Raw genomic sequence first — 57,671 nt, 5'->3', positions numbered from 1 at the left:
CCGCCGCAAGATGGGCTTCCTGCTGCCGCTGCGCACCTGGTTCCGGGGCGGCCCGCTGCGCGACGCCTTCGAGGCCCTGGTGGATCGCCAGACCCGCTTCGACCCGCAGCCCATCCACGCGGCCCTGCGGGACCACGCCAGCGGGGCCAGGGACGAGTCGGTGCTGCTGTGGGCCGTCTACGTCTATCTGCGCTGGCGCGAGACGCCGGCGACCGGGGGGGCCGGCCGGTGAGGGGCGCGATCCGCAGATTGCCCTGGTGGACCAAGCTGGGGGCCAAGCTGATGCTGTCGCGGCTGCCGTTGGCCTACGCCGTGTGGTCCCGGCTGCGGCTGTTCCGGCACGGCGACATGGACGACCCCGAGAAGGCGCTGGAGACCTATCGTCGGCACCACGCGCGCGTCTCCGCGCGCGGGCGGCTCTCCGACGGCTATACGGTCATCGAGCTGGGCCCCGGCGATTCTGTTCTGTCGGCGGCGGCGGCGGCGGCCTCCGGGGCGGGCGCCAGCATCCTGATCGACGCCGGCGATTTCGCGACCCGCGATCCCGCGCTGTTCCATCGTTTCGATGACCGTCTGGCCGCCCGGGGCGAGCCGCGCCTGGGGCTGGCGGGACTGGGGGACTTCGCGGCCATCCTGGAGCGGCTGAACGCCCGCTACCTGACGCAGGGACTGGCCTCGCTGCAAAGCCTGCCGGACGCCTCGGTGGACCTGATCTGGAGTTCGGTGGTGCTGGAACACGTGCCCCGCGCCGAGTTCGACGCCATGGCGCGGGAGATGCGCCGGGTCCTGAAACCGACCGGCATGATGTCCCACGCCATCGACCTGCGCGACCACCTGGGCGGCGGCCTGAACAACCTTCGGTTCAGCCATGCCCGGTGGGAAAGCCCTGCCTGGCGGTCGGCGGGCTTCTACACCAACCGCCTGAGCCAGGCGGAGATCCTGGCGGCGTTCACGGCCGCCGGGTTCGACCACGAGATCCTCGGCGAGACCCGCTGGCCCGCGCCGCCGATCCCACGGCGCAAGCTGGCCAAGGACTTCCGGGACCGCGGCGACGACGCCCTGACCCTGGCCGAGTTCGACGTCCTCGCCTGGCCGACCTCGGAGTTCGGGAATGCCTGATCCGCTTCGCCTTCTTCTGTGGCATTGGGGCCGTCGCGGCGGCGGCCCGCGTTACACGCATGAACTGGCCCGTGTCCTGGCGGCGCGGGACGATGTCGAGGTCCACCTTTCGCTGTCGCGTCAGTCCGAGTACTTCGACGTCACGGACTCGCTGGGGCTGCCGGCGCACCACATCGACACCTATGCAAACCTTCCCCAGTTCGCCCTGCGGTCGATGAGCCTGCCGCTGATCCGCCGGGAACTGGGCCGCTATATCGCGCGGCACCGAATCGAGGTCGTGTTCTGCACCATGGATCACTTGTGGGACGCCTTCGTGGCCCCCGAAATCGGCCGACGCGGCGCGCTTTACCTTCTGGCGGTCCATGATGCCAATCGCCACCCGGGCGAGGATCAGGGGTTCCGTCAGTGGCTGCTGCGCCGCGACGTGGCCTGCGCGGACGGCGCGGTGACCCTCACCCGATCCGTCGGCGAAGGGTTGGTGACAAGCCATGCCTTTCCGCCGGACCGCGTCTGGAAATCGACGCTGGGCAGCTTCGCGTACACCGGCCGCACCACGCCGCGCACGCTGCCCAAGGATCGCCCGCCCCGCCTGCTGTTCTTCGGACGGATCCTGCCGTACAAGGGACTCGACCTGATGCTGGAGGCGCTGCCAGCCCTTCAGAAACGGTTTCCGGGTCTGACCCTGGAGGTCTGGGGGTCCGGCGATCTGGCCCCCCACCGCCGACGGCTGGACGGCCTGTCCGGGGTGCGCCTGGAGAACCGCTGGATCGGCGAGGACGAAATCCCGCACATCTTCGCCGACACCGACCTCGCGGTGCTGCCCTATCGGGAGGCCAGCCAGTCGGCGGTTGTCGCGACGGCCTTCTCGGACGCCATGCCCTGCGTGGCGACACCGTTGCCGGGCTTGCGTGAACAGGTGACGGACGGGCGGGATGGGATCGTCGCGTCGGCGGCTGGCGCCGAAGCCTTCGCCGCCGCCGTCACGCGGGCCCTGGAAGACGACACCCGCTATGCCGCGCTGTCCGCCGGGGCGCTGGAAACAGCCGCAACTCAGCTCGACTGGCGGCCGATCGGCGATACCATCGCCGATGCCGCGTTCGCCCTGCGGCGGATCGGCCCCCGGCGGAAAGGTGTAGACCATTGAAGAAGGCTCTGATTTTCGGCATCTCCGGGCAGGATGGCGCCTACCTGGCGAAGAATCTGATCGACCACGGCTACGAGGTCGCCGGGACCTCGCGGGACGCCGAGATGTCGCCGTTCGCCAACCTGGACGCTCTCGGCATCCGAGACAGCGTCACGCTGCACTCGGCGAATCCCGCCGATTTCCGCAGCGTGATGCAGGTGATGATCTCGACCGAACCCCGCTGCGTCTTCAACCTGAGCGGTCAGAGTTCGGTCGGCCTGTCCTTCAACCAACCGATCGAGACGATGGAGAGCGTGATGACGGCGACGCTCAACATCCTGGAAGCCATTCGGTTTCTCGACAGTTCCATCCGGTTCTACAACGCGGGCTCCAGCGAAGCCTTCGGCAATACGCTGAGCCACGCCGCCACCGAAAAAACCGCGTTCCGCCCCCGCAGCCCCTATGCGACGGCGAAGGCCGCGGCCGTCTGGGCGGTGGCCAATTACCGCGAAGCCTATGGCCTGTTCGCCACCTCCGGCATTCTCTTCAATCACGAGTCGCCGCTGCGGCCGCCACGTTTTGTGACCCGCAAGATCGTCAAGGCCGCCGCCGCCATGGCCCGGGGAGAAGGCCCCCGGACGTTGGTTCTCGGCAACCTGAACATCCAACGCGATTGGGGCTGGGCGCCCGAATATGTTGAGGTGATCCGGCGCATGGTCGAAACCGATACCCCCGACGACTACGTGATCGCGACCGGACACACCCACTCGCTGGAAGATTTCGTCCGGTTGGCTTTTGCCGCGTTCGGTCTTGACTGGCGTGAGCACGTCCGGATCGACGAAAACCTTTACCGCCCTGCCGACATCGCCTATTCCGCAGGCGATCCTGCCCGTGCGGAAACCGACCTGGGGTGGCGCGCGCGGATCCTCATGCCGGAGGTCGTCCAATTGATGGCGGACGCAGAGCGGTCCGGTGGGCAGATGCGACCGCAGGCAACAGGCAGGGGACACACCTGATGTGCGGCATTGCCGGTTTCTTCGACACGCGCCGTGCTCGGCCGCCGGACGAGGCAGAGCGCGTCGTTGCGGCCATGACCGACAGCCTGGCCCACCGGGGCCCGGACGGACACGGGCTCTGGTGCGATGCCGCCGCCGGCGTCGGGCTCGGGCATCGCCGGCTGGCGATCATCGATCTCAGCGAACTCGGCCATCAGCCGATGGTGTCGGCCGACGGCCGCTACGTCATGACCTACAACGGCGAGGTCTACAACTTCCAGGACCTGCGGGCCGAGCTGGCGGACAAGGGCCACAGCTTTCGCGGCGGCTCCGACACCGAGGTGATCCTGGCGGCGGTCCTGGAATGGGGCGTGGCCGAGGCGCTGCCCCGCCTGTGGGGCATGTTCGCCCTGGCGATCTGGGACCGGCAGGAGCGCCGGTTGATCCTCGCCCGCGACCGGATCGGCGTGAAACCGCTGTACTGGCGCCTGGCCGACGGCCTGCTGACCTTCGGCTCGGAACTGCGGGCGCTGGAGGCTCATCCGGCCTTTTCCGCCGCCATCGACCGCGAGGCCGCCGCCGCCCTGGTCCGCTACAGCTACATCCCGGCGCCGGCGTCGATCTATGAGGGCGTGGAGAAACTGCCCGCCGGCAGCCTGCTGGTCCTGTCCCAGGACGGGCCACCCCGGGTCGAGCGCTGGTGGCGCCTGAAGGACCGGCTTCAGACCCCGGCCGACCGGGACACCCGCACCCTCGGCGACGCCGAGGCCACCGACCGCCTGGAGGCCCTGATCTCCGACGCCGTGGGGCGGCGCATGATCTCGGACGTGCCGCTGGGCGCCTTCCTGTCGGGCGGCATCGACAGTTCGACCGTCGTGGCCCTGATGCAGGCCCAGAGGACCCAGAAGGTCCGCACCTTCTCGATCGGGTTCCACGAGGAGGGCTACGACGAAGCGGTCCACGCCAAGGCCGTCGCCCGCCACCTGGGGACCGATCACACCGAACTGTATGTGGACGCGCAGACCGCGCTGGACGTGGTGCCGCGCCTGCCCGACCTGTTCGACGAGCCGTTTGCCGACAGCTCCCAGATTCCGACCTATCTGGTGTCCGCCATGACGCGCGACCACGTCACCGTCGCGCTGTCGGGCGATGGCGGCGACGAGCTGTTCGCCGGCTATCCGCGCTACATCGTGGCCGATCAGGTGTGGCGCCGCATGTCCGGCATGCCGGCCCCGGTCCGGCGCGCCGCCGGGCACATTCTTGAGGCGACGCCCGCCGGCCTGATCGACGGCATCGGGCGCCTGATCCCGGCCAAGCGGCGCCCGCCCCGCCTGGGCCGCCGGGCGCGGCGGCTGGGGGGCCTGCTCGCACTGCCCGGCGACGACAGCCTGCACGATGAGCTGAGCGCCGCCTGGCGGGACCGGGAAAAGCTCGTGCCGGACGCCGAAGGGCGCCTGCGGCTGACGCCCGATCCAGAGTTGCGGCGCGTGCTGCCGGATCTGATCGCGCGGATGCAGTACTACGACACCGAACGCTACCTGCCGGACGACATCATGGCCAAGGTGGACCGCGCCTCCATGGCGGTCTCGCTGGAGGCCCGCGAACCGCTGCTGGACCACCGCCTGATCGAATTCGTCTGGTCCCTGCCCCAACACATGAAGCTGCGTGGTGGCCAGGGGAAGTGGCTGCTGCGAGAGGTCTTGGCGCGCCACGTGCCCCGGGCGATGTTCGAACGGCCCAAGATGGGCTTCTCGATCCCGCTGGACGACTGGCTGCGCGGCCCGCTGTGCGACTGGGCGACCGCCATGCTGACCGATCCGTCGATGGTCACGGACGGGATCTTCGACGCGCCGGCCGTCGCGCGCCTGTGGGAGGACCACCGCACCCGTCAGGCCGACCATGCGACGGTTCTGTGGAGCATCCTGATGCTTCAGGCCTGGACCGCGCGCCGCCGCTCCCTTCCGGCGTCCCCCGCTCAGGGGCAGGCGCCCGCAGCCCGGCGGGCCGGATGATGGGGCGCGTCCATTCGGCTCGACACCGACCCCGCCCCAGGCCCGCTCCTCCGATGCACTTGCCGACCCAGTGGATGAGAACGCCGTGACCCCGATCCCCAGACTGCCGTCGGACGCGGCCAACGCGTGGTCCGTCCCCCTCTTCCTCGCGACCCTGTGTGTGTCGGTCCTGATCCGACTGGTCCCGGACCTCTGGACGGAGACCCTGACGAGTTACCTGCTCCTGGTCCTTGTGCTCGGACTGGCCGCCGTCGCGGCGGTGCGCCCCAGGCCGGCGGTGCTGGTCGCCATCGCCTGCATCCCGATCTCGCTCAATCTGGGCATCCCGCACAGCATCACGTCGGCGCCGTCGGATTATCTGATGGTCGGGGCCATGCTGGGCGCGCTGCCCCTCCTGCTCCGGCGGCTGCGGGACAGCGGGTTCATGCGTCTGGTCGTGGTGGTGTGTCTGGCCCCGGCGGTCGCGGCGCTGGCCTCGACGTTCAGCGCCCTCGGCCAGTTCGGGTTCGGGTCCCTCAAGCTGAGCATCGCGGAAACGCTGGGTCTCGGCGTGGGCGGCGCCTATGCGATCCTGATCGTGCTGCTGTTCCGCACGGCGCAGGACCTGCGCGCCGTGGCGGGGGCGGCGTGCATCGGACTGGCCGTGGCAATGCTCAGCGCGGCGTTTTCCGGCTACAACACGGTGTTCTGCCCGATCCCCGAGGGGATCTTCGCCGGATTCCACACCCATTACCGGATCTACGGCCTGTCCGGCGATCCGAATATTTTCTCGATCCAGTTGGCCGTTCTCGCCCTTTTGAGCAGTGCGCTGCTGCTCGGGTTCGGGGCCGGCCGTGGGTTTCAGAGCGGTCTGGTCGCGCTGCTGGCGCTGGTGCCGCTGGCGGTCCTGCTCACGGGCTCGCGCACCGGGCTGGTCCTGCTGCTGCCCGTGGCGGTGGCCTGGATGCTCACCGGCTGGGGCCGCTGGGCGGTGCTGGCGCTCGGGGTCATCACGGCCACCGGCTTCGCCGCCAACCACCTCGTCTGGTCGGAACTGCCCTGCCCGGGCCAGGGGCGGGGATCGGAAGTGGTTTCCTTTTCCGAGCGGAACGATCCTCTGAGCTACTTCGGGCGCTACATGACCGCGGACGAGGCCGCGGCGAAGGCCCAGGAAACGGTCCAGCAACAAAGGGAGATGCAGGAAGAAACCCTGAGACGGTTCCGCGCCATGACCGTGGACGACGACATCATCGCCGCGGTTTCGAATGTCGCGGACGCCGACATCGCCGGCCTGCCGCTGGACAGCCTGGGAATGCCAGGCATGGTCGCCCATCAGTTCATCCTGCTCACCAACGATCTGCCGCTGGATCAGGCGCGCGTCCGGCTGTGGCAGGCGGCCTCGCTGCTCTGGGCCATCAAGCCGGTGATGGGCAACGGCCCCGGCCGCATGACCGCATTCACGGCAGACGCGAACCGCAGCCACAACTGGTACCTGACCACGGCGGCGGAAACGGGCCTGGTCGGGCTGGTCGCGTTCCTGCTGCCGATCTCGGCGGCGCTGGGCGCCGGAGTCTACGCCTTCGTCATCGGAACTGTGGACCGGCGGATCGTACTGGTGGTCGTGACCGCCGCCGTTGTCGCCGCCGCCGCCCCGATGGCCCAGGATGTGGGACGCCAGGGCGTTCTCTGGGCCGCATGGGGGCTGGCGCTTGCGCTCGTGCCCGTGGCGCGGACCGCGCGCGCGCCGGACCCGGCGGCCGCCGCCACCCCAACCGCCTGAGCCGTCCTCCATGCCCGCGCCCTCCAAGGACCCGATCCCGTCCCGCCCCCGGCGGCCGAAGCTGCTCTTTCTCGTGACCGAGGACTGGTACTTCTGGTCCCATCGCCTGCCGATGGCCCGCGCCGCCCGGGACGCGGGGTTCGACGTGGCGGTGGCCGCCCGCATGACCGATCATCGCGCCGCCATCGAGGCGGAAGGCTTCCGCGTGCATCCGCTGTCATGGCGCCGCCGCAGCCGCGCCCCGGCTGAGTTGAAGGCGATCGCCGAAATCGCGGCTCTGTACCGGCGGGAACGCCCGGACATCGTCCATCACGTCGCCCTGAAGCCGGTGGTGTTCGGTTCTCTGGCCGCCCGCTTCGCCGGCCGGCCCGCCATGGTCAACGCGCTGACGGGCCTGGGGTATGTCTTCACAGCGACCTCGCTCCGGGCGCGCGTGATCCGCGCCATCCTGAGCGCGGTCCTGCGGGTGCTGGTGGATCGCCCCAACGGTCGGGTGGTGCTGCAGAACCCGGACGACCTGTCGCTTCTGGTGGGGCGTGGCATTTCCCGCGCGCGGGCGCGGCTGGTGCCGGGCTCGGGCGTGGACATCAGGCGCTTCGCCCCACTGCCCCCGCCCGAGACCGACGCCGAGGCCGGGGCGGTCACCTGCGCGGTGGTCAGCCGGATGCTCACCATCAAGGGCGTGCCCGTTGCCGTGGCGGCGGTGCGCGAGGCCCGGCGGCAAGGGGCCCCGCTGCACCTGCTGCTGGCCGGCGTTCCCGACCCGGAAAGCCATGCCGCGATCAGTCGGGCGGACCTGGAGTCCTGGGACAAGGACCCGGGCATCACCTGGCTCGGCCACGTCGCGGATGTGCGCGAGGTCTGGGCCCGGGCCCATCTCGCCGTGCAACCCTCGCTGGGCGGCGAGGGCATCCCCAAGAGCCTGCTGGAGGCCGCCGCCTGTGGGCGGCCAATCGTGGCCACCGATGTGCCGGGGTGCCGCGAGATCGTGCGGCCCGGCGAAAACGGCGATCTGGTGCCGCCCGGCGATCCCGCCGCCCTGGCGGCGGCGCTGGCGGCCCTGGCCGGCGATGCCGAGCGGCGCCGGCGGTACGGCGCCGAGAGCCGCCGGCGGGTGGAAACCGACCTGTCCGCCGAGGCCGTGGGCCACCGGATCGTAGCGATCTATCGCGAGCTGCTGGGAGCCGCCCCGCGTCGTTGAATCGCGCCCGACGCCAAGGGGTATTTTTCGGGGCCATCACTGAAAACCGGGGTCGGGTCGTTTCCGGACCGCAGCGGCCACCCGAGACAACCCCTCCCCAGCCTCCCCATTCCATGGGGAGGCTGGGCGGGGGCAAAGGCGGCACCCGACCCCGGTGACGTCAGAAGGCACGGCTGATCCTAAAGAGGCCGCTGAAGCTATCCTCGGCGCCCCGGTCCTCGACCAGCAGGCTGTCCGTCATAGTGGCCCCGCGTGCGGGTCCGGTGATATTGCCCCGATGGCGCGTCTTCCGCCCGGGGCGACGTCACGGCATGCAGCATTTCTTGTATTTCTTGCCGGACCCACAGGGACAGGGGGCGTTCCGTCCCACCTTCGGTCCGGTGCGGGCAGGCGCCGCTGACCCACGCGAGAGGTCCCAAAGCGTCCGGGCGATGGGGAGCAACTGATCGGGCAGCGACGCCCGCGCCTCGGCGAGCTGCTTCGCGGAGAGTCCCGGCGGCTGGTCGAAATCCGGTCCCTCAACGCCAAGCATGATGGAGGCTGTCACCTCGGGGGCGCTCGCGATGATGGGGCCCCACTCCTGCTCGAAGAGCGTCATGCCCTCCAGGAACCCCCTGCACCAGTCCGAAACCAGCCGTTTTCCGTCCGTGTCGCTCCACACGATCACGCCAAGTGCCGGGTCCTTCGATTCCAGGCCGGTCCGGATCTGGCTGAAACGACGCAGGATCGTGCTCAGAGCATCGGCGGTTTCCATCGGATTGTCGTCGGAAAGCTGGTCCCCATCCCAGATGACAGGCAGCCATGCTTGCATCGGAGGCGGCGGTTCCGGAATGACAACCGAGAACAGATACCCGTCGAGTTCCGACAGGCTCATGATGCTGTCCGGAGAGTTCGGGCCATCCAGGAAGTCTTGCAGGCGGTCAATGGCAGCCAGGTCGGGCGGGGCCAGTGCACCGCTCCCCAGGATGTCCATCAGGTCCGCCAGGGTCGACTCGCGGGGGCGATCCGGTTCCGGGGCGTCCAGGTCCGCCCCCTCGAAGCCGATTCCATCCAGGTGCAGGTCATCCGGGTCCGGACCATCCAGGCCCAGACCTTCACCCAATCCATCGGCCTCATGGAAATCCAGCGTGGCATCGACGATGGACTCCATGATGGGAATTTTGGTCAGGGGACGCCCATCCATCAGGGCCAGGCCGACGGCAGTAAAGGATTGCGCCAATCGGGGTTGGTTGTCGGCGGCCAGGATCATGGCCCCCTTGAAGCTCTGAATGGCCCAGAACGCGCGCCGCCTCTCAACGCAGGACAGCACGGCCCTCCGGGCCTCCGTCTCCGTGCGCGACTCGTCGATCCGGCTTCGCATGTCGGCATCGGTCTCGAACCAGCCGGCGGCCAATGGCTGCGTCACCCGCCAGTCTTCGCTTTCGTTGACCAGCCGACCGCGCTTTTGCGCACTGGCCTTGGCCACCACGCCATCGGGATCGGCCCTGGCGGCCCAGTCTTCCGGCGCGGCCGACAGCGGATCAATGGGGTCGAGCGCAAGAAGATCCAGGACGTCCAGCAGACCGGGGGCGGGGGGATGGCCCAGGGCCTGACCCTCGCCCAGCGCGGCCCCGATCATCACGGTCAGGGTGGCGAGATCAACCGACGCATTGGCCTCGGCCCGCAGCGCATCGAACATCGCGCGGGTTTCCTCGGGGTCGCCTTCGATCACGAAGGCATCCTTGACCCCGAACCCCGCCTTGGTCAGCACCATGGCCAGGGCGAGGCCTTGCCCACGGCGCACCAGAATCCCGAACTGCTGCGCGCCCGCTCCGTCCGGAATCGAGGTCGCGAGTTCCTCGATGACCGGGGCGCCCTCCGACACGGACCGGGGCCTCATGTCGGCATCCACCGCGACAAGCCCGCCCCGACCGGCCGAAATGGTCTGATCGACCGCATCGCGCGCCGCGTCGGCCGGCATCCAGCGGCGCGCGGCGATCAGAAGGCCCATCATGGATCGGTCCAACGGCGTCCGGGCCATGCGGTCACGTAACGCGACGGCCGCCGCAAGCCGGACATCCGCCAACGGATCAAGCAGCCAGTACAGGCACAGTTTGGGGATGCTGTCCTCGGACCGTCCCGCGATCATGGCGGCCAGTTCGCCCCTGGCCTCGTCGGGAAAGCCGGCCAGCAGCTCCCGAAAGACGTCGCGGAGGGCCTCCGGGCTTTCAACCTCCGCCAGCACGTTTCCGACCGCCTCTTGCATGGCCTGTTCCATCGCCACCCGATCATCCGGGTCAACGTCGTCCGCTTCCGAGACGGCCAGGGCGCTCAGCCCATCGGGCGGGGACAGGTCGGCCTGCACATAGGCGCGGACCAGACCGAGAACGCCGGAGATCGACAGGCCGTCCTCGACCTTCACCACCGCCCCGATCGCGGCCTCGATCCGGTCGAGACAGGGCCGGCCATGTCTCCCGTTGCCCTCCATGTCCAGGCGGGCCTCGTACAGCACCATTTCAATAAGGCGCAACACGGCCGGGTCCGGGTCACCTGAGGTCAGGAGTCGGCGGACGAGGCCACCGGCGGCCGAGGGATGCGCCATCAGAGCCCGGATCGCCTGCTGTTGAGCCACGCCGCCGGCTGCCCCGTCGCGCAAGGATGCCAGCGCGGCCGCGATGAAGCCGTCGCCGTCGTCCGCATCGGCGGTCATGTTGGGTCTCTCCGTCATGGCGCCGGACTCGGGCGTCTTCGTCGCCCGGCCGCTGGCGTCCTTGCGGACGCCCGCCCGGAGCGGTTCCAGCCGCAGATCGGTCGCGGCCAGATCAAAGGCCTGGGCGTCAAAATCGGCGTCGTAGCCAAACCATTCCACCATCTCGTCATGCTGGGGGTGTGCGGGGTCGGCCACGATGGTCCGAAACATGTCGTATCCGGGGGCGCCGCCGATGTCTTCCGGCGGGCAGGCGCCCTTCCCTTTCACGACCCTGGGATACTCCACGCCGGGTTCGGCATCGAGCCGCTTTTCAATATCGATCTTGTGACGCCAGTCATCACCAAAATCATAGGTGTAGGAGACCGACTTGCATCCCTTTTTCATGATTTTCTTGAGGGTGCAGCGGGCCCCATCCTGCACGCGGCCGTCCCAAGTCCCTTCTTCCCGAAGAACGGGATCATCGGTGTACCGCTGATCGCCGACCTCGAACATGTGCAGGTGGGCATTGTCCCACCCCATGGCCGCCTGAATGACATCGTGAAGGTCGCTGAGACTGGCGTCTTCAGACATCTGCACTCGGCGCCAGACCGGGGGCTTGACGTCGCGCAAGGTGATCTTGAGCTGAACGATGCCGGGCATGCGCTGTCCATCCTCTTGAGAAACCGGGCGATCTGGTCGGCGCGCGCGCCGCCTTGAGACCCGTGAAACGCTAACGGCTCACTCAGGGGCCTTCAAGCGGGTCGAGACGGGATCAGGTGTGGGCCGGTGACGTTTTGGCGACCAAAGCCGCCAGAGCGTCACGGCCCGCGGGGGGGGGTCCGGTTCAGCCGGCCGTTGACGTCGGCCACCACGCCGATCGACAAGGGGCCGATCGACAAGGGGCCGATCGACAAGGGAAAGAGATTCCGGCCGACCGCATCGTTCTCGATCGCGGCGGCGTGGCGGATCGAGACGTCCGTTTCGTTTCGGGTGATCAAGTCGAGTGTGCAGGCAAGGCGCAATTCGATCTCGATCTCGGGAAAAAGCGCGGCGAACTCGGCCAAGACCGGGGCCAGCAGGGAATGCGCTGTCCTCGGGTCGGCCGAAAGGCGGATACGGCCGGATGCCTCGCGTTCAGGCGGCTCGGATCCATCGCCGAACGCGGATGGCGCCCGCTTGTCCCGGCGACACCACCAAGGCGCAGACCGCTACCGCCCCAGGATCAGGCGGCGGCGCAGCCAGCTCGACAGCGCATCCATCGACACCACGAGCAGAATGGTCAGGATGATGATGTAGAGCGTGTTCTCCCAGTCGCGGGAGGTGCGCATGGTCTCCACCAGCATCAGCCCGATGCCGCCGGCCCCCAACGCGCCGATGACGGTGGCCGACCGCATGTTGGATTCCAGATAGTACAGCCCCTGCGAGACGAACACCGGCAGGATCTGCGGAATGACCCCGAAGCGATAGCGCTGCCATCGGTTGGCGCCGGTGGCCTGGACGCCCTCGATCTGCTTTTTGTCGATGTTCTCCAGCGCCTCGGAAAACAGCTTTCCGAGCGTGCCCGTGTCGGTAAATGCAATGGCCAGAGCGCCGGTCAGCGGTCCCAGCCCGAAGGCCCGGATGAAGATCAACGACCAGATCAGCATGTCGATGCCGCGCAGGAAGTCGAACAGGCGGCGCAGGGCAAAGCGCACGGGGCCGATGCGGTTGAAGGTCCGCGCCGCCGCGAAGGCCAGCGGCAACGCGACCAGCGCAGCGGTCAAGGTCCCCAGCACGGCCATCAGCACGGTTTCAAGCAGGGCGATGGCGACGGCGCGGTGTTGCCATTCCCTGTTGGTCCAGATGGTCTCGGCCATCAGCGCAAGATTGGATTGATCCGGGTCGAGACGGGGCGCGGAAAACGCCAGGTCCACCAGTTCCCCGACCGACTTGCCGTGCAGTTGGGAGCCGAACGGAAAGAAAAAGTGCTCCCAGCCCAGGAAGAAGCGATGGATCTCCATCTTGGAGCGCGTGACCTGCACACGCCGGTCGATGGTGGGACGGGCATCGAACTTGACCAGGGTGTCGGTCTGGACGTTATAGCCCTCGCGCACCCAGTCTGGCTTTTCGCCGCTGTACGCGATGCGCACGCCGTCGTCGGTGGCCGTGACCGTGATGGGGCCGCTTTCGGGTGTGGTCAGGGTCAGGGTTTGGCCGTCGATGGTCACCGTATGGCCTTCGCCCAGATCGACGAACACGTCCTCGCCGGCCGCGTCGGCCCGGACCCAGTCCGGCAAGTGCTCGTAGGTGGCCGTCCGCTCGCCCTCGACCGCGACCTCGAAGCCGGGATTGCGCAGGCTTTTGGTGACATGGACCTTGTGGGCCACGGAATCGGTCGCCAGCAGCACGGCGCGCTGCGGCTCGGCGGTGCGGATCAGATGCGGAATGTCGAAGGCGAACCAGGCATAGACCAGATAGAGCAGCACCAGCCCCAGGGCGACCAGACCGGCGCGGCTGCCCAGGCGAACACGGCGCACGGCGGCGGCGTGCCGTTCCATGAGGGTTTCATCGGTGGCACAGGCTGTCGCGGCGTCGCTCATGCCACCGTCCTCTGGGTCAGAAGCGTGCCCGAGACCAAACTGCGCCGCACAACCCCGGAAAACTGATCGATGACCATGATGGAGGCGAACAGCAGCAGCAGGAGCGCGGCGGTTTCCTCGCCGCTGCCCCAACCGATGGTGCGGCGCAGTTCCGCGCCCAGGCCGCCGGCTCCGACGAAGCCCAGGATGGCCGAGGCGCGCACGTTGATCTCGAAGCGCATCAGAAAATAGCTGGTGTAGTTCGGCAGCACCTGCGGCAGCACGCCGAAGCGCATGCGTTGCAGCCAGCCGGCGCCGACCGCCTGAAGGCCCTCGATGGGGCGGCGGTCCACGTTCTCGTTGACCTCGGAAAACAGCTTGCCGAGCGCGCCGATGGTGTGAACGGCGATGGCGATCATGGCCGGCACCGAACTGGCGCCCAGCACAAAGATCAGGAACAGGGCCAGGATCAGTTCCGGAAAGGCGCGCATGACATCCATCAGGCGGCGCGAGACGGGGATCAGGGGCGGCCAGACATCCAGGTTGCGGGTGCTGAGAAAGGCGAACACCATCGCCAGCAGGCCGCCCAGAATGGTGGCCGTCGCGGCGATGTTGAGCGTTTCGATCAGGGCCGGCATGAAGCCCCAGGCGATCCCCCAGAAGGCCCAGCCGCTGGCCCAGGCCTCCTCGACGATGTCGCCGGGATAGTCCAGGAACTGCATCATGCCCCGGACGAAGCCGCCGGAGTTCATGGTCTCCGCCTGGGTATAGCCCCCGGCCAGGATGGCGGCCACGATCAGCACCGTCAGCAGCGAATAGACGCGCCGGCGCTGTTCCATGGCGACGATGTCGGCATGCTGGCCCAGGTTGATGGCGGGGGAACTCATGGCGGCGGTGGGGTCCTTTGAGCGCGGCTGTGCCATCCCTGTTGAGTCAGCCCTGACGGGAGATGGCAGCCCAGCCCCTCCCCCCGGAGGGGGGAGGCTGGGAGGGGGGAGTCTCGAAGACCGGGTCCTTGGCGTTTTGGCGCATCAACCCCACCCCAACCCTCCCCTTCCAGGGGAGGGAGTCACCGAATCGCGATCCGAAAAAGGAGCGGGGCGCCATGCCGGCCGGCCCGTATCCCGATCCATCAGGACACGGACCGACCGACGAAGACGTTCCTCAGTCGCCCATCTTGACCTTGCGGGCCTCGATGACGCTGACATAGGCCTCATGCGTGATCGGCGCGATGCCCTTGATCTCGCCGGCCATGAAGGAGTACGCGCACTCGGGGTCCATCGACTCCAGGCTGGCGATCAGGCCGGTCACCTTCAGCTTGACGTCTTCCGGCAGCGCCTGGCGCAGCACGATGGGACCTTCGGGAATGACGTTGGAGCGCCAGATCTCGACCAGCTCGGTCATGTCCACCAGACCGGCGTCGACGGCCTTGCGGAAGGCGCCGGAGTTGAAGCCGTCTTCCCACTCGCCCAGGCCATCGGCCCAGGTCACGCCGCCGTCATAGTCGCCGTTGTAGACGCCGACGATGGTCTGTTCGTGACCGCCGGAGAAGACCACGTCGCCGAAGTAATCGCCCGGCTCCATGCTGTAGCCCTTCTGGGGGATCTCGATGGACGGGATGAGATAGCCGGAGGTGGAGTTCGGGTCGCCGAAGGCGAACACCTTGCCGTCCATGTCCTCCAGCGAGGCAATGCCGCTGTCGGCGCGGGCAAAGCCGATGGAGTGATAGCCGTAGCTGCCGTCGACGTTGATCTTGACCAGGACAGGCTCAACGACGTCGGGGTCTTCCAGGTAGACCTTGGCGTAGCCGGAGGCGCCCAGCCAGGCCAGGTCCAGGTTGCCGCCGATCAGGCCTTCGATGACGCCGTTGTAGTCGGCCGGGGCGAACAGCTTGGTCTCGACGCCCAGCAGCTCTTCGACCTTGGTGCGCAGGCACTCGTTGGAGCGCAGGCGGTCGGAGGCGTTCTCACCCCCCAGAATGCCGATGCGGAACTCGTCGATGGACGCGTCCTGGGCCTGGGCGGCGGGAATGAAGGCGGTCGCGGCCGTCAGCGCGGCGGCGGAGACAGCGACGGTCTTGAGCGACAGGGAGAGGGTCACGGGTGTCCTCCTTGAGACATGCGAAGGGTGGTCGTGTGGGGCGGGTCTGACGGGAAACGGCCCCGGGCGGGGTGCCCGGGGCCGTCGGATCAGGATCAGGCGGAGGCCTGCACCGGCCGAAGGTAGGCCTCGGCTTCGGCGCGGGGCACGTCGTCCAGCGAGGTGGAGGTGACTCCCTCATCGAACGACTCGTCGGCGCCATAGATTTCGCGCGCGACGTCGGTGGTGACCGCGCTGGCGGGACCGTCGAAGACGATTTCGCCGGCCCGCATGCCGATGACGCGGTCGCAGTAGGTGCGGGCGGTGTCCAGGGTGTGCAGGTTGCAGATCACGGTCAGGCCGTCGCGCTCGTGAATCTCGCGCAGGGACGACATGACGATCTGGGCGCTCATGGGGTCGAGCGAGGCGATCGGCTCGTCGGCCAGAATCATGCGCGGGTCCTGGGTCAGCGCGCGGGCGATGGCGACGCGCTGTTGCTGCCCGCCGGACAGCTCCTCGGCGCGCTGCATGGCCTGCTCGGCGATGCCAAGGCGCTCCAGGGCGCGCAGGGCGCGGGCAATGTCCTCGCGGCTGAACATTTTCAGCAGGCTGCGCACGGTGCCATGTCGGTTCAGGCGCCCCAGCATGACGTTGGTCAGCACGTCCAGACGCGGCACCAGGTTGAACTGCTGGAAGATCATGGCGCAGTCGCGCTGCCAGTCGTGGCGGGCGCGGCCGCGCAGGGACAGGACGTCGCGGCCGTCGATCACGATGCGCCCCTCGGTCGCCGGGGTCAGGTGGTTGATCATGCGCAGCAGCGTGGACTTGCCGGCCCCGGACCGACCGATGATGCCCACCATCTGCGGCGTGGGCACCGAGAACGTGGCCGCCTTGACGGCGGTGACGCTGCCGAAGCGCTTCGTCAGGCCGGTCACCTGCATGGCGTATCCCTTGCGGTCGCTGGATCCCGTCGTGCCCTGGGCCGAACGGGTGAACGGCCCGGACCCTATCAAGGGGCGCGGGGTGGGCGAAGACAGATTCGGGCACCCGCCAAAAATTAACGGAAGTGAAACACAGGCTCGGACTCGTGCTGGGCCGGGTCAGGCCAGTCACAGGCTGTCACAAAACATCAATAAATCTGTCACGCTATTTGCTTTGACCAAGGGGGACCCGCCGTGTACCCGCTGGATCAGCGATATGGTCTCCGGCCCGTCCTGACCGGAGCGCCGGCATCCGTCGTGTAATCTAGTGATCTAGTCGTCTATACAATTGGTCTCGCGATCCCGAACGGGGTCTGCGCCGGAATGAAGGATAGGTCCGCTCCATGGCCTCGGCCGCGCCGTCCCCAGACCCCGACACCGCCGCGCGGCAACGCTGGATGCGGGTGCTCTCCCTTGCGCCCGTGGACCGCCTGGAGGCCGCCTGGCGCGACGTGTCAGACCCGCCGGTTCCCCGCACGGCGCGCCCGCCCGAGATCGGCACCGCCATGGTGACGGGCCGCGCCGGCGGCACGGGCGCACGATTCAACCTGGGTGAGATGACGCTGACCCGCTGCGCCGTGGCCATCGACGGCGCCGACGGGGCGACCCGCGTCGGCCACGGCGCGGTCGCCGGGCGCGCCAGCCGCCACGCCGAACTGGCGGCGCTGTTCGATGCCCTGCTTCAGGACCCGGCCCGCCGCGATGAACTGACGAAGGCGGTGATCGAGCCCCTGGCGGCGTTTCTTGAAGAGCGGCGCTGCGACGAGTCGCGCCAGGCTGCGGCCTCGCGGGTGGACTTCTTCACCATGGTCAGGGGCGAATGATGGACACACGCCATGCCACCAACGCCGCGCCCGCGCCCGCGCCCGGCCTGGCCGATCCGGTGTTCGATGCCCAGCGGCTGTTCCGCGCCGCACTGGAGGCGCTGTCGCGTCCCGGCACGATCCAGGCCCTGCCCGTGGACCTGACCCCGCCGGCGCCGCTCACGCCTTGGGCCGCCGCCCTGGCCCTCACCCTGCTCGATCTTGAAACGCCGGTCTGGCTGGACCCCGCTCTGGAGGCCCAGGCGGTTCGGGACTGGCTGCGCTTTCACGCCGGATGCCCGCTCGTTGCCACGCCGGACGAGGCCGCCTTCGCCCTGGTCGGGGACGCCTCCGCGCTGGATGACCTCTCGGCGTTTCCCATCGGTGCGGCCGAATACCCCGACCAGGGCGCGACCCTGATCGTCCAGGTGGCGGGTCTGCGCGCCGATGCCGGCTGGACGCTGTCCGGCCCCGGGATCAAGGGCCGCACACGCCTGGCCGTGGCGGGCCTGCCGGCCGCCTTTCCGGCCATCTGGGCAGAGAACGCGGCACTCCATCCCCAGGGCGTCGACATCTTTTTGTGCGCGCCCCACGCTCTGGCGGCGCTGCCCCGGTCCGTGACCGTGCGAGAGGACTGAGCCATGTACGTCGCGGTCAAGGGCGGCGAGGCCGCCATCGACGCCGCCCACGCCCAGCTTGCCGCGCGGCGCCGGGGCGATCCCGACCTGGCCGCGCTGACGGTGGCCCAGATCCGCGATCAGATGGCGCTGGCGGTGGCGCGCATCATGGCCGAGGGCTCGCTCTATGACCCCGATCTGGCCGCGCTGGCGCTGAAACAGGCCTGGGGCGATGTGGCCGAGGCCATCTTTCTGGTGCGGGCCTATCGCACCACGCTGCCCCGGCTGGCTGTCACGCGTCCGCTGGACACCGCCGCCATGGCGGTGCAGCGGCGCGTCTCGGCCACCTTCAAGGACCTGCCGGGCGGGCAGGTGCTGGGGCCGACCTTTGACTACACGCACCGCCTGATCGACTTCGCGCTCGCCGCCGAGCACGGCGAGGACGCAAGTAATCCCCCGCCCTCCGCGGAAGAGCCGCTGGACGCGGCCATGCCGCGGATCGCGGACATTCTGGACACCGACGGCCTGATCGAACCCGAAACCGATGCCGACGACCCCGATCCCGACGCGCCGGTGCCGGATCTGACGCGCGCGCCGTTGACCTTTCCCGCCGGGCGCGCCCTGCGGCTTCAGGCGCTGGCGCGCGGTGACGAGGGCTTTTTGTTGTCGCTGGCCTATTCCAGTCAGCGCGGCCACGGCACCACCCATCCCTTCGCCGGCGAGATCCGCATGGGGACCGTCGAGGTCGAGATCATCCCCGAGGACCTGGGCTTTCCCGTCACCATCGGCGTCGTCACCGTGACCGAATGCCAGATGGTCAACCAGTTCCAGGGCAGCCGGACCGCGCCGCCCCAGTTCACGCGCGGTTATGGGCTGGTGTTCGGTTTTGCCGAGCGCAAGGCCATGGCCATGGCCCTGGTGGACCGCGCCCTGCGCGCGCCCGATCTGGGCGAAGCCGTCGTGGCCCCGGTCCAGGATGAAGAGTTCGTGCTGTCCCACCTGGACGTGGTCGAGGCCAGCGGCTTCGTGCAGCACCTGAAGTTGCCGCACTACGTCGATTTCCAGGCCGAGCTGGATGCCGTCAGGCGCATGCGCCGGGCCGCATCGGGCGAGGGAGCGTCCTCATGAGCCAGCCCGACGCCGGCGTGACCTTCGGCTATCTCGACGAGCAGACCAAGCGCATGATCCGCCGCGCGCTGCTGAAGGCGGTGGCCATTCCGGGCTATCAGGTGCCGTTCGCCGGGCGCGAAATGCCGCTGCCCTACGGCTGGGGCACCGGCGGCATTCAGGTCACGGCCAGCATCATCGGGCCCGAAGACGTGCTGAAGGTGATCGACCAGGGCGCCGACGACACCACCAACGCGGTGTCCATCCGCCGCTTCTTCCGCCGCGTGGCCGGCGTGCGCACCACCGAGCGCACGCGCGAGGCGACCCTGATCCAGACCCGCCACCGTATTCCCGAAACGCCGCTCGGCCCCGGCCAGATCCTGGTCTATCAGGTGCCCATCCCGGAGCCGCTGCGCTTCATGGAGCCGCGCGAGACCGAAACCCGCCGCATGCACGCGCTGGCGGATTACGGCGTCATGCATGTCAAGCTGTACGAGGACATCGCGCATTATGGTCGCGTGGCGACATCCTATGACTATCCGGTCATGGTCAACGGCCGCCATGTCATGGCGCCCTCGCCGATCCCCAAGTTCGACAACCCCAAAATGCACGACGCGCCGTTTCTTCAGCTTTTCGGCGCGGGGCGCGAAAAGCGCATCTACGCGGTGCCGCCGCATACCAGCGTCGTCAGCCTGGATTTCGAGGATCACCCGTTCGAGGTGCAGGGGTGGGACCGGGTCTGCGACCTGTGCGGCGCCGATGACAGCTATCTCGACGAGGTCGTGACCGACGACATCGGCGGGCGCCTGTTCGTGTGTTCGGACAGCGACTATTGCGCCGGCCGGCGCGCCGACGGCCACCAGGGACCGGCCGCCGCCAGCGCCGCCGGCGAGGCCCTGGCGGACACCATGGAGCAGGTCGCCCGCGAACACGCGTCGGAGGACCCGGCATGAGCGCGGCCGCCCTGATGACGGAGGCAGACCCGCCGCTTCTGACCGTCGCCGGGCTGGGCAAGGCGTTCGGGGCGCGGCCGGCGTGCGCGGACATCTCCTTCGACCTGTATGCCGGCGAGGTGCTGGGTGTGGTGGGGGAATCCGGATCGGGCAAGACCACGCTGTTGCGCTGCCTGTCCGGCGGCCTGACCCCGGATGCCGGAACCGTCCTCTATCGCCCCGCAGAGGGCGGCCAGGCCCTGGACGTGCATGCCCTGCCGGAGGGCCGACGCCGCCTGTTGATGCGCACCGACTGGGGCTATGTCCATCAGGACCCGCGCGACGGCCTGCGCATGGGGGTGTCCGCCGGGGCCAACATCGGCGAACGCCCGATGGCGCTGGGGGCGCGCCATTACGGCCGCATCCGCGCCGACGCCGCCGACTGGCTGGCGCGGGTGGAGATCGAGTCCGACCGCCTGGACGACCGCCCGACGACCTTTTCCGGCGGCATGCGCCAGCGCCTTCAACTGGCGCGCGTTCTGGTCAGCGGTCCGCGTCTGGTGTTCATGGACGAGCCCACGGGCGGGCTGGACGTCTCGGTTCAGGCGCGCTTGCTCGACCTGCTGCGCGATCTGGTCACCCGCCTGGGGCTGGCCGCCGTCATCGTCACCCATGACCTGGCGGTGGCGCGGCTTCTGGCGCACCGGCTGATGGTCATGAAGGACGGCCGGGTGGTCGAACACGGCCTGACCGACCAGGTTCTGGACGATCCGCATCATCCCTATACCCAGCTTCTCGTCTCGTCGGTGTTGCAGGCATGACCGGCCCCGAACGCGCCATGATCCGGGCCGAGGGCCTGGCCAAGACCTTCGTCCTGCACACCCAGGGCGGGGCCGAAATCCCCGTGTTCCGGAACGTTTCCCTGACCGTCCATGCCGGCGAGGTGGTGGCGCTTCACGGTCCGTCCGGGGCCGGCAAGTCCACGCTGCTGCGCACCCTGTATGCCAACTATCGGCCCGATGCCGGCCGGGTCATGGTGCGCCACGGTGAGGCCGAGGACGACTGGGTGGATCTGGCGAGCGCGCCGCCGCGCGCGGCCCTGGCCCTGCGCCGCCGCACGCTGGGCCACGTCAGCCAGTTCCTGCGCGTCATTCCGCGCGTGCCCACCCTGGATGTGGTGGCCGAACCGCTGGTCGCCCTGGGCGAGGAGGTCGGGGCCGCCCGCGCCCGCGCCGGCGCCCTGCTGAGCCGCCTCAACATCCCGGAGCGGCTGTGGCCGCTGGCCCCGGCGACCTTCTCCGGCGGTGAACAACAGCGCGTCAACGTCGCCCGTGGGTTCGTCGCGCCCCGTCCCATCCTGCTGCTGGACGAGCCCACGGCCTCGCTGGACCTGGCCAACCGCGATATTGTCGTGGCGCTGATCGCCGAGGCATGCGCCGCCGGCGCCGCCCTTGTCGGAATCTTTCACGATCCGGCGGTGCGCGAGGCGCTGGACGCGCGCCTCTTCACGCTGACCGCGCGAGACACCTGCTCATGACTGCCCGCATGCTGTCCGAAGCTCCCACCCTCGACCCGACCGCGACCGTGACCGACTGCGTCCTGGGGCGCTGGACCGAGGTGCAGGCCCGCGTCAGCCTGACCGAGACGACGCTGGGGGATTACAGCTATGTCTGTAACGACAGCGAGGTGATCTCCACGACCATCGGCAGGTTCGCGTCCATCGCCGCGCATACCCGGCTGAACCCCGGCAACCATCCCATGGCGCGGGCCAGCCAGCACCACTTCACCTATCGCGCGTCCCAGTTCGGCATGGGTCCGGACGATCCGGCGGTCTTCGACTGGCGTCGCGCCAGTCCCGTGACCGTCGGTCATGATGTCTGGATCGGCCACGGCGCCATCGTGCTGCCGGGCGTGACCATCGGCGACGGCGCGGTGGTGGCCGCGGGCGCCGTGGTCAGCCGGGACGTGGCCCCCTACACCATCGTGGCCGGGGTGCCGGCGAAACCGATCCGCGAGCGCTTTGCGCCGGAGATCGTCGCCGCGCTCGGGCGGCTCCGCTGGTGGGACTGGGATCACGACACGCTGACGGCGCGCCTGGAAGACTTCCGGACGCTGGACATCGAGGCCTTCTGCGCCCGCTACGATCCGGGCTGAGGGCTACGGCCGTTCGCCCCGCGCCAGACGGGCCGACAGGTCATCCAGCACGGCCGGCAGGTCGGCGGTGGTCTCGATCACCACATGGGCGCCGGTCCGCGCCAGCACGCCCCGCGCTCGGTCAACGCGGGCGGTGCGTTCGGCGTCGGGCAGGGCGGCCAGCTCCGTCGCCGACAGTCCGGTCTCGTTGCCGCAGGCGGCCACCGCGACGACCCAGGTGCCGGCGTTCAGGCCTTCCTCGACATCGGCCGGCGTGTCGCCGACCTTAACCACGGCCTCCGGCGGGTAGACCGCCAGATCCGTCAGCACCCGCCATAGCAGGTAGGGACCGGGGCGGCCGCGCGGCAGGTCTCCGGCACAGGCCAGGGCATCGACCGTCAGGCCCTGTTCGGCGGCCCGGGCGAGGCAGATCTCCATGATGTCGCGGGTATAGCCGGTGGTGGAGCCGATGGCGAGGCCGCGCGCGCGGGCCGCCGCCAGGGCCTCGACCACACCCGGAATGACCTCGGCGTATTGCCCGACCACATCGATCTGGCGCGGCAGAAAGACCTCATACAACGCATCCACATCGTCTTCGCTGAAGTCCCGGCCATGGGCCTCGCGCCAGGCCGCCGCGACGCGGGGTGTGCGACCGACGGCGGCGATATGGTCGCGCTTGGGCAGGCCCATGGGGGCGCGGGCTTCAGACTCGCTGACCGGCGCGCCGGCTTCGGTGAAGATGGTCCGGAAGACGGCCGCCGGCGCCCGGCACCCGAAGTCGATCAGGGTGCCGGCCCAGTCGAACACGACGGCGCGCAGGGGGCCGGTGTAGGCGCGGGTATAGCGGTGAGTCATGGCAGGTGAACTCCCATCTCGGCGCAGGCATCGGCCATGGCGGCGACGGCGGCGCGCATATCGGCGGGGGTCACCTGACCGATGCAGCCGACGCGGAAGGTCTCGGCCTCGGTCAGTTTGCCGGGATAAAGCATGAAGCCGCGCCGCTTGACCGCCTGATAGAAGGTCGGAAAGTCGAAGGCCGGATCCTTCGGGCACCGGAAGGTCACGATGATCGGGCTCATCACATCCGCCTCCAGGAACGGCCGGATGCCGATGGCGGCCATGGCCTCGACCAGCGCCGCACGGTTGGCCTCATAGCGGGCCCCGCGCCCCGTCAGGCCGCCCTCGGCCTCGTAGGCGTCCAGCGCGGCGGCCAGCGCAACCACCACATGGGTGGGCGGGGTGAAGCGCCATTGGCCGGTGGCCTCCATGTGGCGCCACTGGTCGAACAGGTCGAGGCTGAGGGAATGGGCGTTGCCGGCGCCCTGTTCCAGCGCATCCCGGCGCACCAGCGCCCAGCCGAAGCCGGGCACGCCCTCCAGGCACTTGTTGGCGGAGGCCACCACGGCGTCATAGCGGATGCGCCCCGGGTCGAGGTCGAGCGCGCCGAAGCTGCTCATGGCGTCCACCAGCAGCCGCCGGCCATGGCGGGCAACCACCTCGGCAATGGCCTCGACCGGGTTCAGGATGCCCGACGAGGTCTCGCAATGGACCACGACCACATGCGTAATGGCCGCGTCCTCATGCAACAGGGCGTCCACCTGCTCGGGGGTCGGCGGCAGATAGTCGCCCGTGTCCAGCACGACCGGAGCCCGCCCCATGACGCGCAGCGTGCGGGCGATGCGCTGGCCATAGGCACCGTTCATCAGCACCAGGGCCTTGCCGTCGGCGGGCACCAGGGTGCCCAGCATGGCTTCGACCACGAAGCTGCCGGACCCCTGCATGGGCACGCATGCGAAGTCGCGCCCCGCCGGCCCCAGGATGGCCAGCAGGCGGCGGCGAATGTCGGCGGTGACGGCGCGGAAGTCGTCGTCCCACGAGCCCCAGTCCCGCAGCATGGCGGCCTTGACGGCGATGTCGGTGGTGGCGGGACCGGGGGTCAGCAACAGGGGATCACGCATCAACGGGCTCTTGAGGCTGCGGGATGGACAACGGCGGCACAATGCGTCGGCCGGCCCACGCGGGCACATGACGGTTTCTTGAAATCCGGGCGCCGCCCAGCCCGTCCCCAGACGCGGAGGCTGAGGGGGAGGCTGAGGGGGAGGCTGAGGCGGAGGCGGAGGCTGAGGCGGCGACGGCCGAGGCGGTGGGGCCTCCGACGACGCCGCCCGCGTGCCCGCCGAGATCCTGCAGGACCCGGCGGCCCGGCAACGCCCGATTGACCCTGCTCCAAGACGGTGGACACCTCAGTCAAGCGCCCTCGGGAGCGGATCGGCGCGCCGTCCGACATCAAGCCCCGGGCCCACCGTCCGGCGGGTCCGGGGCGAGATGCGCGCACGCCGGCGTGACGATCAGCGTCGGCACGCCGTGAGCTGCGAGAAGTTCACCACCGCGCCCTGACGCAGCGATACGCTGCACAGGAAGCCCTGCGAGTCGCTGACCGCATACCAGTGGCTCTCCCAGGTCTTGGCCCCATTGGCGACGACCCAGGACGTGCCCGGCGCGATCACGTCACCGCCGGGTGAAACGGTCCCGTTGTAGTCGATCCAGGCGATGGACCAGGGGAAACCGCCGTCGTTGAAAAGCGTGAACTGAGTGACATCGGTCTGCGCGCCGGCCGACGGCACGATCTGTCCCCACGAGGGCACGTTCGTCGCCACCGGCTGCCCCGCCTGCGGCGCCGACGCCACCGGCGTGCTCGCGGTCTGCCTGCGGCAGGCTTGCACGTCCTCCGGGCTGTCCGGCAGGTACTGTGGCGGCTGTGCGGCCGGCGTGCAGGTGTACTTGACCGTGGTCAGGACGATCGACTGCCCGTTGCTCAACTGCGTCGTGGCCACCCATTGCCACACCGCGAACAGTCCGCGCTCCTCCATCTGTTCCAACGACAGGCTAATGGTGGTTTCCGTGCCCGTCATGCCGGCGGTGGCAAGCTCCTGGCTCATGCGCTGACCGACCGAGCGCTCCTGGCTGGCGGTCACGCTGGTGCTGGCCGAGGCCCCGCCGAACGCAACCCCCGCCTCCAGCGTCACCGACAGCGCCTCGCGGATCTCGCTGCTGGTCTCGACGGTGTTGGTGGTCGTGTTGGTGATTTCCTGCTTGAAGGTCATGTCGCAGAACTGCTGGCAGACGCGAACCCACTGCCCTGTCACCTTGCCCGCGGACACCCGCTGGCGCGGCTGGGTGGCGAACACGTAACTCTCGTCGCTCTGCTTGGCGCTCAGGATTCCGACCGGCTGGATGTTGCGGGGATCGACGAGCCACAGGCTGCCGGCGTTGTCGAAGTTGAAGCGGATGAGAACCCCGGGCTGATTGCTGACTTCAATGGCGAAGACGCCATTCTCGCCATCGCACCCGTGGCCCTGCACGCGCGCCAGGGTGACGGTGACATAGCCGCCGCCGCCGACCGGCGCGCCGATCTGCTGGCCGATCCCGACGTTGCCTTCATAGCAGTTGTGATACGCGGCGCTGATCGTAAACGTGACAGGCGGATTGCCCTCGCCGTTGACCAGATGAAGATCGAAGATTCGGCTGGCGGCTTGGCCCGAAGCGGTCGAGAACACGAGCACCAGGGCGCCCAGCACGAACGTGCAGGCGGCTTGGCGGAACCGGGAGCGATGGAACACGGACATCTCCTCATAACGCGTATGTCGCGGGATGTGCGTGCGTGATCGGACAGACAAAGCCCACCACGCCGCAATGGCGCCCCAGCGTTCGAGCAGAGTTCCGGGCGGGCGATTTCCGAAGAAATCATGATGGTCTATTTAGATCATCAATACCATGACCAATTCAGCCTCTGTAATTATAGGGCAATGCCAGAAAAGATGGAGTTACACCAAAGGTCACCGTCAGGTGCCGCTGGTATTATTTCGTCACCCGCCACGCCCGCCAACCGCCGTGGTGGGTGATCTCCTCGGCGCCCTCCAGACCGGCGGGCTCGCAGACGAAGCCCTTGACGCGGCTGCCGTCGGCCAGGGTCACGGAGCCGATGGCCAGGGGCGGCGGCACCTCTTCGGTGAAGGCCCCGAACGCGGCACGGGACAGCGCCCAGACCTCCACCTCCAGGCCCGGCCCATCGACCCCGGGCGACCGGACCAGCCCGGGTTTGGCCGGCGTCGTGCCGGCCAGGGCATACAGCCGATAGTCCGGCGCGGTGCGGGTCGTGCGCAGCAGGGCGGCCCCTCGCCCCGTCAGTTGATGGTTCAGCGGCTGGCCGGTCAGGTGCGCCCCGACCACGGCGAGATGCACCGTGCCGTCCGCCCCCTCGAAGGGGGCCAGGTCCGGGGCCACCGTCCGGTGCAGGGCATCGCCCAGCGCCGCCAGCGCCCCGTCGCTGAAGGCCGGGCCGATCAGCGTGACGCCGAAGGGCAGGCCGTTGCCCTCGCGGAACCCGGCGGGAACCGCCACGGCCGCCAGATCCAGCAGGTTCACGAAGTTGGTGTAGAGGCCCAGATTGGCGTTCAGCGCCACCGGGTCGGCCTCAACCTCTGCGACGCGGTACTGGGTGGGCGCGGTCGGCAGCAGCATCGCGTCCATGGCGGCCCATTGCGCCTCAGTCTCGCGCTTCAGCGCCGCCAGCCGGTGCAGGCCGTCGAAGGCATCGCGGGCGGACCGCCCGCCGCCGCCCAGGATGATCCCGGCCACGGTGGGGTCGCAGGCGTCTTCGTGCGCCCGGATGAAGTCGCCGACGGCCGCCTCGCGCTCGGCCACCCACGGGCCGGCGTACAACAGCGCGGCGGCGGCCTGGAACGGCCGGTAGTCAAACGCAACGATCTCCCAGCCCAGGGCGCGCGCCCGGTCGATGGCGGCGTCATAGAGCGCGGCGGCGGCATGGTCGCCCTTGACGTCCCGGTCCGCCGGCGCCAGCACGCCCATCCGAGGGTGGGGCGGCAGCGGCACGGGCGCGGCCACCCGGGACCACGGATCGGCGGGGTCGAAGCCCTCCGCCACCCGGCGCACCCGGTCGGCGTCGGCCACGTCATGGGCGAAGACGGTCACGCAGTCCAGCGAGGCGCAGGCCGGCACCACACCCCGGGTGGACAGCAGGCCCTTGGACGGCTTGATCCCGACCAGATTGTTGAACGCCGCCGGCACGCGCCCAGACCCGGCGGTGTCGGTCCCCAGCGCGAACGCCACCAGCCCCGCCGCCACGGCCACCGCCGAGCCGCTGGACGAGCCGCCGGAGACATAATCGCGATCGAACACGCAGCGCGGCGCGCCGTGGGGGCTGCGCGTGCCCACCAGTCCGGTCGCGAACTGGTCCATGTTGGTGCGCCCGATCAGGATCGCCCCGGCCGCCTTCAGACGGGCGACGACGGGGGCGTCCTCGTTCGGCAGATACGCATAGACCGGACAGGCCGCCGTGGTCGGCAGGCCCGCCGTGTCGATGTTGTCCTTGACCGCGAACGGCACGCCGTACAGCGGCTTGCCCTCGGGTCCGGCCGCCTCCAGCGCCTCGGCGGCGGCCAGGGCCTCGTGCTCCGGCACCAGCGCGACCCAGACGGCGGGGTCCACCGCCTGATAGGCCCGGATGCGGGCAAAAGCCGCGCGCACGGCGGCCACCGGCGAAGCGGCGGCGAGAACGCCCCGCACGGTCATGTCGAACCCGCTCATGCCCCAGTCTCCCGCAGCAGGATCATCAACGGCTGGCCGGCGCGCACCTCCTGGCCCGCCTGCACCAGCACATCCTCGACCACCCCCGCGCCCGGGGCCGTGACCTCCACCTCCATCTTCATGCTCTCCAGAATGGCCAGCGGCTGGCCTGCCTCGACCCGGGCCCCCTGGTCCACGAGCAGCTTCCAGACCGAGCCGTGCAACACCGCGTCGGCGGTCAGTCCGTTTTCGGGCAGGCGCAGGCCGTCCGTCGGAGACGGGGCGTCGGCCTCGGCGGGCGAGACCACGTTGAGGCCGGCCTCTTCCCAGCGGCGGCGCTCTTCGTCGAACGCCGCCTGTCGGTGCGCCTGGAAGGCCGCGATGCTGTCGGCGTTCTCCGCCTCGAACCGGCGCTGGGCGGCCAGGTCGAAGGTCCCGTCCTCCACACGGATGTCATAGGACCCGTGCGGAAAGGCGTCGCGCGCCTCGGCCAGATCTTCCGCCGAGACCGGGAAGAACTTGATGCGGTCGAAGAAGCGCAGCAGCCAGGGCGTGCCGTCCCGGAAGTACGGCGTCGTCCGCCACGTGTTCCAGACCTGGATGGTCCGGCCCACGAACTGGTAGCCGCCCGGCCCCTCCATGCCGTAGATGCACAGGTAGGCGCCGCCGATGCCGACGGCGTTCTCGGGTGTCCAGGTCCGCGCGGGGTTGTACTTGGTGGTCACGAGGCGGTGGCGCGGATCCACCGGCGTCGCCACCGGCGCGCCCAGGTACACATCGCCCAGGCCGAGCACCATGTAGTTCGCCCCGAACACGATGTCCTTGACCGCCTGTTCGTCCGTCAAGCCGTTGATGCGGCGGATGAACTCGATGTTGGAGGGGCACCAGGGCGCATCCGGGTTCACGCCCGACTGATACTTGCGGATGGCCTCCCGCGTGCTTTCGTCATCCCACGACAGCGGCAGATGGACAGTGCGCGAGGGCACGCGGATGTCGTCCACCGCCGGCAATTCGGCCTCCAGATTGGCGAGCACGTCCAGCACCCGCGCGGGCGATGTCTCGGCGGCATCGAAATGCACCTGCAGCGAGCGAATGCCCGGCGTCAGGTCGATCAGGCCGGGCAGCCGCTCGGCCTGCACGCGCTCCATCAGGGCATGGGCCTGGAAGCGCAGGGTCAGGTCCAGCTTGGGCGGGCCGAACTCCACCAGAATGGTGTCGTCGCCGCCCCGGCGGTACACCATGTCCGTCTCGCCCGTCCGGCCCCGGCGCATCACCGCGTCCCGGCGGTCGTCCGGACCGTGAACGGCGGGCGCGGCCGGCGGCGGCGTCAGGTTCGCAATGGCCCGATCCTGGGCCGCGCGGCGGGCCTCGGCCTCGGCCGTGGTCAGGGGCTGGAAGCGGACCCGGTCGCCCGGCTTGAGCTGGCCGACCTTCCACATCTCGGCCAGGGCCACGGTGACGGGGCAGACGAACCCACCCAGGCTCGGCCCATCCGGCCCCAGGATGATCGGCATGTCGCCGGTGAAGTCGAGCGCGCCCACCGCATAGGCGTTGTCGTGGATGTTGGACGGATGCAACCCGGCCTCGCCCCCGTCCGGGCGCGCCCAGGCCGGCTTGGGGCCGATCAGGCGCACCCCGGTGCGGGCGGAGTTGAAGTGCACCTCATAGGCCGTGTCGAACAGCGTTTCGATGTCCGCGTCAGTGAAGAAGTCGGGCGCGCCGTGCGGCCCGTACAGAACGCCCAGGGTCCAGTCGTGAGTCAGGGCGGGCTTCAGCGCCTCCGGCAGGGTGGCGGTCGGCCCGGCCTCGGCATCCACATTGATCCGCAGCGCGTCGCCGGTCTGCACCGCGCCGGTGGCGTGGCCCCCGAACCGGCCCAGGGTGAACGCGGACCGGCTGCCCAGGTAGGCCGGCACGTCGAAGCCGCCGCGCACGGCCAGATAACACCGGCTGCCGGGGCCGTCCACGGTACCCAGCGCCAGCGTCTGGCCGGCGGAGACGGCGACCGGCGCCCACAGCGGCACCGACCGGCCGTCCAGGGTCGCCCGCATGGCGGCGCCCCCCAGCGCGATCACGGTGTCGGTGTGGAAGCGCAGCGTCGGCCCCATCATGGCGCATTCCAGGGCGGGCGCGCCCTCGGGGTTTCCGAGCAGGCGATTGGCGAGGCGGAACGAGAGCGCATCCATGGGACCGGAGGGCGGCACGCCCACGTCCCAGTGACCCAGACGGCCCGGCCAGTCCTGCACGGTGGTCTGGGCGCCGGGGGCCAAGACTTCCACGATGCGCGCCCGCGCCTGGAACGTGCCGAGGCGTTTGGTCGCGACCTCACCCGCCGCGAACCAGTCGGTGGCGACGACCTGGGCCAGATAGTCCGCGTTGGTCTCCAGCCCGGCCAGTTCGGTGCGGGCCAGCGCGTCCCGCAAGGCCGCGATGGTGGACGGTCGGTCGGGGCCGGTCACGATCAGCTTGGCCAGAAGGTTGTCATAGAACGCCGAGACCTCCGTTCCCGTTTCCACCCAGCCGTCCACGCGAGCGTCGTCGGGAAACACCACATGGGTCAGCCGCCCGGCCGAGGGGCGGAAGGCGCGGGCCGGATCCTCGGCGTTCAAACGGACCTCGATGGCGTGGCCCTGCGGCGTGGGCACATCCAACGGCAGGACCTGCCCGGCCGCCTGCCGCACCATCCAGTCCACCAGATCGACGCCGAAGATGCTCTCCGTGACACCGTGTTCGACCTGAAGGCGGGTGTTCACCTCCAGGAAGTGGAAGCGGTCGGCGTCCGCGTCATAGATGAACTCCACCGTGCCCGCGCTCTCGTAGGCCACGGACTCGCCCAGCGCCACGGCGGCCGCGGGCAGGGCGGCACGGGTAGCCTCGGGCAGGGTGGGCGCGGGCGCTTCCTCGACCAGCTTCTGATTGCGCCGCTGCAACGAGCAGTCCCGTTCCCCGAGGGCCACGACGCGCCCCTTGCCGTCGCCGAAGATCTGAACCTCCAGGTGGCGGGCCGTTTCGACGAACTTTTCCAGGAACACACCCGCATCGCCGAAGTTGCCCTGACCCAGGCGGCGGACCACCTCGAACTCGCGCACCAGTTCGGCCTCGTCCCGGCACAGGCGCAGGCCGATGCCGCCGCCGCCGGCGGTGCTCTTCAGCATCACCGGATAGCCGATGTCCGCCGCCGCCGTTTTGGCCGCATCCAGGTCCGCCAGCAGCCCGGAGCCGGGCAGCAGAGGGACCCCGGCCGCCTCGGCCGCCGCCCGGGCCTCGTGCTTCAAACCGAAGCGGCGCAGGTGTTCCGGACGCGGCCCGATGAAGGCGATGCCCTCGGCCGCCAGCGCCTCGGCGAAGGCGACGGATTCCGACAGGAAGCCATACCCCGGGTGGACGGCCTGGGCGCCGGTCTCGCGGCACGCGGCCAGCACGGCCGGGATGTTCAGGTAGCTTTCGCCCACCGGCGGCGGGCCCAGACGCACGGCCGCGTCGGCCTCGCGCACATGGGGGGCGTGGCGGTCGGCGTCGGAATAGACGGCGACGGCCCGCACGCCCATGGCCTCGAGCGTGCGGATCACCCGCCGGGCGATCTCGCCCCGGTTGGCGATGAGTACGGTATCGAACATGACCGGACGATCCCTTCCCTCAGTCCCAGACCAGCACGTCGATGGGGGTCGGGTTGTAGGCGTTGCACGGGTTGTTGAGCTGCGGGCAGTTGGAGATCAGGACGATCACGTCCATCTCGGCCCGCATCTCCACGTACTTGCCCGACCCGCTGATGCCGTCGGCGAAGGTCAGGCCGCCGTCCGGAGTGACCGGCACGTTCATGAAGAAATTGATGTTGTGGGTGATGTCGCGCTTGGTGAGGCCGAACTCGTCGCGCTCGGCCACCGCCCGCAGCCAGGAATCCCGGCAGGCGTGCATGCACTTCGTGTCCAGGGCATAGCGCACGGTGTTGCTTTCCGTGGCGCAGGCCCCGCCCAGGGTGTCGTGCCGCCCGCAGGTGTCGGCCGTGATGGTCAGCATCGGCCGGGTCTCGGTGGACATCAACACGGACCCGGCGGTCAGGTAGACGTTGCCCTGTGCGCGGATGGTGTCGATGGCGCTGTAGCGCTCGGCCGGATCGGCGGCGGCATAGAACAGGGTGTCGGCGGCCTGGTTGCCCTCCAGGTCGAGGATCCGCAGGGTCTGGCCCGCCTTGACGACCTCCATCCAGTAGTCGCCGGCCGGCACGGTCCGGCGATAGACGGCGGTCTCCGGCGTCAGGGTGCTTTCCTTCATCATGGGTCTTGTCCTCCCCCTCGTGTCAGGCGCCGATCCCGGGCGCGCAGGCGGTGTAGCGCTCGGTGTTGGCGAAGCCGCGTTCGTTCTCCGGTCGCGCGGTGCGGCACGGGTCGTCGTCGGCCACCGGCGCGGCCGGAAGGACCTGATAGCGGATCGGCTTGCGGGGGTAGTCCGGGGCCGGGTTCATGGGGTGCGGGCAGGTGTGGAACAGCACCAGCGTGTCCATCTCGAAGCGCAGATCCACATGCGCGCCCGGTGCGCTGTTCGCGGGGTCGAACGACAGGTTTCCGTCGGCATCCGGGGCGACCTTGGAGAACCAGTTGACGTTCGCCGCCATGTCGCGCTTGCCCAGGCCGTACTTGCCGGCCTCGACCAAAAAGCTGTCGCGGCCGTTCTGCGTCCAGTCGTTGCGAGCCTCTTGATAGGTCTTCTCGCCCCACTTGGCGGCGACCATGGCGCGGGTGGTCACCCCACCCACGGTGTCGTGCCAGCCCACCGTGTCGGCGACGATGGAACAGAAGATGCGGCCCATGTCGGAATACAGGCAGTGCCCGGCGGTCAGCTTGAAGGTGTGCTGGCACTTGAGCGTGTCGGGCGCGTTGTAGCGCTCCAGCGGGTTGGCCGGGTTGTAGAACAGCATGCCCACGTTGGCCCCGCCCTCGATGTCGATCAGGCGCAGCAGCATCCCGCGGCGCAGGGTCAGCGACCAGTGGGCGCCGCCCGGGATGTCGTCCTCGTAGAGAATGGCGTCACGCATGACGGTCTCCTTTCCATGAACATCATCCCGGGCCGTCCCGGATGGTGAGCGCGGACGCGCGCCGCCGGGTCGTCCCGGCTGAAGCCTGCGGCTTCTTCTTTGGGCGGATGAGACAGGCTCATCCGCCTGTTGCGGCGCCGGCCCCCTCCCCCACCCGACCCCCCACAGGCTACTCGCGTTGGGTGGCCGGGTGGGGGAGCGGGCCGGCCACGGGCTCCAACGGTCATCGTCAGATGCCGTTGGTCTGTATGGAGACGGGCAGGTCCAGGTCCTTCGCCGCCGCATCCTCGGCGGCGCGGATGCGCGCCTTGATGGGGTCGGCCGGGTCCAGCGGGATATCGAAGGTGATGGTCGCCCCATAGGCGGCCTGCTCCTCCGGCCGCGTGCGGGTGCGGTCGAAGGCGATGACCCGGGTGCCCAGATAGAACGCCTCGCGCAGGTCGTGGCTGACCATGAACACGGTCATCTTGGTGTTCCACCACAGGTCCAGCATCAGGTCATGGATGTCCGCCCGGATGCCCGGGTCGAGCGCCCCGAACGGCTCGTCCAGCAACAGGATGCGCGGTTTCTTGATGAGCGCCTGGGCGATGGCGAGGCGCTGCTGCATGCCGCCCGAAAGCTGGCTGGGATACTTGTCCCGCGCTGGGGCGAGGCCGACCGCCTCCAGACCGGCGGCGGCCTCCTCCAGCACCGCGCGGCGGCGGGCCCCGAACAGGCGGCCGAGCAGAGGGCTGCGTTCGAGTTCCAGGCCCAGGGCCACGTTCTCCAGCGCGGTGAGGTGCGGATAGACCGAGTACTTCTGGAACACCATACCCCGGTCGGGCATGGGCTCGGAGGCCAGCGGTTCGCCCTCCACCCGGATCTCGCCCCGGCTCGGGGCCTCCTGGCTGAGCAGCATGCGCAGGAAGGTGGACTTGCCGCAGCCGGAGGGGCCGACCAGCGAGACGAAGGAATGGGGCGCCACGTCGAACGAGATGTTCTCCAGCACCACCTGACCGTCGTAGTCCTTCCAGACGTTGCGGATCGAGACGGCGGTCATGACCGGCCCCTCCCCTCGCCCGCGAACCAGGGGAACGCCCGGGCCTGGAGGTGCCGCAAGGCCCAGTCGAACGTGAAGGCGAGCAGCGTGATCCAGGCCACGTAGGGCAGGATCACGTCCATGGCGAGGTAGCGCCGCAACAGGAAGATGCGGTAGCCGAGCCCGCTTTCCGATGCGATCGCCTCGGCCGCGATCAGGAACAGCCACGCCGCCCCCAGCGACAGCCGCACGGCATCGATCAGCCGGGGCCAGACCTGGGGCAGCACCACGCGGGTGATGATCTGCCAGGTGGACGCGCCCAGCGTCTGCGCCTTGACGATCTGCTCGGCGGGCAGTTCACCCACGCGCAGGGCGATGTCCCGCATCAGGAAGGGGGCCACGCCAAATACGATCAGCATGACCTTGGACAGCTCGCCCAGCCCGAACACGATGAACAGGATCGGCAGCACGGACAGCGGCGGGATCATGGACAGCACGGCCAGGAACCCGGCCATCGAGGCCCGCACATAGGGCAGCAGACCCACCCCGATGCCGACCACCAGCCCCAACAGGGTCGAGAGGGCGATGCCCGCCGCGAGCCGGCTCAGGCTGGCCAGGGTGTCCACCCATAGCAGGATGTCGCCGGTCCGCCGGTCGGGCTCGATCGCGAAGCGGGTGAAACCGTCCGCCAGTGCGGTGAAGGACGGCAGCAGCTTGTCGTTGGGGTTCTCCGACAGCCGGATGTGCGAGCCGATGGCATAGGCGCCGATCGCCAGGGCGAACGGCAGGGCGGCCAGAATCACGCGCGCGGCGCGGCCGGGCCGGCGATTGACGAACCGGGGCATGATCGGCGGGCCTCCTCGGGACCGTGGGGAGAGGGCGGGGCGAAGGCCGTGCGGCCTTCGCCCCGGCGCGTCCCGGGCCTCAGAGGGCGCCGTCGGCGGCGGCGTCCATGTAGTCGGTCACGAAGCGGAAGGTGACGTTGCCCGACTCACCTTGGATGGAGCCGTCCGGATAGGCGATGCCGACCACGTCTGGGCTAGGCGCACCGGCGCCCAACAGACCGTGATCGAACAGGAAGGTGCGCACGGCGTCCATGGTCCTGGGCAGGTCTTCCGAGCGGGCGAAGGCGGCGGCCTCGGCCGGGTCGAAGAACATCATGGTGCTGTCCAACTGCATCTCGTAGCCCGCCAGATCGGTGCCGGAGGCGGCGCCCATCGCGGCGCGGGCCTCGCGGCCGTCCTCGGTGTCGGACGCCATGATGCCCATGGTCTCGTACCACGCGCCGGCCAGCGCCTTGCCGAAGGCCGGGTTGTCGGCCAGCGTCTCGGTGTTGACCACGGTCAGGTCGATGATCTCGCCCGGAATGTCGGCGCTGGTGAAGACCGTGTGGGCGTCCGGCATGGCCGCGATCTCGGCCACCAGCGGGTTCCAGGTCACGGCGGCGGTGACATCCGGGGTCTGCCACGCGGCGATCATGTCGGCGTCGGAGGTGTTGACCACCGTCACGTCCCGTTCGGACTTGCCGAGGGATTGCAGGGCGCGGGCCAGCAGGTAGTGAGAGACCGACAGCTCCACCAGGTTCACGCGCCGGCCCAACACGTCCTCCAGCGTCTCGGAGTCCTTGAGCAACAGGGCGTCGTTGCCGTTGGAGAAGTCGCCGATCAGCAGCGCCGTGGTGTCGATGCCGCCGACCGAGGGAATGGCGAGCGTATCCATGTTGGTGGCGGTCACGCCGTCGAAGGCGCCGGCGGTGTACTGGTTGATGGACTCGATGTAGTCGTTGAACTGCACCACCTCGATGGTGATGCCGTACTTGTCGGCCCACTTGTCCACGATGCCGGCATCGGCGGCCCAGCCCCAGGGCATCCAGCCGACGTAGATGGACCACGCCAGCTTGAAGTCGGTCTTCTCCTCCGCCATGGCGGCGGGCGCGGTCACCGTGAAGGCGGCCACGGCGGCGGCGGCAAGGGTGCGTGTCAGGATCGTCGTCATCCGTCTGACCTCCAGATCGTTGGCCGCGCCCCTTCGAAACGGGCGCCTGAAACAAGGCCTGGAGGTCTGACGGCCACGGCGGGACCTGGCGTTGGCATGGTGCCAAACCTTCAGGGCCTCCCGGGCTTTTGTCCCGCCGTGTACCCCGCCTGTCGCGGCGGGGCGGCAGCTCTCGGACCAGTGATACACCGCGCCCTCTGGCGCGGCCGGAACCCTAGCTGCTCACGATTCGCACCATACCACCGCTGAGCCGCCGCGCAAGACCAAAATGATGCATTCTTGTTCAGTTTTCTTTGTCGCCTAGTTCTTGGGCAGGCTTGGTCGTGCCCGGTTCCGGTTCATCCCCCCGCCTGCTCCGGGGCGCCGGACAGGTCCACGATGTGCCCGGGGCGGACCTCGTCGAAGCGCTGCGGCGGCGGCCGGTAGTCCAGCGCCTGCACGGGACTGGGAATCTCGCCCTCCAGCCGGCGGAAGTGGTCGCGCCGGTCGCGCGGGTCGGGGCGGGGCACGGCCGTCAGCAGCTTGCGGGTATAGGGGTGGCGCGGATCCCCGAACACGTCGCGCCGCCGGCCGATCTCGACGATCCGCCCCATGTACATGACGGCGACCCGGTGGCTGACCTGTTCGACCACCGCCATGTCGTGCGAAATGAACAGGTAGGACAGCCCCATCTCCGCCTGCAGCTCCTGCATCAGGTCGAGCACCTGCGCCTGGACCGAGACATCGAGGGCCGAGACGGACTCGTCGGCGACGATGAGTCGCGGCGACAGCCCCAGCGCCCGGGCGATACAGATGCGCTGCCGCTGTCCGCCGGAGAACTCGTGCGGATAGCGGTCGCGAACGTCCGGCTCCAGCCGCACCCGGCGGAACAGCTCGGCCACGCGATCGTCCAGCTCGCGCCCCCGGGCGAGGCCGTGGATCCGCATGGGCTCGGCCACCAGGTCGCCCACCGTCATGCGCGGGTCCAGCGAGGCGAACGGGTCCTGGAACACCATCTGGATATGACGGCGCACCGGGCGCATGGCGCGACGCCCGAGCCCATGCGTCGCCGTCCCGTCGATCGTGATGGCGCCGGTCCAGGGGATCAGGTTCATCAGCGCCTTGCCGGTGGTGGACTTGCCGCAGCCGCTCTCGCCCACCAGCGCCAGGGTTTCGCCGGGAAACAGGTCGAACGACACCCCCTCGACCGCATGGACCCGGCGGACCACGCGCTGCAGCAGGCCGCCGGTCAGGTCGAAGCGCACAGTCAGGTCCCGCACCTCGGCCACCGGACGGGGCCGCCGAGCGGGGTCCGGCGCGGGTGCCGCCCCGCTCCGCCCCGCCGACCGAACCGGCCCGTCGATGTCGGCATACGCACCGAGGCGGGGCACGGCGGCCAGCAGCGTGCGGGTATAGGCGGCGCGCGGGCGCTCGAACACGTCCAGCACGGGCCCGTCCTCCACGAGGCGGCCCTGGTTCATGATGACCACGCGGTCGGCCATCTCCGCCACCACGCCCATGTCGTGGGTGATGAGAATGACGGCCGTGCCGTGATCGCGCCGCAGATCGCGCATCAGTTCCAGGATCTGGGCCTGGATGGTGACATCGAGCGCGGTGGTCGGCTCGTCGGCGATCAGCACCTTGGGGCCGCACGCCATGGCCATGGCGATCATGACGCGCTGGCGCATGCCGCCCGACAGTTCGTGCGGATACTGCTTCAGGCGCCGGGCGGCCTCGGGGATCCGCACCGCCTCCAGCGCGGCGACGGTCAGCCGGGTGAGATCCGCCCGGCCCACCGACCGATGCGCCTCGATCGCCTCGCCCACCTGCCGGCCGATGGTCAGCACGGGGTTCAGCGACGTCATGGGCTCCTGGAAGATCATGGAGATCTCGGCCCCACGCACGGCGCGCATGCGGGCCTCGCCCAGGCCGGTCAGCTCGCGGCCGTTCAGCCGGATGGAGCCGGCGGCGATGCGCGCCATCGGCCGGGGCAGCAGGCCCATGATCGACAGCGCGGCCATGGACTTGCCGCTGCCGCTCTCGCCGGCGATGCACAGCACCTCGCCGGGGGCCAGGGTCAGGTCGAGCCCATCCACCACCACCTTGGGTCCGGTCGGTGTGGCGACCTGGGTGCGCAGGCCGCGCACCTCCAGCACCGGCCGGTCGGCCGACGGCGGTTCGGGGGCATCGGGATGGGGGCGCATTCCAGGCATGACCTCGGGCGACAGGAGGAAACGAAGAACGCCCCGGCGGCGCATCCGGACAGGGCGCGCCGCCGGGACCCCGCGCTAGCGCAACACGACGCGCGGGAAGTAGAACGACACCACCCAGTTCGGCTGGTCCACGATCTCGCTGATGCGCAGATCGCCGCACACCGAACAAAGCATGTAGGCGTCGAGCGGATCCATGCCCTGGGTCGCCGCCAGCCAGTCGATCATCTGCGACAGCGCGGCGCGCGCGCCCTCCATCAGATCGGCCCCGACGCCGGTGGTCACCTCGTAGCCATCGGCGTCCAGGTGACGGGTCACCGGCCCCGGCGTGCTGAACCGGGGCATCTTCGGCGCGCCGCCCTTGACGACGTCGAGGGTCAGGGTCACGGCCATCGGGCTTTCGATGGCCGTGCCGCAGACCTCGCCGTCGCCCTGGGCGGCGTGGGTGTCGCCGATGGAGAACAGCGCCCCCGCGACTTCCACCGGAAGCAGCAAAGTGCAGCCGGCGGCAATGTCGCGGATGTCCATGTTGCCGCCCACGTTGCGGGGCGGCACCACCGAATGCGGCCCCGGCGCCGCCGGCGCCAGGCCGATGGTCCCGGCGAAGGGCTTCAGGGGGACCCGCGCCACCGTCGAGAACAGGGCCGGGGTCAGCGCCTGGGCGTCATAGGACCACAGGTGCAGCCCCGGGGTCTCGAACTGGTCCGCCAGCAGCCCGAAGCCGGGGATGTTGGCGGTCCAGCCGAAGCCCGACGGCCGGAAGCTCTCGATCGTGACCTTGAGCGCATCGCCCGGCTCGGCCCCATCGACGAAGATGGGGCCGGTGACCGGGTTGATGCGGCCGAAGTCGAGCGCGGGCACATCCGCAACCGTGCTCTCGCGGGTGAGCTGGCCGCCCGAGGCGTCGATGCACTCGAACTCCAGGGTGGTGCCCGGCGCCACCGTCTGCACGGGCGGAATCGCGCGATCCCACCCGAAGTGATGATGGGCGCCGTGGATGGTGTGAGCGGGGGCGTTACTGCACATCGGTCCGATACACGTAATCATAGTGGACGGGAATATGAACGGGATCGACGAAGATGGCGTCGGGACCGCCCAGCACCGGCGAGCGCAGGGTGTAGCGCTGCTCGTTGAAGATCGGCACCCACGGCGCGTCTTCCATCACGCCCAGGAAGATCTCGCGCCACATCTGAATGCGCGCGTCGGCCTGGGCCGGGTCGGCCATGCTGTCGGCCTTGGTCGCCTTGGCGTCCAGCTCTTCGTTGCAGTACCAGGCCCAGTTCCAGCCGCCCGGGACGGCCCCGCCGCAGCCCAGGATGGGACCGTAGAAGTTGGAGGGATCGGGGAAGTCCGCGATCCAGGCCATGCCGCCCGACCAGATCATGGGCGCCTGGTCCGGCTCGCCGCCGGCCGCGATGACGTTGGACTGCGCCAGCGAGGTGATGGCGGCCTCGATGCCGACCTCGGCCAGATCCTGCTGGATGGCCTGGGCAATGCGCGGCTGCGGGTCGGTGTTGGCGACGAACAGTTCGGTCTCGAAGCCGTCGGCGTAGCCCGCCTCGGCCAGCATGGCGCGGGCCTGTTCGGGATCGAAGGCATAGCCCTCGTAGTCCTCGGCATAGCCGGGCATCAGCGGCGGCAGCGGCTGGTTGGCCGGCGTGGCGCGCCCGTTGATGATGCGCACGATCCGGTCCTTGTTGATGGCCATGTTGACGGCCTTGCGCACCATGGGATCGTCGAACGGCGCCATGCGCACGTTCAGGGTCACGTAGCCGGTGTGGAGCTGGTTGCCCTTGATGATGAAGTCCTCGTATTCGGGATCCTGGGTGATTTCCAGGAACTTGGCGGGCGGAATGCCGTCGCCGGCGATGTCCACCTCGCCGCGCTGCAGGCGCAGGGTGGCGACGATGGGCTCCTGGCCGACCTCGAACACGATGCGGTCGAGGCGCGGAATGCCCTCGTGGTAATAGTCCGGATTGCGCGCGAACACGACGCGCTGGCCCAGGGTCCATTCATCCAGCATGAAGGCGCCGGTGCCGACCGGGTTCTTGCCGAAGTCCGCGCCGTATTCCTCGACCGCTTCCCTGGGCACCACATGGGCGAAGTTCAGCGCCAGCTTGTGCAGGAACGGCGCATCCGGGCGCGACAGATGGAAGCGCACGGTGTCATCGTCCACGACCTCGATGCCGGACAGGCCGTCGGCCTCGCCGCTGTTGGCGGCCTCGAAGCCCTCGATGCTGTCGAAGAAGCCGGCCCCGGGGCTCTGGGTCTCGGGGTTCACCACCCGGTCCAGGGAGTACTTGACGTCGGCGGCGGTCATCTCGCGGCCATTGTGGAACGTGACCCCTTCGCGCAGCTTGAAGGTGTAGACGGTGCCGTCCTCCGAGACCTCGAAGCTCTCCGCCAGATCGGTCACCAGGTCGGTGGTGCCCGGCTCGTAGTCCATCAGGCCGTCGAACAGGCTCTTGATCATGGACCAGTTCTGCCAGTCGTAGCCGATGGCCGGATCCAGGGTCGAGACGTCGTCCTTGTAGGTGACGGTCATGGTGCCGCCCTGCGTGATGTCGTCGGCGGCCAGGGCCGGCGCCGGGCCGAAGCCGCGCGGTCCGTCCAGGCCGGCGCCGCCGGTCAGGCCGGCCGCCACCAGGGCGGTGGCGCCCATCAGGTGCTTCCATCCAAACGTCATTTTGACCTCTCTGCAGTCCAGGGGTTTGAGTCCTCGGAAAACTCCCGCGTCCGGGTCCCGTTGGCCGGAACTCTGTTGTTGCACACCCGCGTCCGCCGCCGTCGCCGCCGATCCCGGCGGGTCAGCGCAGCTTGATGCGGGGATCGATGAACGGCGCGATCAGATCGGCGAGCAGGTTGCCCAGCACGATCGCGACGGCCGAAACCAGGGTCACGCCCATGATGATCGGGATATCCACCCGCTGGATGGCCTGCCAGGCGAGCTGTCCGATCCCGGGCCAGCCGAACACGGACTCCACGACCACGATGCCGCTCATGAACAGCCCGACGTCGATGCCGATCATGGCGATCACGGGCAGCACGGCGTTGGGCAGGGCGTGGCGCAGCACGATGCGCACCCGGTCCAGGCCCTTGGCGCGCGCCGTGCGGATGTAGTCCTGCCGCAGCACGTCCAGCATGGACGAGCGCATCATGCGCGAGTACCAGCCGGCGCCCAGGATCCCCAGCGTGAACGAGGGCAGGATCAGGTGGGCAAAGGTGCCGTAGCCGCCGATGGGAAACCAGCCGAGCAGCACCGCGAACACGTACAGCAGCAGGATGCCCACCACGAACTGCGGCGCCGAGACGCCGATGAACGACGCCACCATGAGCGTGTTGTCCACCCAGGTGCCCCGCTTCAGCGCGGCCACGATGCCGGTGGTCAGGCCCAGCAGCAGCTCCCAGACGATGGCCCCGCCCATCAGTTGCAGGGTCGCCGGCAGCCGCGCGGCGATCAGCTCGGCCACCTCGGTCTTCTGCAGGTAGGACCGGCCCAGGTCGCCCTGGATCATGCCCGTGAAGTAGCGCCAGTACTGCACGTAGAACGGCTGATCGAGCCCGAGCTGGGCGCGGATGTTGGCGACCGTCTCGGCGGTGGCGCTGCGGCCGGCGATCTGCCGCGCCGGGTCGGCCGGCACCAGATAGAGCAGCACGAAGGTCACGAAGCTGACCCCGATCAGGATCAGCACGGCCTGGATCAGCCGGCGCAGGATATAGGCCGCCATGTCAGTGTCGCCCCTTCTGCGTCGGGTCCAGGATGTCGCGCAGGGCGTCCCCGACCAGGTTGAACGACAGGGCCAGCAGGATGATCGCGATCCCCGGGAAGAACACCAGCCAGGGCGCGCTGGTGAAATAGGTCTGGTTCTCGAAGATGATGTTGCCCCACGAGGGCGTCGGCGGCTGCACCCCCACCCCCAGGTAGGACAGCGTCGCCTCCAGCAGCACGGTGGTGGCGATGCCCAGCGTGCCCCACACGACCATGGTCGAGACCAAGTGCGGGATCATGTGCCGGAACAGGATGCGCGCCCGGCCGGCGCCGATGCCCCATTCGGCCTCGATGAAGTCGCGCTCGGACAGCGAGCGGGTCTCGGTGTAGATCACGCGCGCGACCTGCACCCAGTTCACCATCGCGATGACCAGGGCGACGATCCACAGCGAGGGGGTGAACAGGGCCGCCAGCACGATCGCCAGCAGCAAGGCGGGAAAGGCCATCATCAGGTCGGTGGCGCGCATCAGGATGGCGCCGATCCAGCCGCCGAAGAAGCCGGCGGTCACCCCGACCAGGGTGCCGATCAGCACCGCCGCCCCGTTGGCGGCCACACCGATGATCAGCGACGTGCGCGCGCCCTCGATCAGGCGCGACAGCAGGTCGCGGCCCAGCAGATCGGTGCCCAGCCAGAACTGGGCGTTGGGCGGCAGGGGCGCGCCCTCCAGGGTCAGGCCGTCGAACATCTGCCGGTCGGGCGGATAGGGCGTGATCCAGGGGGCAAGACCCGCCGCCGTGACCACGACGATGATGATGACCAACCCGAACAGGGCCAGTTTGCGCCGCACCAGCGCCCGCAGCACCCTCATGACAGGCCCTCCCGCCGGGGGGGCGCGGGGGGTGCGCCGTCGTCGCCGACGATGGCCTCGCAGTAGTCCTCGATGCTGCGCCGCTGCTGCATGGCGGCGGCCCGCAAAACCCGGTAGGCGGCGTTCTCGTCCAGCCCCTCCTCGGCCATCAGCCGCATCAGGGCGCGCGCGACCTGGGGGCGGCGCCGCAGGCGGTCGCGCAGGTCCGCCGCCTCGTCGGCCAGGGCGCGGCGCTGGGCGAGGGCATGGTCGGCGAACACCAGCGCGCTGAACACGCCGCCGGCGCCGACCGGCTTGCGCAGATGGGCGCAGATGCCCTGGGCGAGCATCCACTCCAGGCGCCCCGGTGCTTCCGAGGCCGCCAGCGCGATCAGGGGCACGGGCGGGTCGCCCGGCGGCCAGGGGAACTGCTCGTCGTGGCACATGTCGCCGTCGAAGAACAGCACGTCCGCGGCGGCGACGGCGGCCGCGTCCAGCTCCGGCCACAGGCGGACGACCGACAGGCCGATGCGGTCGAGCTGGCGGGTCAGCGCCTCCAGTTGGGGCGACGGCCGATGCAGCACCACGGCGCGGGCGCCCCGGAAGTTCGGCAGCGGAACGCGACGGCCGGTCATGGCGTCACCACCCGCAGCGCCGGCCGCGCCCCGCCTCCGAACGGTCGCAGCGCCGACGGCAGGCCGCGTCCGTCGGCCCGGGTCAGGGCGGCGGCATCGAGCCGGCTCAGATAGGGATCGGGGCTGACCGGCCCGGCGGCGCGCGCCAGCACCTCGAACCGGCCGCCGTCGGCGATCCGGGCCAGGCAGGGAACCTGCGGGGTGTGCTGGGTGGCGGCATCCACGCGCGTCTCGCCGAGGGCGGTCTCCACCCCATGGCAGACGATCCAGTCGCGCACCGCCGCCGGCGCGGCCGTCCCGGTCGCGCGAATGGCATGGGCCAGCAGCCACACAGCGGCGTGGGCGTTGACCATGTTGGCCGAGCAGCGCCGGTCCGCGCCGAACCGCTCGCGGGCGCGCCCGCCGAACGCCCGCGCCGTCGGGGTGGCGCCGTCGTCGAACCAGATCGCGGTGGACAGGTGGCCGATGCCCGCGTCCCCAACCAGACCCAGTTCGCATTCCGTCAGGTTGCAACTGACGACGGGGCGGACCTCCGGCCGGAACGACTCGTCCGCCGCCGCCAGGGCGGCATAGGCGCGGAAGAAGGCGTAGCTGGACGGCCCGATGAGGGTGTTCAGCACGAAGTCCGGCCGCTTCTCGCGGATCTCGGCGACCAACCGCGCCACGTCCTCCGAGCCCATGGGCAGGTAGCGTTCCGCCACCACCTCGCCGCCGCTGGCCGCGATCAGCTCGCGCGCGATTCGGTTGGTCTCCCAGCCCCAGATGTAGTTCGACCCGGTCAGGTAGCCGCGCGTGCCGTAGCGCGTCAGCACATGCGCGAACAGGGGCACGATATGCTGGCTGGGGTCGGCGCCGAGGTAGATGATGTTCTCGCTGCACTCGAACCCCTCATAGGGGCACATGTACCACAGCAGGGCATCATGCTTCTCGATGATCGGCAGCACCTCCTTGCGGCTCAGCGAGGTGATGGTGCCGATGACGTGGCGGCAGCCGTGCTCCCGCAGCATGGCCGCGCAGTCGCGGTGGTAGGTCTCGGTGACGCCGCCCGGATTCGCCGTGACCGGGGCGAGCGTGAAGGGGAACGCGGGGTCCGCGTTGACCTCGTCCACGGCCATCAGCGCGCCGTCCAGCGCATCGCGCCCGATGGCGGCATAACTGCCGGTGGTCGAGTACAGCAGCCCGACCGGATGGTCCGTCGAATCGCGGGTCATGCGCCCGGTGTTCCCCTCTCCGCAGCGGCCTCACCCCCGTTCGGGCGGCCCGGAAACAAAAAAAGCGCCATCCCCCCCGAGGCGTTCAGCCACGGGCGGCGAGGCGCTTTGTGCCGGTCCGGCGACCAATGCCGGTATTTTCATCGCGGGTTCGCGATCGCCCACCAAGTGGGCACGGGTGGTATCGTCCGAATTCGGGACGGTCCTGTCAATTCCCGTTTTATGGGGGGGCAGGGCTCCGAATCCGGATTGGCGTTCCGTGACACGGATGGGGGGAAACCCGCCTCACGAGGTCCTTCGGTCGCCGCAAAGGAGCGCGACCATCGGAACGATGGTCGCGGGGGCTCCCTCAGGATGAAACACCTTTAATAGAGAGTGTCATCCTGAGCGCCCTAAAGGCGCGAAGGATCTGGTGATGAGGCACGAACCATGACACCCCTGTCATCTGGATTCGGAGCCCTGTATGGGAGGGCAGGGTCGGGGCCGGGACCCGGTCCGGGGCTGGGCGTGCCGCAGGTCAACGCCGGGCCGGCGCACCTGTTCGCCATGCCGGAGCCCCACCCGGTCCAGCTTCTGCTGATCGCGGTCATCACGCTGATGGCCACCGCGTGGGTGGCGGTCGGCCCGCACGCGCCCCTATCGTGCGGACCCTTCGATCGGGGCGGAGGCGGGCGAGACCGGGCCGCACACGTCTGCGGCGCCTGAGACGGCCCGGCGCAGGCTTTCGCCGATCCGCGCGGCGAGGCGGTGGCTTGCGCGGCCGAGAGCAGCGGCGGCGGCGGCGCCGTCCGCGCCTTCAAGCGGCTGCGAGCCGGCCCAGCGGCAGACGTGCGCCGAGTCATCGGAGAGCGATCGCAGTGTCCAGGCGCCCGCGACGGCGGCCGCCTGGCCGGGGATGGCGTCGAACCGCTCGACCCGCAGCGACAGCCGGTATCGGGGCAAGGCCGTCGCGCCCCCCGGGACCGGCGCGTCATAGGTGTCGGTGGCCCGCACGGACTGCCAAAGGCCATCGGCGACCACCTGCTTCAGGTCGTCGGCGACGGGCGCCAGCCAGCGGTCCGTTTGCAGCACGGTGACTTGGCCCCCCGGGTCCTTGAGCACGATGCCGTCCCGCGCCACGCCTTCCGGCACGGCGACCGGCAGGATCTGGACGAGCACTTGGGGCGATGCCGAGTCGTCCCCGGCGACATCGGCGGCCCCGGGGGTGGTCAGCGTGTGGTAGCGCACCGGCGGCGAGGACACGCACCCGATCAGCAGGGATGCGCACAGGATGGCGCGCGCGATGTGGGGGCCGGCGGACATGGTCATGCGGGGCATACGGACGCCTTCACGGGATGACGGACCCCCATCCTACCCGTCAGTGGGGCGGCCCGTCAGCAACGCTTCGGGATTCCGTTCCAGGCTGTCGGTGAGGGTCCGGATCGAGCGCGCGGCTTCGGAAACGGCGCGCAGGGCCTGTCGCGCTTCCTGCTGCAAGGGCGCATCGCCGGCCAGGCTGTCCTCGATGGTCCCGAGGGTCTGGTTCAGGGCGCGGCCCGAGCGGGCCAACTCCGGCAGGACCGCCGTATTCAATGTGTCCGCCAGAGCCTCCAGCCGCGCCAGGGCGGAGGCAAGCCCGGTCATCACCCGGCCCACATCGGGCAGCGTCTCGCGCTCCACGGCCGCGACCACCGTATCCAGCCGGGCCAGGGTGGACTCCAGGCCCGCCATGACGCCCTGCACGTCCTCCGCGAGCGTATCGAATGGGATCCGGGCGAGTTTGCGAAACACCGTCTGCACCTGGTTTTGCAGCTCCTGGAGATCGCTGGGAACGGTCGGCAGTTCCGGCGGCTCGCTGTCCGGATCGAAGGAAACGGGGTCCGCGTCCGGAAAGAAGTCCAGAGCGACGTAAAGTTGGCCCGTGAGCAGATTGCCCGAGCGCAACTGCGCCCGAAGCCCCCGGTCGATCAGGTCCGCCAGCACGGCCAGCCTTTCCTCGGGGGTCGCCTGACGCGAAAACGTCTCGATGTCGCCGCCCAGGCGCTGCGGATAGGTGTCGGCCACCACCCGGGCCGTGAAGGCGCCGCTGACGGTGTCGTACTCGACATTCATGGACCGCACGCGCCCGATCTCCACGCCTCGGAAATCCACGGCCGCGCCGATGGACAGGCCCCGCACGCTCTGCGGGAAGTGCAGGACCAGCGTCTGTGGATCACTGTCCGGGGCCTTCAATGCCGCCGTCCGGTCGGAGGCCAGCGCGAACGCGTGCCCGTCGGCGGCGGGCTCGGCATGGCTGGCGAAGGTGGGCGTCTCGAACGCGACGCCGCCGAGCAGAATGGTGGCGATGGACTGGGTGCGCAGCGTGACCCCGGATGCATCCATCCGGAGGTCCACGCCGCTGGCGTGCCAGAACCGGGTTTCGCCCGTGACCAGCCGGTCGTAGGGCGATTTCACGAAGACGCCCAGACTGATGCGGTTCCGGTCCGGGTCGAGCGAGAAGCGCTCGACCTGCCCGACCTGGATTCCGCGGAAATACACGGGCGATCCGATGTCCAGCGATCCGAGCGCGTCCGCGTTCAGAACGAAGCGTGTCCCCGGCGCATCGGAGGCCACGACGGGCGGTTCTTCCTCGCCGACGAAGGCGGTCTCCGGCGTGTCGCTGGGCCCCGGATCGACCGCGATATAGGACCCCGACAGCAGGGTCCCCACACCCGTGATGCCGGAGCCCGCGAAGCGCGGCCGCACAACCCAGAACCGGGTGCCCTCCACCGCGAACGATTCGGCCCGCTGGACCAGATCAATGGTGGCCACGATCCGCGACCTGTCTTCGCTCAGGGCGACATCGGTGACGCTGCCGATATCGACGTCGCGATACTTGACCTTGGTCGTGCCCGCCTGGATGCCATCGGCGGAGGCGAACGACACCGTGATCGTCGGGCCGCGCTGCGCCAGCGTGTTGACCACCAGCGCCAGACCGATGAGAGCAGCCGCCAGCGGGATCCCCCACACAAGGGACGGCCGGCCGCGCCGGGGTTCGACGATCCGCGGTTCAGAAGCGCCGGTGGGGCGCGTGGCGCCGGTCTCGTCATCAGGCATGGTCGGGGTGTCCGTGTTTGTCCCAGAGCAGGCGGGGGTCGAAACTGCTGGCGGCGAGCATGCTGAACACCACCACGGCGCCGAAGGCCGCGGCGCCGGGGCCGGCCTCGACGGTGGCCAGCGATTTGAACTGCACCATGCCGGCCATCAGGGCCACGACGAACACGTCGAGCATGGACCATCGTCCCACCAGTTCCACCACGCGGTGAATCCGGCTCAGCCGATGGGCATCGACACCCGTGGCGCGTCCGGCCCAATAGGCCAACGTGGCCAGGGCGCCCATCTTGGTCATGGGAATGACCACACTGACCGCGAAAATGAGCACCGCGAGTTCGGGCGATCCCGAGGACCAGAAGTAGGCCACGCCGCCGATGATGGTGTCCCGAGAGGTTCCGAACAGGGTTGTCGTCTGCATCACCGGCAACAGATTGGCCGGGACGTAAAGGATGGCCGCCGCGATCAGGTAGGCCCAGGTCCGCGCCAGGCTCTCGACCTTGCGGGGATGCACGGCGGCGCCGCAGCGGGGGCAGCGCACCGGCGCCGCGCCGACGCCCGTGGCATCGCACACGCTCCGGCAGACCAGACAGGCGCGCAGGCCCGCGGACAGGGCCTTCATGGCGTCCCTCCCGGCCGGGGTTCGGACCGCCACAGGACACGCAGATCGTAGGACAGAATGACGGCAAGCAGGGCCGTCAGGGCGATGAAGGCCCAAAGGGCCACCCCCGGCACGACGTCCGCCATCCGGGACAGCTTGATGAGCGAGACCAGCACGCCCAGCATCAGGACCTCGATCATGCCCCAGGGTCGCAGGGCCTGCAGCGTCCGCAGGAGCGGAGCAAAGAACGAGGGGCGCCGGTCCATCCTGACCGCCAGCAGGATCAGGAACAGGGCGAGCAGATCGAACAGCGGAAACAGCCACGCGGTCACGAACACCAACGCGGCGGCCAGGGGCTGTCCCTCCGTCCACAGCGCGGCCACGCTGCCCAGCAGCGTCGCCTCGTTGGTGACGCCCCGCGCCTGCAGAACAAGAATCGGAAACGTGTTGGCGAGCGCGAAGACGACCAGGGCCGCCGTCACGACGGCCAGCATGTGGTCCGACCGGCGCCGGGGCTCCCGGTAGAGGGTCGCGCCGCATTGGCGGCACTGGGCGCGCTGCCCGGCCCGCAGCGGGCGACGGATATGCAACTCGTCGCACTCCGGACAGGCCGCGAGGGTCGCCTCGGCCACAGTGGTCATCCGTACCTCGTTTGATCCTGCGGGCCGGGACTCGGAACCCGTCCGGATCACGGTCCCCGCCGCGTCGTGGGGTCGACGCAGCCGCGCCAGCCGGTCCGAGGAGGCGACCGGACGGCCCCCATGAAATAAGTGAGGACGGTGCGCGTGTCTGCCAAGCCGTCCGGTCCCCGAACACGGCACGCCGTGGGGCGGGAGTGGAGCCGGATGCGCCTTCTCGGCGACGAAGCCGACCCGTCCGCTGGTGCCGTCTACCGGGCGGGGACCGCGCCCATCGGACCCATGGCGTCGAGCAACTCCAGGTAATGCTCGCGGGTGATGAACTGCTGCGCCTTGGGCAGGCCGCTCGGGTGCATCAGCGGCAACAGGGCGTGCTTGTGCTCGGCGTTGCCCTCCTCGCTGGACTTGTTGAGCGCGCCCCGGCCATCCGGATCGAGGCGCATGCCCTCGATCCCGTCCATGCGGGTGTTGAGGGTGTCTTTCACAACACGACAGCGCTCCCCCGGGGTGGCGGCCGCGTCCGAGGCGGCCGGGATGTGGTCCAGACCGAAGACGTGCCCCAGTTCGTGGGTCACCGTGCCCATCTCGTGGACCGGCGTCTTGCCGGAGTCCGGGCCGACCAGGGACATGGCGATGGTGGGAAAGGCGAAGTCGGGCGCGGACCCGTCCCAGTCGCGGCCCAGGTCATAGTTGGCCGCGCCGCCCAGGCCGATCCACTCATAGGGCATGAAGACCACGGTGGCGTCATAGTCCGCGCTCATGCCCCCCGCCGCCATGCCGTCATGCACGGCCTTCAGAAGATGGTCGCGGACGGCCTGGCGGGTGTCGCCGACCACAATGTTGAACAGGCGGAGCTGTTTTTCCGTCCAGGTCTCGTCCGGGCACAGGCGGCTGTCGTCCCCGGTGAGAACGTCGGGCAACCCATCGGCTTCCAAGCCGGGGAACCGGCCCGCCAACTCGTCGTGCAGGTCGGGGCCGACCGTGACCTCGCCGGCGTAACTGACCGTGACATCCTGGACGGGGAACTGCTGCCGGGCGAACCGTTCGGCCTCGCGGGCCACGCGGCGGCCTTCCTGCATCATGGTGGTCGGCACCGCGTTGCGCCACGGGCCGACCTTGGCGAACACGTAGCCGACCCGCAACTCGCGCTCCAGGGGATGCCACTCCAGCGGTTCGGGTGCGGAAAAGACGCGCGGCGTGCCGCACTGGCGCGCCGGTTCCACCTCGACCCGCACGGCGCTCGCCTCCTCGTATTGCGGCGTCCAGCCGAACAGGTTGACGGTGTTTTCGGCCATGCGGATTTCCCGGGGCGTGTAGGTGTCCGGCCGCTTGATCCGCATGTTCACCAGCTCCGGGGCCAGCGGCGGCCCGTCGGGATCGTCCGCGTTCCTGGCGCGCACATGGGCGCGGAAGTCGGTGACCTCCCAGCCGTCGGCGATGTCCGGGTCCGGGGCCCACTTCACATAGGTGCGGATGACCGCCGGCTTGTCGCGCACCAGCGGGGCGTCGATGGCCACCTGAAACGTGTTGCTCTCGATCCCTTCCCGGGCGCGCAGGAAGGGGGGCAGACCCTCGACCGTCTGGATGTCGTCCAGATCCACCATGGTCTCGAACGTGAAGACCCGATCCGTGGGGAGCGTGGCGCCCTCCGCGCCGCGCGGGCCGGCCGCGCCGCCGGGGACGGTCACGCGGTAGCGCACGCCGTCGCGCAGGATGGCATCCGGGACCACGACGATGGTTTCGGCATCCGCCAGACGTAGAGCAACATCCGTCCGGCGCATGGTCTCGCCCCCGGCGCCGTCGCCGTACGCGGTCTCCACGCGCACCGCGCCCGGCACCAGCGAGGCCGGGTCCAGCGGCCGGTTGAAGGTCAGGCGGAGGCCCGGCGTCTCCCACGAGACATTCGAGGCCTGCCGCGCGGGCGTGTGTTCGATCAGCTCCAGGGTCGGGCCTGAGGCATTCCCGGATCCGCTCGCGGCGGCCTGGGCGATCTCGCGGGTGGACATGGCATAGCCCATGCGCCGCATGTTGGGGGCGGCGAAGCGGCCGTTGACCCGCAGCGTGCGCGGATCGGTCTGGCGTTCGACGATGCGCACGCCCGCAAGAAGCCCGGTCTCGTTCCCATAGCGCCAGACGCGGCTCGTCCACTCCCGATCCACCGGGCCCGACAGTTCGAAGCGGCCGATGACCGCGGTTTCGGTGATCCGCTCGATGGTGACCGTGCCCGTGAGCGTGCCGCCGTCGATCTCGGTGCGCGTGCCGGCCTGGGCGACACGGCGCATGTCGCAGCGCCAGTCGCGCATGAGCCGGCCCTCGGTCGCGTCCAGGGGGATGCCGATCCGGTCGAGCATGGTGAGATGGGTTTGCCGCAGCGACCGGCAGATGGCCTTTTCCTCGGCCTGTCGGCGGGCCTGTTGCGGCGAGTTGGGTGGTCCGTAGGGCACCCAGCGCGTGTTTCCGGTCCAGGCCGTGTACAGGCGCATCGGATCGCCGTCGCCGTCCGCGCCGACCGCGCGGGCCTGATAGGAGCCGCCGGCTTCCAGGTCGCCCGGCCCGGCATCCGTCAGCGCGATCACCAGATGGGCGCCGGCGTTGCGGGGCCAGCCGCCGACCCCGTCATGACGCAGGGTCAGGGGCTCGTGCAGGCTGCCCCCCTGGAAGGCGATGGCGTTGGGGCTGAACACCTCGAACACCGCGCGTCGGGTGCCGCCAGCGGCCACCGGCACGTCCACGGCGCTGTCCATGGCCCCTTCGAGAAACTCGGCCATGCCCGGGCTCAGGCCCGGAACGCCCTCCGTCCCGCCACGGCGCACGGCCGACAGGTGGCGGGCGCAGGCCGCGCCCCCGGCCGCGACAGCGCCCGAGAACGACAGGCTCGCCTGACCCGGCATCAGGTCGGCGTTGGCGCCCCCGGCGAACGCCTCCGGGTTCAGGTTGCCGAAGGCGTCGCCCGCGCGCGGCGGGTTCACGGCCTGGATCATGCCCGCGACCGAGCACACCGGCTCGGCCGGGGGCCGCGTGGCCGGGCAGTCCCGGTCCTGGGCCGCCAGCGACCCGGGCAGCAGCGCGAGCGCCGCCGCCGCGCGGGCCAGGAGACGGAGAGGGAGACCGGGGCGGGTCATTGCACCCCCAGGCCGCCGGTCATGCCGCGCAGATCCATGGGCTCGGCCGGTAGCACGAAGTCCCCCGCCGGTCCGGCCCCGTCCAGGACCTCCAGCACGGCGAATCGGTCCCCGAAGGTGAGCGGCGCCAGCCCCCGGTCGTCGAGCGCCGTCATCAAGGGGTTCGGCGGTTCGTTGGCCACGGTGCGGCTGAAGCGCATCTTGACCGCCTGGTGTTCGAGCAGGCGCGGGTGATCCGTCAGCACGGCCGTGCTGGTGTGCGTGGTGCCCTGCGTGTCCCGCCAGGTGACCTCGTACACGGTGCCGTCGATCCCGGCCACGGTGCGGCGCTCCCCGGTGTCCGTGATGGCGTCGATGCGGGTCGGGAAGACCATCCCGGTGTTCCGGGACGCGCCCTGCGCCCCGGACGCCCCGGCCATGCCCGCCAGATCGCTGATCGGCAGCACCATGATCCGGCCCCCGGCGTTGGTGATGGAATAGACGGTGGCGTCCTTGAGCAGCATGGTGGCGTCCACGCCTTCGACCTCGACGCGCAGGGTGTCGCCCTGCCAGCGGTCGGTCATGGAGACGCGGCCCATCTTGCCGGCGTCCGCCTCGTAGACGACGGTGCCATCGGCGAGCGCCGGTGCGGTCATAGCGATGAGGGCGAGCGGGACGGTGCGGATCAGGCGACGGAGCATTGTCTTCCTCCTCTGTCATACCGGCCCGACCGGGCCGGCGCCGAGAAGCGGCGGAGGCGATGGCCCGGACGTGTCCGGGGCATCGCCGATCCTTGGTCAAGGACTGACCCGATGGGGCCGGGGGGTGTCGGGGGTGACGGTCCCGAAGGCCCTGGCCTCGGCAGTGCCGCCGGGGGCCCCGGCCGATGCGCCTCGCATGGCTCAGTCCCCTTCGGTCTGGATGGCCAGATGGCTAAAGGCCCCGGTCACGGTCGTGGCGGGCACGTCCTCCTTCGGGGTCTCGACCATCCGGACCTGGAACGTGCCCGACGCCACGCCGTCTTCGGTGCGGAGTGTGCCGGTTGCCGTGGCCGGCGAGGTGCCCACCCGAATGGAGACCGGCTTGCCCGGCCCCGCCTCGAACGGGCCGTCGGGATGGTCCTCGGGGAAGGCGAAGTTCAGGCTTGGGCCCCACTTCCCAAGCGTGATGCGCAGACCGTCTCCATCGGTCTTGGCGGTGGCGGGATAGAGCAGGGAGACGAACGGGTCATCCATCTCCTCGGCCATGATCTTCAGCACGCCGGTGATGTCCTTGACCTGGACTTCAGGCGCGAAGGTGTAGGGCAGCGCATTGAACCGGCCCGACACCTCGACGGTTTGGGGCTCGCCCTCCAGCGTGGACAGGCGGACGGTGAAGTGCCCGGTCGCGGCCTCGGTGTCGCGGCGCTCCAGCACCAGTTCGCCGCCCGGCTGGCTGGCGAAGGACGGCGGCCGCTCCGCCTGCGGGCCGACATCAGGACGGCTCATCCACAGGTTCGCCGAAACGGCGGCGTCGTCCGTGATCGGCCCAAACGCATGGGTCCCGGGCGCAAGGTCAGCCGGCAGGCTGAGCGACAGCGTCGTGTCCACCGGGTGCCCCTGCCATGTGGCCGCGCCGGACAGCGAAATGCGCCACGGGCCCCCGGCGTTGGTGCCCTCGATCTGGCCGGTGTATTCTGATCGGTTGCAGGGCGCATCCGCGCGCTGCGGCGCGGTCTCGCCCGTGGCCGCCCCGCTGAAGGTCAGGCGGTAGGCGGCCGCCGCGAGCGATCCGTCGTCCCGGGTGGTCGCAAGCGGCTCGTGGCCCGGGTCGGCCCGGCAGGCCGCCGAGTCGATCGCCACCGCGCCGTCCCGATCCAGCCAGACCAGTTTGGCTTGCGGATACCCGACCACCCAGAGCGGCGCGTGCTCACCCAGGCGCGGGTCCTCGCCCTGATAGGTGATGTCCGGTCCCTTGCCGCAGATGTTCCCGCCCTTGGCGACGATCAACGGCAGCAGGCCGTTGGTGTAGGGGGCCAGACGCTCGGGCGCGCAGAGACTCAGGCGTCCGCTTGCGCCGGGATCGACCTGCACAGCGCCCTCTGTGTCGATCCAGACCAGCCGCCCCAGGCTCCGCGCGGGATGGACGGCGGCCCGCCCGTCATGGAAATCCCCGGCGCGGTCGATGGCCGCGGTCTGGCCCTCCGGCCACGTAATCTCGCGGATGGCCCAGTCGTTTCCCTCCAGCGCGCCGTCCCAGAAGCCGGTTTCGCCGTTCAACGTCAGACGGGCCAGCCCGTTCCGGACGGGCGCGGCATCCGCCAGAACGAACTTGTGGGGGAACACGATCTCGCCCGTGCGGTCGATATAGCCGTGGTTGTCGGGCGACAGCGACGCGGGCGCGACCCCGTCGGCGAACGCGCCGCCCCCGGCGAACTCGGGGGCGATGGCCCAGGCGCCGTCCGTGTCGATCCAGCCGGTGCGCGGGCGCTTGTGCGAGGCGTCAGGCCCCAGTGTGACGGCGGCCAGCCCCTCGCTGAAGGATCCCAGCTCGGCCACGGTTGCGCCCTCCAGGGCCGGCGGGTCCCAGCGGGTGCCGTCGCGGGTGATGTAGTGCGGGGTCCCGTCCGCCGGGGTGACGGCCGAACACCCCTGGGAAAACGGCTTGTAAGGCGAGAGGGGATAGGCCGTCTCACCAACCACGACACCGTCGGCATCGCGCGCGCCGGGCCGGACCACCCAGGCGCCGGTGGTGTCGATCACGCCCCAGCCCTCGGCCGTTTCCACCGCCGCGCGCCCTTCGGCGAAGGGCCGGACCTGCCGCCATTGCGGCGCCAGCGCCCATGTGCCCGTCCGGTCCACATAGCCCCAGTCCGCGCCGTCCGGCAGCGGGTAGAGGGCGGACGGCGCGCCGTCCGGCGTCGTGGGCGTTCCGCACGGACCGGCGACGGCCGGAGTGGCAAGCGTCGCGCCCACCAGGACGGCGCTCGCGCCCATGAAGAAGTTGCGCGTCCGCATCATTCGGTCCCCCTGATTTCCACGCGCCGGAAGCTCACGACGGTCTGCTTGTCGCCCCACGTACCGGTGAACAGCGCGGGCGCCCCCGCGCTGCGCAGCATCTGGACGGGCTGGGTCTCGATCACTTGCGGTCCGCCGTCGGTCATGGCCCAGCCGTTCATCTCCAGCCGGGCGGTGTATTCGCGGCCGGACTTGGCCAGCACCAGCCGCGCGCCCTTGGTCTCGAAATCCTCCAGGATGCGCGCCAGGTCATAGCCGCGCGTGTCGCCCGCGATTTCCACCGAATCGCTGGTGTCCGTGCCGCCGGCCATGCTGGTGACCTGAAGGTGCATGTCGTCGTTGGAATTGCCCTGCCGATACAGCCGGGCGACGACATGGGTGTCCGGGTCCTGGAAGCGGCCGACCTCGATCACCGCCTTGCGCCCGCCCAGGGTCTGCACCTCGCCCATCTCGGCGGTGAAGTCCGCCGCGATCTCCCAGTCGCCGTCGGGCAGGTCGGCCCCGGTCCAGCGGAAAACGTTGGGCTGGTCCGCATCGTCGATGTTGCCGGATCGGACGGTCATGGTGACCAGCGTGCCGCCATCCAGGATGAAGTGCTGCGGCGAGGGGTTCTGGACCGTCCAGGCGTCACCCAGGGCGTCGCGCTCGAACTCGTCCACGGCCAGCGGACCGGCCGGTTCGGGGTCGGGCGCGGGCGCCGGTTCGGCGACCTGCCGCAGGGCGTCGTTGAGGCTGTCGGCGTCCGAGGCCGGCAGGTACCGGCCCCCCGTCGCCTCGGCCAGACAGGCAAGCTGTTCGGTGCTCTCGGCGATGTCGAAGCCGATCACATGCGCCCGCAGGCCGGTGTTGCCGCCTGCCAGCGACTCGCCCAGGGCGCACAGGTCGGCGCCGCAGTTCTCCAGGCCGTCCGTCACCACGATGACCGACGCCGGGCCGCCGTCGCCCAGGGCGTCGGCCGCTGCCCGGACCGAGCGGCCCACCGGCGTCTTGCCGCGCGGCGAAACACCGGCCATGGCGGCCTCGACAGCGGCCGCATCCATCGGTCCCGGCGCGATCAGGGTCTCGATGTCATCGCAGTCGCCTTCGCTGCGGTGACCGTACGCCATCAAGCCGAGATGGCGGCCGGTCGGCCAGTCCGCCAGCATGCGCCCGATGGCGTCCCGGGCGATCTCGATCTTCGCGGTGCCGTCGATCTGGCCCCACATGCTACCGGATCCGTCCAGCACGATCATGGTCGTGCCCTGGGAGTCGTCCGCCTGTGCGGCGGCGGGGAGGCCGGCGAACCCGAGGGCCGCGCTCAACATCCAGGTGAGGGGCAGTCTCATCATGGGGCGTCCTTTCCCGCAAAAACCTGAGTGATGGGGTGGAGCGTAGGGGCGGCGCGCGCGTTCCGTCTTGGTGCAGATGCACTAGAGACGCCGCGACCGACGCAGGAGGCCCTGATGGAGATCGACGAAACCCTGGCGCGCCACATCGCCGATGTGCAACGGGGGCTGTTGGCCGTTGACCTCGACCCGTCCCGGGTGCAGGCGCTGCTGGCGGACATCGGCGCATTGGTTCACGCGGATGCGGCCATGGGGGCCTGGCTGAACGAGGGTCAGCCCTGGCTGACCACCTGGCGGGCCGGCCCGCAGATCGCCGCCTACATGGCCGAGACCTTCGCGGGGGTGGACCGCGAGGGCAACATCCGGACGCACGATCCGGACCTGGATCGGGTGAACCGCACCCGGCGCGGGCTGGGCACCGGCATCTATCATGAGCGGGAGTTCGCTCACCGCGACCGCATCGTCGCGGCGCGGTATCACCGCGAGGGCTTCGGCCCCGCCGGCATGCATCACGTCATCGGCATGACCGCGCGCCTGTCGGTGGGCGAGGCCGTTTTCGCGTTCGGCTACGACGATGGCGACGGACTGGCGCGCGAGGAAGACCGGATCAAGGCTGTCCTCGCCTTGCTGCTGCCCGCGTTCGAGCAGGGATTCCAGGGTCTGGACCGGCGCAGCCGGCACCGCGAGCGCCTGGAGAAAGCCATGGCCGAGGCCGATCTTCCGGCGCGGATCGTGGCGGGGGACGCGCCGCCGCCGGCGGATGCGCTGCTGCACCTGCCCCTGCCCGAACTGACGACCGGCGAGGCCCCGACTCCGTATCTGGCGGTCTCGGGGCCGGATGTGGAGCATCTGGCGGCGCGGCTGGCGGCGTGCTTCGACCTGACGGAGCGCCAGACAGCGACGGCCCGCCTGCTGCTGGCGGGGCGCTCGACGGCGGAGATCGCCGCCGATCTGGGTATCCGCCTCAACACGGCCCGCCGCCACTGCGAAGCCGTGCTGGACAAGACCGGCGCGGGGCAGCGCCACAGGCTGGCCGTGATCGCGGCCCGACAGGGGCGGTGCGGGCCGAACGGCTGTGCAACCTGATGTCTGGAAATTTTGTTCGTGGGGGCGCACCTGCGTGCCCATCCGTGGGGCGCGCCCCACGGATGGGCTACCCTCCAGTCCGGTTTTCTCACTCGCCAAAGGAGACCCGGATTGCAGGACACTCAGGGTAAGGTCATCGCCGCGCTGATGGAACAGCTCATCCAGACCGGGCCGGAGGGCATGGCCGAGGCGTTCACGGCGCTGTTCAATCTCGCCATGCGGATGGAGCGCGACCGGCACCTCGGCGCCGGCCCCTACGAGCGCAGCGACGGGCGCCGGGGCTACGCCAACGGCTACAAGCCGAAGAAGGTGGACACGCCCGCCGGCACCGTCACCGTGGCCGTTCCCAAGAGCCGGGGCTGCGACGAGCCGTTCTTTCCGCAGTCCCTGGAACGGGGGCGACGTGGCGTCGGCGCAGAAGCCGAAATGACCGGACCGGAAGGGGGGCGCCCTTCCACCCGCCTCCCCTCTGCCGGGATCGTCGCGACGTGGAGGTCTCCCATGACCGTCCGCACATCCAAGAAAACCGTCACCTTCGCACACCCC

The 57,671-nt window shown here is 69.9% G+C and carries 46 protein-coding genes, 1 pseudogene and 1 riboswitch (1 of these 48 running past the window's edge); of the genes and pseudogenes, 16 read left to right on the top strand and 31 right to left on the bottom strand.

Translation table 11 applies throughout. The annotated features are described in order from the left end of the window. From asnB (GHC57_RS07535) to GHC57_RS07505, 7 genes are all read left to right on the top strand, one after another. Window positions 1-232 carry the 3' end of an asparagine synthase (glutamine-hydrolyzing) gene (gene asnB / locus GHC57_RS07535; RefSeq protein WP_153342805.1) on the top strand. The gene continues 1,628 nt to the left of window position 1, outside the view, so only the last 232 of its 1,860 coding nucleotides appear in the window; its start codon lies beyond the left edge, outside the window; its stop codon occupies window positions 230-232. Between the two features lie 17 nt (window positions 233-249). Next, window positions 250-1,119, top strand: a complete 870-nt coding sequence (locus tag GHC57_RS07530; RefSeq protein WP_153342803.1) for a methyltransferase domain-containing protein — start codon at window positions 250-252, stop codon at window positions 1,117-1,119. Then, a complete protein-coding gene (locus GHC57_RS07525) occupies window positions 1,112-2,263 on the top strand; it encodes a glycosyltransferase family 4 protein (RefSeq protein WP_153342801.1) in 1,152 nt (383 codons plus the stop codon). Before GHC57_RS07530 ends, GHC57_RS07525 begins: the two co-directional genes overlap by 8 nt. After that, entirely contained in the window at window positions 2,260-3,258 is a 999-nt protein-coding gene (locus GHC57_RS07520) for a GDP-mannose 4,6-dehydratase (protein ID WP_153342799.1), read from the top strand. Before GHC57_RS07525 ends, GHC57_RS07520 begins: the two co-directional genes overlap by 4 nt. Then, entirely contained in the window at window positions 3,258-5,249 is a 1,992-nt protein-coding gene (asnB, locus tag GHC57_RS07515) for an asparagine synthase (glutamine-hydrolyzing) (protein ID WP_153342797.1), read from the top strand. Before GHC57_RS07520 ends, asnB (GHC57_RS07515) begins: the two co-directional genes overlap by 1 nt. An 85-nt stretch (window positions 5,250-5,334) precedes the next feature. Beyond that, the gene (locus tag GHC57_RS07510; protein ID WP_153342795.1) at window positions 5,335-7,008 is read left to right on the top strand and encodes an O-antigen ligase family protein; all 1,674 of its coding nucleotides are present in this window, start codon (window positions 5,335-5,337) and stop codon (window positions 7,006-7,008) included. Window positions 7,009-7,018: 10 nt separating this feature from the next. Then, on the top strand, window positions 7,019-8,209 hold the full coding sequence (locus GHC57_RS07505; RefSeq protein WP_153342793.1) for a glycosyltransferase family 4 protein: 1,191 nt from the start codon (window positions 7,019-7,021) through the stop codon (window positions 8,207-8,209). 304 nt (window positions 8,210-8,513) lie between these two features. Here GHC57_RS07505 and GHC57_RS07500 read toward each other — a convergent pair whose 3' ends face one another. The 6 genes and pseudogenes from GHC57_RS07500 to phnC all read right to left on the bottom strand — a co-directional run bounded on the left by GHC57_RS07500 (window position 8,514) and on the right by phnC (window position 16,449). Next, window positions 8,514-11,537 carry a UPF0149 family protein gene (locus GHC57_RS07500; protein ID WP_153342791.1) on the bottom strand — a complete coding sequence of 1,008 codons (3,024 nt, stop codon included), beginning with the start codon at window positions 11,535-11,537 and terminating at the stop codon, window positions 8,514-8,516. Window positions 11,538-11,695: 158 nt separating this feature from the next. After that, window positions 11,696-11,998: pseudogene (locus GHC57_RS07495) on the bottom strand (LysR substrate-binding domain-containing protein); the annotation flags it as partial. Window positions 11,999-12,085: 87 nt separating this feature from the next. Then, window positions 12,086-13,456 carry a phosphonate ABC transporter, permease protein PhnE gene (phnE, locus tag GHC57_RS07490; protein ID WP_211369139.1) on the bottom strand — a complete coding sequence of 457 codons (1,371 nt, stop codon included), beginning with the start codon at window positions 13,454-13,456 and terminating at the stop codon, window positions 12,086-12,088. Beyond that, complete coding sequence (phnE, locus tag GHC57_RS07485) at window positions 13,453-14,322, bottom strand: phosphonate ABC transporter, permease protein PhnE (protein ID WP_153342789.1); 870 nt, start codon at window positions 14,320-14,322, stop codon at window positions 13,453-13,455. Before phnE (GHC57_RS07485) ends, phnE (GHC57_RS07490) begins: the two co-directional genes overlap by 4 nt. A 277-nt stretch (window positions 14,323-14,599) precedes the next feature. Then, window positions 14,600-15,535: a phosphonate ABC transporter substrate-binding protein gene (gene phnD, locus GHC57_RS07480; RefSeq protein ID WP_211369138.1), complete on the bottom strand. Its 936-nt coding sequence runs from the start codon at window positions 15,533-15,535 to the stop codon at window positions 14,600-14,602. A gap of 95 nt (window positions 15,536-15,630) precedes the next feature. After that, window positions 15,631-16,449, bottom strand: a complete 819-nt coding sequence (gene phnC, locus GHC57_RS07475) for a phosphonate ABC transporter ATP-binding protein (protein ID WP_425500658.1) — start codon at window positions 16,447-16,449, stop codon at window positions 15,631-15,633. A gap of 389 nt (window positions 16,450-16,838) precedes the next feature. Here phnC and phnG point away from each other — a divergent pair, with 389 nt between their 5' ends. Genes phnG through GHC57_RS07440 form a run of 7 tightly spaced genes read left to right on the top strand, consistent with a single transcriptional unit; the run spans window position 16,839 to window position 22,107 of the window. Then, on the top strand, window positions 16,839-17,318 hold the full coding sequence (gene phnG, locus GHC57_RS07470) for a phosphonate C-P lyase system protein PhnG (RefSeq protein ID WP_153342785.1): 480 nt from the start codon (window positions 16,839-16,841) through the stop codon (window positions 17,316-17,318). Next, window positions 17,318-17,935, top strand: a complete 618-nt coding sequence (phnH, locus tag GHC57_RS07465; RefSeq protein WP_153342783.1) for a phosphonate C-P lyase system protein PhnH — start codon at window positions 17,318-17,320, stop codon at window positions 17,933-17,935. The genes phnG and phnH overlap by 1 nt, the downstream gene beginning before the upstream one ends. Window positions 17,936-17,938: 3 nt before the next feature. Further along, window positions 17,939-19,042, top strand: a complete 1,104-nt coding sequence (locus GHC57_RS07460; RefSeq protein ID WP_153342781.1) for a carbon-phosphorus lyase complex subunit — start codon at window positions 17,939-17,941, stop codon at window positions 19,040-19,042. Continuing rightward, on the top strand, window positions 19,039-19,974 hold the full coding sequence (locus tag GHC57_RS07455; RefSeq protein ID WP_153342779.1) for an alpha-D-ribose 1-methylphosphonate 5-phosphate C-P-lyase PhnJ: 936 nt from the start codon (window positions 19,039-19,041) through the stop codon (window positions 19,972-19,974). The genes GHC57_RS07460 and GHC57_RS07455 overlap by 4 nt, the downstream gene beginning before the upstream one ends. Further along, window positions 19,971-20,774, top strand: coding sequence for a phosphonate C-P lyase system protein PhnK (phnK, locus tag GHC57_RS07450; protein WP_153342777.1), 804 nt, complete (start codon window positions 19,971-19,973; stop codon window positions 20,772-20,774). Before GHC57_RS07455 ends, phnK begins: the two co-directional genes overlap by 4 nt. Continuing rightward, on the top strand, window positions 20,771-21,490 hold the full coding sequence (gene phnL / locus GHC57_RS07445; protein WP_153342775.1) for a phosphonate C-P lyase system protein PhnL: 720 nt from the start codon (window positions 20,771-20,773) through the stop codon (window positions 21,488-21,490). The genes phnK and phnL overlap by 4 nt, the downstream gene beginning before the upstream one ends. Continuing rightward, on the top strand, window positions 21,487-22,107 hold the full coding sequence (locus GHC57_RS07440) for a DapH/DapD/GlmU-related protein (protein WP_153342773.1): 621 nt from the start codon (window positions 21,487-21,489) through the stop codon (window positions 22,105-22,107). Before phnL ends, GHC57_RS07440 begins: the two co-directional genes overlap by 4 nt. 3 nt (window positions 22,108-22,110) lie before the next feature. Here GHC57_RS07440 and phnX read toward each other — a convergent pair whose 3' ends face one another. The 25 genes from phnX to GHC57_RS07315 form a co-directional block, all read right to left on the bottom strand. Continuing rightward, on the bottom strand, window positions 22,111-22,941 hold the full coding sequence (gene phnX, locus GHC57_RS07435; protein ID WP_153342771.1) for a phosphonoacetaldehyde hydrolase: 831 nt from the start codon (window positions 22,939-22,941) through the stop codon (window positions 22,111-22,113). Then, the gene (locus GHC57_RS07430; protein ID WP_153342768.1) at window positions 22,938-24,044 is read right to left on the bottom strand and encodes a 2-aminoethylphosphonate--pyruvate transaminase; all 1,107 of its coding nucleotides are present in this window, start codon (window positions 24,042-24,044) and stop codon (window positions 22,938-22,940) included. The genes phnX and GHC57_RS07430 overlap by 4 nt, the downstream gene beginning before the upstream one ends. A 390-nt stretch (window positions 24,045-24,434) precedes the next feature. Beyond that, the gene (locus GHC57_RS07425) at window positions 24,435-25,706 is read right to left on the bottom strand and encodes a hypothetical protein (protein WP_153342766.1); all 1,272 of its coding nucleotides are present in this window, start codon (window positions 25,704-25,706) and stop codon (window positions 24,435-24,437) included. A gap of 238 nt (window positions 25,707-25,944) precedes the next feature. Continuing rightward, the gene (gene atzF / locus GHC57_RS07420) at window positions 25,945-27,693 is read right to left on the bottom strand and encodes an allophanate hydrolase (RefSeq protein ID WP_153342764.1); all 1,749 of its coding nucleotides are present in this window, start codon (window positions 27,691-27,693) and stop codon (window positions 25,945-25,947) included. After that, window positions 27,690-31,289 (bottom strand): urea carboxylase, encoded by a 3,600-nt coding sequence (gene uca, locus GHC57_RS07415; RefSeq protein ID WP_153342762.1) that lies wholly within the window; start codon window positions 31,287-31,289, stop codon window positions 27,690-27,692. The genes atzF and uca overlap by 4 nt, the downstream gene beginning before the upstream one ends. A gap of 19 nt (window positions 31,290-31,308) precedes the next feature. Then, the gene (locus GHC57_RS07410) at window positions 31,309-31,947 is read right to left on the bottom strand and encodes an urea amidolyase associated protein UAAP2 (protein ID WP_153342760.1); all 639 of its coding nucleotides are present in this window, start codon (window positions 31,945-31,947) and stop codon (window positions 31,309-31,311) included. A gap of 22 nt (window positions 31,948-31,969) precedes the next feature. Beyond that, the gene (locus GHC57_RS07405; RefSeq protein ID WP_153342758.1) at window positions 31,970-32,704 is read right to left on the bottom strand and encodes an urea amidolyase associated protein UAAP1; all 735 of its coding nucleotides are present in this window, start codon (window positions 32,702-32,704) and stop codon (window positions 31,970-31,972) included. A gap of 229 nt (window positions 32,705-32,933) precedes the next feature. Continuing rightward, window positions 32,934-33,743 carry an ABC transporter ATP-binding protein gene (locus GHC57_RS07400; RefSeq protein ID WP_153342756.1) on the bottom strand — a complete coding sequence of 270 codons (810 nt, stop codon included), beginning with the start codon at window positions 33,741-33,743 and terminating at the stop codon, window positions 32,934-32,936. Further along, the gene (locus tag GHC57_RS07395) at window positions 33,740-34,567 is read right to left on the bottom strand and encodes an ABC transporter permease (protein ID WP_153342754.1); all 828 of its coding nucleotides are present in this window, start codon (window positions 34,565-34,567) and stop codon (window positions 33,740-33,742) included. Before GHC57_RS07395 ends, GHC57_RS07400 begins: the two co-directional genes overlap by 4 nt. Before the next feature lie 79 nt (window positions 34,568-34,646). Further along, on the bottom strand, window positions 34,647-35,717 hold the full coding sequence (locus tag GHC57_RS07390) for a putative urea ABC transporter substrate-binding protein (protein WP_153342752.1): 1,071 nt from the start codon (window positions 35,715-35,717) through the stop codon (window positions 34,647-34,649). A 115-nt stretch (window positions 35,718-35,832) separates the two neighbouring features. After that, a riboswitch (guanidine-I (ykkC/yxkD leader) is annotated at window positions 35,833-35,946 on the bottom strand. 109 nt (window positions 35,947-36,055) lie between these two features. Next, window positions 36,056-37,900, bottom strand: coding sequence for an ABC transporter ATP-binding protein (locus tag GHC57_RS07385; RefSeq protein ID WP_153342750.1), 1,845 nt, complete (start codon window positions 37,898-37,900; stop codon window positions 36,056-36,058). Window positions 37,901-37,984: 84 nt separating this feature from the next. Beyond that, a complete protein-coding gene (locus GHC57_RS07380) occupies window positions 37,985-38,932 on the bottom strand; it encodes an acetamidase/formamidase family protein (RefSeq protein WP_153342748.1) in 948 nt (315 codons plus the stop codon). Beyond that, window positions 38,922-40,592, bottom strand: coding sequence for an ABC transporter substrate-binding protein (locus GHC57_RS07375; protein WP_246152190.1), 1,671 nt, complete (start codon window positions 40,590-40,592; stop codon window positions 38,922-38,924). The genes GHC57_RS07380 and GHC57_RS07375 overlap by 11 nt, the downstream gene beginning before the upstream one ends. A 121-nt stretch (window positions 40,593-40,713) precedes the next feature. Beyond that, window positions 40,714-41,634 (bottom strand): ABC transporter permease, encoded by a 921-nt coding sequence (locus GHC57_RS07370; RefSeq protein ID WP_153342746.1) that lies wholly within the window; start codon window positions 41,632-41,634, stop codon window positions 40,714-40,716. Between the two features lies 1 nt (window position 41,635). Then, window positions 41,636-42,484, bottom strand: a complete 849-nt coding sequence (locus tag GHC57_RS07365; RefSeq protein ID WP_153342744.1) for an ABC transporter permease — start codon at window positions 42,482-42,484, stop codon at window positions 41,636-41,638. After that, on the bottom strand, window positions 42,481-43,098 hold the full coding sequence (locus GHC57_RS07360) for an ANTAR domain-containing response regulator (RefSeq protein WP_153342742.1): 618 nt from the start codon (window positions 43,096-43,098) through the stop codon (window positions 42,481-42,483). Before GHC57_RS07360 ends, GHC57_RS07365 begins: the two co-directional genes overlap by 4 nt. Beyond that, entirely contained in the window at window positions 43,095-44,309 is a 1,215-nt protein-coding gene (locus GHC57_RS07355; protein WP_153342740.1) for a transporter substrate-binding protein, read from the bottom strand. The genes GHC57_RS07360 and GHC57_RS07355 overlap by 4 nt, the downstream gene beginning before the upstream one ends. A gap of 636 nt (window positions 44,310-44,945) precedes the next feature. Next, complete coding sequence (locus GHC57_RS07350; protein WP_153342738.1) at window positions 44,946-45,626, bottom strand: PqiC family protein; 681 nt, start codon at window positions 45,624-45,626, stop codon at window positions 44,946-44,948. Between the two features lie 33 nt (window positions 45,627-45,659). Beyond that, window positions 45,660-47,384, bottom strand: a complete 1,725-nt coding sequence (locus tag GHC57_RS07345) for a PqiB family protein (RefSeq protein WP_153342736.1) — start codon at window positions 47,382-47,384, stop codon at window positions 45,660-45,662. Further along, window positions 47,377-48,000: a paraquat-inducible protein A gene (locus GHC57_RS07340; protein WP_153342734.1), complete on the bottom strand. Its 624-nt coding sequence runs from the start codon at window positions 47,998-48,000 to the stop codon at window positions 47,377-47,379. Before GHC57_RS07340 ends, GHC57_RS07345 begins: the two co-directional genes overlap by 8 nt. Further along, the gene (locus GHC57_RS07335; RefSeq protein ID WP_153342733.1) at window positions 47,997-48,620 is read right to left on the bottom strand and encodes a paraquat-inducible protein A; all 624 of its coding nucleotides are present in this window, start codon (window positions 48,618-48,620) and stop codon (window positions 47,997-47,999) included. The genes GHC57_RS07340 and GHC57_RS07335 overlap by 4 nt, the downstream gene beginning before the upstream one ends. 248 nt (window positions 48,621-48,868) lie before the next feature. Continuing rightward, window positions 48,869-51,739 (bottom strand): Ig-like domain-containing protein, encoded by a 2,871-nt coding sequence (locus tag GHC57_RS07330; RefSeq protein WP_153342731.1) that lies wholly within the window; start codon window positions 51,737-51,739, stop codon window positions 48,869-48,871. Next, window positions 51,736-52,419, bottom strand: coding sequence for a hypothetical protein (locus GHC57_RS07325; protein ID WP_153342729.1), 684 nt, complete (start codon window positions 52,417-52,419; stop codon window positions 51,736-51,738). Before GHC57_RS07325 ends, GHC57_RS07330 begins: the two co-directional genes overlap by 4 nt. Window positions 52,420-52,620: 201 nt before the next feature. Next, the gene (locus GHC57_RS07320) at window positions 52,621-54,717 is read right to left on the bottom strand and encodes a WG repeat-containing protein (RefSeq protein ID WP_153342727.1); all 2,097 of its coding nucleotides are present in this window, start codon (window positions 54,715-54,717) and stop codon (window positions 52,621-52,623) included. Further along, window positions 54,714-56,042: a vWA domain-containing protein gene (locus GHC57_RS07315; RefSeq protein WP_153342725.1), complete on the bottom strand. Its 1,329-nt coding sequence runs from the start codon at window positions 56,040-56,042 to the stop codon at window positions 54,714-54,716. The genes GHC57_RS07320 and GHC57_RS07315 overlap by 4 nt, the downstream gene beginning before the upstream one ends. A 114-nt stretch (window positions 56,043-56,156) precedes the next feature. Here GHC57_RS07315 and GHC57_RS07310 point away from each other — a divergent pair, with 114 nt between their 5' ends. Together GHC57_RS07310 and GHC57_RS07305 are read left to right on the top strand one after the other, a co-directional pair. Next, window positions 56,157-57,125 (top strand): helix-turn-helix transcriptional regulator, encoded by a 969-nt coding sequence (locus GHC57_RS07310; protein WP_170294741.1) that lies wholly within the window; start codon window positions 56,157-56,159, stop codon window positions 57,123-57,125. Window positions 57,126-57,236: 111 nt separating this feature from the next. Further along, a partial coding sequence (locus GHC57_RS07305; RefSeq protein ID WP_246152189.1) for a transposase occupies window positions 57,237-57,671 on the top strand: 435 nt, incomplete at its 3' end.

This window comes from Roseospira navarrensis, from assembly GCF_009601025.1.
GTDB classification, from domain to species: Bacteria; Pseudomonadota; Alphaproteobacteria; order Rhodospirillales; family Rhodospirillaceae; genus Rhodospira; species Rhodospira navarrensis.
The sequence above is the reverse complement of the archived record's forward strand: the minus strand, read 5'-3'. Positions and strand labels throughout refer to the sequence as shown.

What these genes read in the sequence shown, in the direction of transcription:
- phnE (WP_153342789.1), bottom strand. Translation starts at nt 14,322, where the DNA reads ATGAGTTCCCCCGCCATCAACCTGGGCCAGCATGCCGACATCGTCGCC.
- GHC57_RS07335 (WP_153342733.1), bottom strand. Translation starts at nt 48,620, where the DNA reads ATGACCACTGTGGCCGAGGCGACCCTCGCGGCCTGTCCGGAGTGCGAC.
- GHC57_RS07385 (WP_153342750.1), bottom strand. Translation starts at nt 37,900, where the DNA reads ATGCGCCCCCATCCCGATGCCCCCGAACCGCCGTCGGCCGACCGGCCG.
- GHC57_RS07405 (WP_153342758.1), bottom strand. Translation starts at nt 32,704, where the DNA reads ATGCGTGACGCCATTCTCTACGAGGACGACATCCCGGGCGGCGCCCAC.
- GHC57_RS07505 (WP_153342793.1), top strand. Translation starts at nt 7,019, where the DNA reads ATGCCCGCGCCCTCCAAGGACCCGATCCCGTCCCGCCCCCGGCGGCCG.
- GHC57_RS07430 (WP_153342768.1), bottom strand. Translation starts at nt 24,044, where the DNA reads ATGCGTGATCCCCTGTTGCTGACCCCCGGTCCCGCCACCACCGACATC.
- GHC57_RS07500 (WP_153342791.1), bottom strand. Translation starts at nt 11,537, where the DNA reads ATGCCCGGCATCGTTCAGCTCAAGATCACCTTGCGCGACGTCAAGCCC.
- GHC57_RS07375 (WP_246152190.1), bottom strand. Translation starts at nt 40,592, where the DNA reads ATGACGTTTGGATGGAAGCACCTGATGGGCGCCACCGCCCTGGTGGCG.
- GHC57_RS07360 (WP_153342742.1), bottom strand. Translation starts at nt 43,098, where the DNA reads ATGACCGGCCGTCGCGTTCCGCTGCCGAACTTCCGGGGCGCCCGCGCC.
- phnK (WP_153342777.1), top strand. Translation starts at nt 19,971, where the DNA reads ATGAGCGCGGCCGCCCTGATGACGGAGGCAGACCCGCCGCTTCTGACC.
- GHC57_RS07455 (WP_153342779.1), top strand. Translation starts at nt 19,039, where the DNA reads ATGAGCCAGCCCGACGCCGGCGTGACCTTCGGCTATCTCGACGAGCAG.
- GHC57_RS07380 (WP_153342748.1), bottom strand. Translation starts at nt 38,932, where the DNA reads ATGTGCAGTAACGCCCCCGCTCACACCATCCACGGCGCCCATCATCAC.
- GHC57_RS07365 (WP_153342744.1), bottom strand. Translation starts at nt 42,484, where the DNA reads ATGAGGGTGCTGCGGGCGCTGGTGCGGCGCAAACTGGCCCTGTTCGGG.
- GHC57_RS07525 (WP_153342801.1), top strand. Translation starts at nt 1,112, where the DNA reads ATGCCTGATCCGCTTCGCCTTCTTCTGTGGCATTGGGGCCGTCGCGGC.
- GHC57_RS07440 (WP_153342773.1), top strand. Translation starts at nt 21,487, where the DNA reads ATGACTGCCCGCATGCTGTCCGAAGCTCCCACCCTCGACCCGACCGCG.
- GHC57_RS07355 (WP_153342740.1), bottom strand. Translation starts at nt 44,309, where the DNA reads ATGACCCGCGATTCGACGGACCATCCGGTCGGGCTGCTGTACTCGACC.
- GHC57_RS07345 (WP_153342736.1), bottom strand. Translation starts at nt 47,384, where the DNA reads ATGCCTGATGACGAGACCGGCGCCACGCGCCCCACCGGCGCTTCTGAA.
- GHC57_RS07410 (WP_153342760.1), bottom strand. Translation starts at nt 31,947, where the DNA reads ATGATGAAGGAAAGCACCCTGACGCCGGAGACCGCCGTCTATCGCCGG.
- GHC57_RS07400 (WP_153342756.1), bottom strand. Translation starts at nt 33,743, where the DNA reads ATGACCGCCGTCTCGATCCGCAACGTCTGGAAGGACTACGACGGTCAG.
- phnE (WP_211369139.1), bottom strand. Translation starts at nt 13,456, where the DNA reads ATGAGCGACGCCGCGACAGCCTGTGCCACCGATGAAACCCTCATGGAA.
- GHC57_RS07310 (WP_170294741.1), top strand. Translation starts at nt 56,157, where the DNA reads ATGGAGATCGACGAAACCCTGGCGCGCCACATCGCCGATGTGCAACGG.
- atzF (WP_153342764.1), bottom strand. Translation starts at nt 27,693, where the DNA reads ATGAGCGGGTTCGACATGACCGTGCGGGGCGTTCTCGCCGCCGCTTCG.
- GHC57_RS07320 (WP_153342727.1), bottom strand. Translation starts at nt 54,717, where the DNA reads ATGATGCGGACGCGCAACTTCTTCATGGGCGCGAGCGCCGTCCTGGTG.
- GHC57_RS07340 (WP_153342734.1), bottom strand. Translation starts at nt 48,000, where the DNA reads ATGAAGGCCCTGTCCGCGGGCCTGCGCGCCTGTCTGGTCTGCCGGAGC.
- asnB (WP_153342797.1), top strand. Translation starts at nt 3,258, where the DNA reads ATGTGCGGCATTGCCGGTTTCTTCGACACGCGCCGTGCTCGGCCGCCG.
- uca (WP_153342762.1), bottom strand. Translation starts at nt 31,289, where the DNA reads ATGTTCGATACCGTACTCATCGCCAACCGGGGCGAGATCGCCCGGCGG.
- phnH (WP_153342783.1), top strand. Translation starts at nt 17,318, where the DNA reads ATGGACACACGCCATGCCACCAACGCCGCGCCCGCGCCCGCGCCCGGC.
- GHC57_RS07460 (WP_153342781.1), top strand. Translation starts at nt 17,939, where the DNA reads ATGTACGTCGCGGTCAAGGGCGGCGAGGCCGCCATCGACGCCGCCCAC.
- GHC57_RS07390 (WP_153342752.1), bottom strand. Translation starts at nt 35,717, where the DNA reads ATGACGACGATCCTGACACGCACCCTTGCCGCCGCCGCCGTGGCCGCC.
- phnL (WP_153342775.1), top strand. Translation starts at nt 20,771, where the DNA reads ATGACCGGCCCCGAACGCGCCATGATCCGGGCCGAGGGCCTGGCCAAG.
- GHC57_RS07395 (WP_153342754.1), bottom strand. Translation starts at nt 34,567, where the DNA reads ATGCCCCGGTTCGTCAATCGCCGGCCCGGCCGCGCCGCGCGCGTGATT.
- GHC57_RS07325 (WP_153342729.1), bottom strand. Translation starts at nt 52,419, where the DNA reads ATGCTCCGTCGCCTGATCCGCACCGTCCCGCTCGCCCTCATCGCTATG.
- GHC57_RS07350 (WP_153342738.1), bottom strand. Translation starts at nt 45,626, where the DNA reads ATGCCCCGCATGACCATGTCCGCCGGCCCCCACATCGCGCGCGCCATC.
- GHC57_RS07330 (WP_153342731.1), bottom strand. Translation starts at nt 51,739, where the DNA reads ATGACCCGCCCCGGTCTCCCTCTCCGTCTCCTGGCCCGCGCGGCGGCG.
- GHC57_RS07315 (WP_153342725.1), bottom strand. Translation starts at nt 56,042, where the DNA reads ATGATGAGACTGCCCCTCACCTGGATGTTGAGCGCGGCCCTCGGGTTC.
- phnX (WP_153342771.1), bottom strand. Translation starts at nt 22,941, where the DNA reads ATGACTCACCGCTATACCCGCGCCTACACCGGCCCCCTGCGCGCCGTC.
- phnG (WP_153342785.1), top strand. Translation starts at nt 16,839, where the DNA reads ATGGCCTCGGCCGCGCCGTCCCCAGACCCCGACACCGCCGCGCGGCAA.
- GHC57_RS07370 (WP_153342746.1), bottom strand. Translation starts at nt 41,634, where the DNA reads ATGGCGGCCTATATCCTGCGCCGGCTGATCCAGGCCGTGCTGATCCTG.